Genomic DNA, 57,671 nt, shown 5'->3' with positions numbered 1-57,671 from the left:
CGTGTCAATATGAATATGATAGGGTTAGACAATAAACCTGCCGTCAAAAACTTAGTTCAAATTCTTACTGAATGGCTCACATTCCGTCGTCATACTGTGACTCGTCGTTTACAACACCGTCTTGATAAAGTCTTAACTCGCTTACATATTCTTGATGGTTTAATGATTGCTTATCTCAATATTGATGAAGTCATTCATATTATTCGTCATGAAGATGAACCCAAATCAGTGTTAATGGCACGTTTTAATTTAACGGATGAGCAAGCAGAAGCTATTTTAAACTTACGTTTACGTCATTTAGCAAAATTAGAAGAACACGAACTCCAAGCGGAAAAAGATCGTTTAGAACAAGAACGTGATAGTTTACAACTGATTTTAGGTTCTGAACGTCGCTTAAATTCCTTAATCAAAAAAGAAATCCAACAAGATGCAAAAACCTATGCAAGCCCGCGTTTATCACCATTAGTGGAACGCACAGAAGCCAAAGCTATTTCAGAAAGTGAAATGACACCTGCAGAACCTATCACTGTCATTCTCTCAGAAATGGGCTGGGTACGTTGTGCGAAAGGACATGATATTGATGTACAAAACATCAGTTATAAAGCAGGTGATAACTATCTTGCTCATGCCTACGGTAAAAGCAATCAAGCTGTAGTATTCATTGATAGCACTGGACGAAGCTATGCTTTAGATCCATTAACCTTACCTTCTGCACGTTCACAAGGCGAACCATTGACAGGTAAATTGACATTGCCGACAGGGGCAACAATTGAACAAGTTTTAATTGAAAATGAAAATCAGGCATTACTCATGGCATCCGACGCTGGATATGGTTTCATTTGTAAATTTGAGGATTTAGTTGCACGTAATAAAGCAGGTAAGGCGCTGATTTCATTACCTGAAAATGCCAAAGTACTGGCACCACTAACACTAACTGATGAAAATGTCCTATTAGTTGCGCTTACTTCGACAGGTAGAATGTTAATCTTTCCAGCTAAAGATTTACCATCACTTGCCAAAGGTAAAGGTAACAAAATTGTGACGATTCCCGCAGCCAATGCAAAGGCACGTACAGAGTTACTCGTACGTTTGCTATTAATTAAAGAAAACTCGACATTAGTTTTCCATTCAGGTAAACGGAAAATTACATTAAAACCTGAAGATCTGCAAAAATTCCGTGCAGAACGAGGCAGAAAAGGGACGCAATTACCACGTGGGTTACATAGTCACGCTGATATTGAAGTGATTAACCCAGAGAGTGAATAAAAAAATGCACCTGAAAAAATAAGATTAGTGCTCTTCTCTTTTCAGGTGCTTATTTTTAGTTTTTCACTCATTGACAACTTGATAACAAAATTAAGTCGTAACCTAATATCTTTTATCGCGTAGATGCGATTTTAAAACTCGCCATATAGTTAGCACTCACATCTTTATTGAGGCAAAATTTACCAGTCAATGGATTGTAATGATAACCAACCATATCGAGGCAAGTTAACTGAGATTCATCACACCAATTCAACAATTCTGCGGGTTTAATGAATTTTTCATAATCATGTGTCCCTTTCGGCAATATTTTTAGTACATATTCAGCACCAATGATCACCAACGCCCAAGCTTTTAAGGTCCGATTAATTGTTGAGAAAAAAAGTACACCATTTGGTTTCAGTAATTGTTTACAACTTTCGATGATTGAACTTGGATCTGGCACATGTTCCAACATTTCCATACAAGTAATCACATCAAACTTCTCTGTTTGCCAATTTTCACCATAAAGTGCGGTCTGTTTTTGCAAAAATTCTTCTATGGTAATTTGCTGATAATCAATCGTCAAACCACTTGCTTGTGCATGGTTTTTGGCGACTTGCAAAGGCGCAGATGACATATCAATCCCCGTCACGTTTGCCCCTTGTTTTGCCATGCTTTCTGACAAAATACCACCACCACAACCAACATCTAATACTTTTTTACCCACTAACCCATTGGCTTGTTGAGCAATGTAGCTTAAACGCAACGGGTTAAGTTGATGGATTGGTTTAAAATCACCTTGCGGATCCCACCAGCTTTTCGCCATTTTTTCAAATTTATCAAGTTCTTGTTGATCAATATTTTGCATGCGCTTTCTTCTTATGATTTTGAATAGAAACAATGCGTTATTATTCCTCAAATCCCATAAAATTTCACTATAAAATTAGGGGAACAACAGATTTTATGCTATAATTCCGTCAATTTTTTGATTAATCAAACTCAATGATTAGGAAGTTTTCAATGACCGATTTAGTCCAAGATACTATTCATCAAGATATTAGCCCAATCAGCATCGAAGAAGAACTGAAGTCTTCATATCTTGATTACGCGATGTCAGTCATCGTAGGACGTGCGTTACCTGACGTACGTGACGGTTTAAAACCTGTACATCGTCGTGTGTTATTTGCCATGCATGAAGGCGGTAATGCGTACAACAAGCCTTACCGCAAATCAGCACGTATCGTTGGGGATGTTATCGGTAAATATCACCCTCATGGTGACAGTGCGGTGTATGATACTCTCGTCCGTATGGCGCAACCATTCTCCTTACGTTATATGCTAGTCGATGGACAAGGTAACTTTGGTTCGATTGATGGTGATGCAGCAGCGGCAATGCGTTATACCGAAGCACGTATGACCAAAATCGCCCATGAATTATTAGCTGATCTTGACAAAGAAACTGTTAACTTTGTACCAAACTATGACGGTTCAGAACAAATTCCTGAAGTATTACCAACTAAAGTACCCGCACTTTTAGTGAATGGCTCCTCTGGTATTGCCGTTGGAATGGCAACTAATATCCCACCACATAACTTAGGTGAAGTATTAGATGGTTGTTTAGCTTATATTGAAAACAATGAAATTACGATTGATGAGCTAATGACTTACATTCCTGGTCCAGACTTCCCTACTGCCGCATTAATCAATGGCCGTAAAGGTATCGAAGATGCGTATAAGACTGGTCGTGGAAAGATTTATGTCCGTGCTAAAGCTGAAGTGGAAGTTGATGATAAAGGCAGTGAAACTATCGTCGTGCACGAAATTCCTTATCAAGTCAATAAAGCAAAGCTCATTGAAAAAATTGCAGATTTAGTCAAAGAGAAAAAAGTTGAAGGTATTAGCGCAATTACTGACTTATCAGATAAAGATGGTATGCGTATTGAAATTAAAATCAAACGAGATGCTGTTGGCGAAGTCGTCCTTAATAATCTATATGCGTTAACTCAATTACAAGTGACTTTTGGTATCAACATTGTTGCGTTAGACAAAGGTCAGCCAAAATTATTAAATTTAAAACAATTAATCGAAGCTTTCGTCTTACATCGCCGTGAGGTTGTCACTCGTCGTACAGTATATGAATTACGTAAAGCACGTGAACGTGCACATATCTTAGAAGGTTTGGCAATCGCACTAGCCAATGTTGATCCCATTATTGAATTAATTCGCCGTGCACCAAATCCTGAAAGCGCTAAACGTGCCTTATTAGCGCAAGCATGGCAATTGGGTCATGTCGCAGATATGCTTGCCGCAGCAGGCGTTGACGCTGCTCGCCCAGAAGAGTTGGAAGAACATTACGGTATTCGTGAGGGAATGTACTATTTAACAGAAGTACAAGCGCAAGCAATCCTAGACTTACGTTTACAAAAATTAACCAACTTAGGACACGATGAGATTCTAGATGAATATAAAAAATTACTCGATGTCATCGGTGAATTGCTTTATATCTTACGCAGTCCAGAACGCCTAATGGAAGTGATCCGTGAAGAACTCGCACAAATTCGCGAGCAATTTAATGATCCCCGTCGTACTGAAATCACAGCAAGCTCTGCGGATATTAATCTTGAAGACTTAATCGCACAAGAAGATGTGGTTGTCACCCTTTCACACGAAGGCTATGTCAAATATCAACCATTAACTGATTACGAAGCACAGCGTCGTGGTGGTAAAGGCAAATCGGCGGCAAAAACGAAAGAAGAAGATTTCATTGAGCGTTTACTCGTTGCCAATACACATGATACTATCCTCTGCTTCTCAAGTCGTGGACGCTTATATTGGCTGAAAGTATATCAATTACCACAAGCCAGTCGTGGTGCTCGCGGTCGTCCAATCGTCAATATCTTGCCGTTAGATGAGAATGAACGTATTACTGCGATTCTCCCAGTTACTGCTTATGAAGAAGATAAATTCGTAGTAATGGCAACTGCAGGTGGTATTGTGAAGAAAATTGCCTTAACTGAATTTAGTCGTCCACGTTCAAGTGGCATCATTGCGTTAAATCTACGCGATGAAGACGAATTAATCGGTGTAGATATTACCGATGGCAGCAATGAAATCATGCTCTTCTCAGCACAAGGGCGTGTCGTACGCTTTAACGAGAGTGCTGTACGTGCAATGGGGCGTGCTGCAACTGGTGTACGTGGTATTAAACTAGCATTGACTAATGACATGTCTGAAGATGAAAGTGCGGTCGAAATTGAAGAAATTTTAGATGACAACGCAAATGATGTACTGGATTTGAATGTCGATAAAGTTGTTTCATTAGTCATTCCAAAAGGGGAAGGAGCAATTCTTACTGCAACACAAAATGGTTATGGCAAACGTACGGAATTAGAACAATATCCAACTAAATCACGTAACACTAAAGGAGTTATCTCAATTAAAGTGAGTGAACGTAATGGTAAAGTTGTTGCTGCAACACAAGTGGATGAAGCTGATCAAATTATGTTGATTACTGATGCAGGAACATTAGTTCGTACACGTGTCAGCGAGATCAGCATTGTTGGTCGTAATACACAGGGTGTACGTTTAATTCGTACCGCAGAAAATGAAACTTTAGTCGGCTTACAACGTGTTTGCGAAGTTGATGATGAAGATTCAGAAGCATTCAACAATGAAAGTGCGATCGAAATTGAAGAAATTTCAGCAGAATAAATAATTGATAGAACAAAAGCAGTACATTGCTACTGCTTTTTTATTTGTGTGGGGAAACAATGGCAATTAACTTAATTTATACACATATTATTTGTGCATTTCTAAGCTTGGCTTTATTAATCATACGAGCAATAATGGTATTAACTGGTAAAAATTGGCGTCAATATAAACTACTCAAAATCTTACCGCACTTAACAGATACCCTATTACTTGGGACAGGTATCAGCCTTTTTATCCTTTTCGATCATAGTGCTGAACCTTTTTTCATTGTAAAAATGTCACTGATCATTATGTATATTATGGAGTCTATAAAAGCATTCAATAAAAAAGACTATCCACTTAAAAAAGCCTCTCTTGTCTCCTCAATACTATGTTTAGTGAGTGTAATCATTATCGCCTATTTTATTTAAATAAAAAGCAAACAAAAAAGAATTGAAACGATTAAATTTCAATCCTTTTCTTTTACAAGAAAAATGCCTACTAACCACCAGCGAGTTTTACTGCATATCCTTTTTGCTCAAGCAATTGCTTGAGTAAATCTCGCTTTTCTCCTTGAATTTCAATGTTACCATCCTTCACAGAACCACCACAACCACAACGTTTCTTAAGCTCTGCGGCAAGTAATTTTAATTCAGCATCCGATAAATCTAAACCAGTAATGACACAAACACCACTGCCTTTACGTCCACTAACTTGACGTTGAATACGGACAATCCCATCTCCTTTGAGACGTGTAACTTTTGGCTTTTCTATTTTAATTCGACCAAGCTCAGTAGAATAAACTAATTCACTATTCATAACTAACATTCACACTAATTTGTTGGTAATGAAGCATTAATTGCCTTAAGCATTTCGGCTGGATTTTCTGCTTGTGTGATTGGGCGACCAATCACCAAATAATCTGAGCCCGCTTGAATTGCACCTGCAGGGGTCATCACACGACGTTGATCACCAAAATCACTACCAATTGGACGAATCCCCGGTGTAATCAATTTGAAATTTTTACCACAATTTGCACGTAAAATTTCAACTTCTTGTGGTGAACATACTACCCCATCTAATCCTGCACGTTGTGTTAAATTCGCTAAACGGATCACTTGTTCCATCGGCGAAGCATTAATACCAATTTGGAGTAAATCAAGATCTTCCATACTCGTCAGCACTGTGACACTAATCAGCATAGGTGCATCCTTACCATAAGGTTCAAGAATTTTTTTCGCCTCTTCCATCATGCGCAAACCGCCACTTGCATGCAAATCTACCATCCACACGCCTAAATCCGCCGCAGAACGTACTGCTCTTGCAACTGTATTGGGAATATCATGAAATTTCAGATCAAGAAATACATCAAAATTACGATTATGTAATGCTTTAACAAATTTAGTACCAAGTGTAGTAAACATTTCTTTACCCACTTTTAAACGGCATAAACTCGGATCAATTTGATCAACCAACGCTAATGCTTCTGCTTCTTTTTCATAATCTAGCGCGACAATAACTTTATTCGTCATAATTTTCCCTCTCAGTGTTCAATTAATTATGTTGCGTTTGTTAATCTTCAATAGGCTTAATACTTTCCCAATGACGGCATGATGGACAACACCATACCAATTTGTGGGTTTGATAACCGCAATTAGCACAACGGTAATCAAAGTTCTGCCTAATACGTTCGCCTACCATTTTATGTAGCAAAACGAGACTTTCTTTTCCTCGTCCTTCTTCTGCATCAGTAATTTGATATTGAATAAAACGATGAAATAAAAATGTTGTTGGATGCTGATTTAACTGTTGATAGAGTTTTGCTTGTGCAGCAATTTTACCATCCATTTCCTCAATAAGATCGGATAGGGCAAGTTCTACAGCACTATTTTTAGTAATACGACTCGCTTTAATCAAAAATAGCTCAAAACTTTCTAATTGATTTAATTTATGATAACAATCTTTCAACAAGCCTAAAACTTCTCCAACATAAGCAGGGTTTTGTTCAAGTACATTTTCTAATACGCCAACAGCCTGCTGATATTGCTTTTCTTGAACTAAACTTTCACCTAATAAAATAGAAGCACGAACACAGTTCGGCGCGACTTTTAAAGCTGATTCTAATAACACTCTTGGCTTTTGTTTATGCTCAGAAGATAAACTCTGCGCATATTCACAATAATATTGTGCTAATTCAATATTATTTTGTTGAGGCGAAATCTTAGCAAGCTTTTCAGCGACATTAATCGCTTTTTTCCATTCTTTTGTTTTTTGATAAACCACAGCCAATTGCTGTAGCGCATTCTCGGCAAAATCAGGTTCATCAACTAACATAATATAGAGCGTTTCCGCCCGATCATAAAAACCAACAGCCATAAAATCTTTTGCTAATTGTTGTTTAGCAAGCAGTTTTTGTTCAAAAGTATAATCAGGACTGCGATCTAGCGCTTGGTGAATACGTAGTGCGCGATCAACTTCACCTCGAGAACGATAAAGATTACCTAATGTTAATTCTGCTTCAAACTGTGAAGCACTATCTATCTCGTTTTCCGCTTCTTGCTTCTGTAGGATATCAAGAAACAAATCAACCGCTTTATCTGGTTGATTTGATAAAAGAAAATTTACTCCCGTGACATAATCACGGGAGAGTTTATTGGTCATGTCTTCCTGATCTTTTTTTGCACTACGATGTCCCATATACCAGCCATAAGCAGCCGCAATAGGTAAAAGTAGGAAGAGTAACTCGAGCATTATTTAATAGCCTTATCTCGAGCTGTGGTTAATTCATTAATTTGTAAAGTTTGACGTTTAATTTGACGAGTTAATGACATGTTTTTCAATTTTAATTTGATATAAAAGATAGCGCTAATTAACCAACCTAAAATTAAGCCTAAACCAAATAAAATCGCAACTAAAGTTGATAAACGGAATTCACTTTGCGCTACCATATAGTTGAAACTAATGATCTGGTCATTATTCGCGCCAATAGTGACTCCAACAAGTACAATGGCAAGTACAAGTACTAATCCTAAAATATATTTAATCATCAACTATCTCCCGACAAAAATGAGCTTTCTCATTATGCCAAAAATAAATACAAAAAACGACACTTTAAGGTGTCGTTATATAAAGTTAGTTGAAATTATGCGTAAATATCAACACGCTCTCTCAGCTCTTTACCAGCTTTAAAGTGCGGTACAGATTTTGCGTCTAATTTCACTTGTTCACCTGTTTTAGGATTACGTCCTAAACGAGGTTGACGATAATGCAAAGAGAAACTACCAAATCCTCTCACTTCAATACGCTTACCGTTTTCTAAGGCGAATGACATTTGGTCCAAAATTTCTTTTACTGCATTTTCAACGTCTTTTGCAGCAATTGAATGATTTTTTTGAACTAAACGCTCAATAAGCTCTGATTTAGTCATAATTTTCTCCTAACTTAATATATAAAGCTAGCGTGAACAATTCACGCTAGCCATACTTTTACAAGGGAAACTTAATTATTCACCTTTAGCTGCTTTGAATGCTTCAGCCATTGCATTTGGAATAGCAACTTCTTCTTGCTTGTTATTCACAGTCGCAACTGCTGCAGCTTCTTCAGCTTGGTCTTTTGCACGTACAGATAAATGAACAATACGTGCTTTACGATCAACACCAGTGTATTTTGCTTCAACAACATCACCCGCATTGACTTCATTAGTTAAATCAGCAGCACGGATATAACCTTCAACACCGCCCTCTAATTCAACTTTTGCACCTTTTGCATCAGCTTCAACAACTGTAGCGCTTAATACTGCACCTTTTTTGTTGACTGCAACAAAGTTGTTGAATGGATCTTCTTCCAGTTGTTTGATACCTAAAGAGATACGCTCTTTTACTGCATCAACTTGTAAAACGACTGCTGCAACTTCGTCACCTTTCTTGTAGTTACGCACTGCTTCCTCACCAGATACATTCCAAGAAATATCAGATAAGTGAACTAAACCGTCGATACCACCTTCAAGGCCGATGAAGATACCGAAATCAGTGATTGATTTAATTTTACCTTCAACTTTATCACCTTTGTTGTGAGTTTCAGCAAATTGCAACCATGGGTTAGGTTTACATTGTTTTAAGCCTAAAGAAATACGACGACGTTCTTCATCAATTTCTAATACCATGACTTCAACAACATCACCTAAGCTAACCACTTTAGATGGGTGAATATTTTTGTTTGTCCAATCCATTTCAGATACGTGAACTAAACCTTCAACGCCATCTAAAATTTCAACAAAACAACCATAATCCGTTAAGTTAGTTACTTTACCTGTTAATTTGCTGTTTACTGGGTGATTTTCAGCGATTGCAATCCAAGGATCTTGACCTAATTGTTTTAAGCCTAAAGATACACGAGTACGATCTTTATCAAATTTTAATACTTTAACTGTGATTTCATCACCAACATTCACGATTTCACTTGGGTGTTTAACACGTTTCCAAGCCATATCTGTGATATGTAATAAACCGTCAACGCCACCTAAATCTACGAATGCACCGTAGTCAGTTAAATTCTTAACAATACCTTTAACTTCAGAACCCTCTTGTAAGGTTTCAAGAACTTGTTCACGTTCTTGGCTGTTTTCTGATTCAATTACAGCACGACGAGAAACAACAACATTGTTACGTTTTTGGTCAAGTTTAATCACTTTAAACTCTAATTCTTTACCTTCTAAGTGTAGTGTTTCGCGAACTGGGCGAGTATCTACTAATGAACCTGGTAAGAATGCACGAACACCGTTTAACTCAACTGTGAAACCACCTTTCACTTTACCGTTGATTAAACCGATAACAGTTGCCTGTTCTTCGTATGCTTTTTCTAATTCAATCCAAGATTCGTGACGAACGGCTTTTTCACGAGAAAGTTTGGTTTCACCGAAACCATCTTCAACAGCGTCTAACGCAACATTAACTACATCACCAACTTGAACTTCTAATTCGCCTTGTGCGTTTAAGAATTCTTCAACAGGGATTGCTGATTCAGATTTTAAACCAGCGTCAACAAGCACAAAGCCTTTTTGAATAGCAACAACAGTACCGCTAACGATAGAACCTTGACGGGTTTCAAGTTCTTTTAATGATTCTTCAAATAGTTGAGCAAAAGATTCAGTCATAATTAATCTTCAATTTAAAATATAATAACGTCCACTCCAAAATCCGTTGAATGTGGGGTTGAAAATACATGTTCATCCTTCCTTGAATAAACGGTAAAAAACAATTTAAGCTTTAATATCAAGACGTTGCTGAATATAATTTAAGGCTTGTTGAATAACTTCATCAATCGTTAATGTTGTGCTGTCCAACAATAAAGCATCTTCAGCAGGTTTGAGGGGCGCAACCGCGCGATTTCTATCTCGAAAGTCACGCTCTTTTATCTCGGCTAAAATCTGGTCAAAGTTACCACTAATCCCTTTATTTTGCAACTGTTTATAACGTCTTTTTGCCCTTTCTTCTGCACTTGCATCTAAAAACAGTTTTACTTGCGCTTGTGGAAAAACAACGGTCCCCATATCACGTCCATCTGCGATTAGCCCTTTTGCAGTAGAAAAATCCTGTTGAAGTTGTAGCAGCGCTGCTCGCACTTGGGGGAAAACGGCAATTTTAGAAGCTGCTTCAGCCACTTCTTGAGTACGAATTTGAGCACTCACATTTTCATCATTCAAAATAATTTTTACTTCACCATCCTGTGGTAAGAACTGAACATCCAGTTTTCTCGCTAATTCAGCTAAAGTATTTTCACTATCTAATACCACTCTCTTTTTCAACGCAGCCAGTGCCGTAACACGATAAATTGCCCCACTATCTAACAGCGCAAAGCCCAACTTCTCTGCCAATGCATAACATAGCGTACCCTTACCAGCACCACTTGGACCATCCACTGTAATCACAATATTTTTTTGCATATAAAATACTCTTTTTTCATCTAAAAATTGTGCCAAAGCATATCATAATCCACAAATAGCGCAGAAGACTTTTCATTGTTTTACAAGCATAAAGTGCGGTCAATTTTTTAAAAATTTTGTCAAAGAAGAATTTTTGATCAATTTGTTACATTTTTATTCATTTTTCTCTTTACAAAAAAGCCAAAATAAAAATAGAATTGATAATTGTTATCAATTTTAGCAAATAAAAAAAGAGAAGAAAAAAAATGGAACCTCAATTAAAAACATTTAAGAAAGGGCTTATTGCAATTTTGGTCTGTGCCGCTATCACACCTGTTTATGCAAAAACGGATGCAAAAGAAGAGAATCAAGAAAAAAGCAATATGCTAACTGAAATCGTTGTGTATGGTGATCAAAATAAATCAATGACATCAACACAAAGTGTGACTCAGGATGACATGAAAAAAATACCTGTCACTAATGGCAATATTACTGATTATTTACGCTCGAATCCGCATGTGCGTTATGAAAATAGCGATCAAAATGGATTACAGCGTGGCGAAATTAAACCAGAAAATATTTCAATTAATGGAGCAGATGCTAATCAAACTGCTTACTTTGTAGATAATGTTAACGTCAATAATGATTTAACAATTGAAAGTGAATTATTTGATGGGGCAATGCAAACTTTACCTGGTATTTCACATACACAAGCTTATTTCTTTGATGCGAATATGTTATCTAAAGTTGAAGTACAAGACAGTAATGTTTCTGCTAGCCTTGGCGGATTTACTGGTGGCGCTGTCATTGCTAAAACAAAACAATACAGTGGTAAAGATGGTATTAAATTAAAATATCGTACAACCAATTCCTCATGGGGAAAATTTGTAGAACATGGCGACTCAAAAAAAGTGTTAAATAAAGTCAGACCAGGATTAGATGGTGCAACTGATTTACAACCTAAGTACGCAAAACATAACTTTAGTCTTGTTACTGAAAAAGGATTGACGGACAACTTAGGATTAGTATTTGGATTAAGTCGCCGTACCTCACGTATTGATCAATATCGTCTCATTGGCTTCTCTACGGAAGCACAATTACACCAACAAGCACATACTCGTGATTCTGATAATGCTCTTTTAAATTTTAACTGGACAATTAACGATAATAATCGTTTAGAGCTGAGTACTCGTTATTCAAATTATCGTGAAGAAAAATATTCTCAAACAAACTTGAATAGTAACGTCTCTGACTATCATAAAGCATTTGGTACAACATTAGCTTGGATTCGTACGTTTAATTCAGGTGTTTGGACAAATACGTTAGCCTATGATCATTTTAAAGATAAACGCCATTCCAGTTCTAATCATGTAGATATAGTAAGTGTGATGGATCAGAACTACGATGTATTATATGATTATGAAAAAGGGGGCTATGGGGATAGTCAACTAACACAACAGAATCTCCATTATTCTACTGAATATGCCTTCGAACCATTTGATTTAGGCCCATTCACACACTCTATTTCATTAGGCGGAATTTATCAATTTACGCGATATAAATTCTATCGCCCTAAAGATGTCTATTCTAGAATAGGTCAAGCAGAATTAGGAAAGCCTGATATTCTTTGGTTCTCAACTAGTGTGACACCAAAAGGGAGTGCAAAAACGCGTTACCAGAATGTTGCTTTATATGCTGAAGACTTAATTAGCTGGAAAAAACTTGAATTACGCCCAGGTATTCGATTTGAGCGTGATGATTATTTAAAAAATAATAATATTGCTCCCCGTTTTGTTGTAAGATTTAAACCACTAGAGGAAACGCGTTTAAGTTTAGGTTTAAACCGCTATTATGGACGTTCTTTTGCGTCACTGAAATTGACTAATGAAATTTTAAAAATTAATCGAGATACGACTAATATTCGTGATTTCCAATTATCTGGTCGTTTAAAAACGCCTTATGCAGACGAATTGAGCCTAAGCTTTGAACAAGAATATCGTAACTTGTTATTTAAATTAGGCTATATCCACCGTGAAAATAAAAATCGCATAATCTTAAAACGTAAACAAATCAATAAGATCGGTCGTCCTGAATATGCGAAATATTATAGTAACGCAAATAATTATAAAGTAGATATTCACACTATCCAAATCAATAATATTGAACCTTGGCAATTAGGTAAAACTTACTGGAATGCGTCACTTGGATTCGATTGGTTAAAAACAAAACGAGCTGACTTAGCGAATTCACTCAACCCGAATGATCCCGTTTATTTAGATGGTCGTTTAATGGATCGTAAAACCATGCAACAAAAAGTGAATTCTAATACAGAAGATTGGATCGCTCGTTTAGGTCTTGATATGGCTATGCCTAATTGGGATTTAACTTGGTCAAATAAAGTGTATATTAAAGCACCGATTAAAGGGTATGATGAACTTGATATAAACCATCCCGATGGTATTCCGCGTTTCCGTACTTTTGACTACGGCACACATACACAATGGGACTCAAGCATCCGCTGGCAACCTAACTTTGCGGGAAAACATAATGTCTATGTTCAAGCTGATATTCTGAATGTCTTAAATCAAACACGAAAAATTCGCTCTGTTTCAATTTCGAGTACATCTGAATATAGCATCTACACCCCAGGTCGTGAGTTCTGGCTTGAAGTGGGTTATGAATTTTAATTAATCATTGTCTAACTAAAAGAATCTACGTGTTATGTTAATAATACGTAGATTTTGTTGATCCTATACTAGGTAAAAAAATAATGAAAAAACTGACCGCACTTTTAAGTGCATTTTTGTTTCTATTTGCTTGTCACTCTACAACTCAAACTCATTCTGAACAGCTGCCTTTTGATCGCAATGTTCAACATGGCAAACTAGAAAATGGTTTAACCTATTATGTCATGCAAAATACTGAGCCTGCTAAGCGAGTTTATATTCGCCTCGTGGTAAATGCAGGTTCTATGCATGAAGATGATGACCAAAAAGGCATTGCCCATTTAGTTGAGCATATGGCATTTAATGGTTCAAAAAAATTCCCCGAGAATCAAATTATTAATGCGCTTGAAAAATTAGGCATGAAATTTGCCCGTGATATCAATGCGTTCACTGATTTTGAGAATACTGTTTATACTTTGAATTTAGATAAAAATGACAATCAAAGTCTTGTATTAGCTTTCGATGTGTTAAATGAATGGATGCACAATTTAACTATCTTGCAAAAAGATTTAGATAATGAACGTGGTATTGTGCAGGAAGAATGGCGCCGTCGTTTAAGCCCGATGCTACGTTTGGGTGATAAAAAAAGTGCTGTCGAAATGGCTGGCTCTCGTTATGTTTTACGTGATCCAATTGGCGATATGAATATTATCCGCAATATCTCCAGACAACGTGTCGCCAATTTTTATCATAAATGGTATCGTCCAGATAATATGTCTGTCATTATTGTTGGTGATATTAACCCACAAGAAGTCACAACACAATTAAAAGAGCAACTGAATATTGCTAATCCAATCAGTAGAACACCATTACAGAAAATTGATTTTTCTATTCCATTAGTAAATCAGTGGCGCCTTGCCAGTATTTCAGAAAAAGGCACAAACATTCCCACAATTGAATTCAGTTTTTTTGAAGAATTCAAAGAAAAAAATACACTTGCGTCCTATAAACAAGACTTAATTCAACAAATTCTAATTCGTTTGACTAACTTACGTTTACAAACATGGGAACAAGTAGAAAATCAAAAAATAGAATCCGCCAATTTCTACCGTACACATTTAGGTAAAGAAACCTTACAAAACATTTTCTTATTACAATTATTTGATACTGACTATCAAAAAGTAACACAATCCTTATTTTCATTTATCGCCGAGATTAAGCAGCATGGTTTCTCTGAGCAAGAATTCCAGCAAGAAATCTCTCGTTTAGTTAAACTCAATGAAAAACAACGGACGATCAAATCAGGTAGTTTAAAAATTGCAGATGATCTCATTGTATCGGCCGCGAATAATCAAATCGTTATTAGCATTGAAGATCGTTATCGTCTTAATCAACGCTTTTTAAAAGAAATTACGCTAAATGATATTAATCAACACTTTAAACAATTATTAGATATCAAAGCGAAATTACTGTTAATCACTCAGCCTTATCCAGCAACAACATTGTCGCTAAAACAAAGTGATGTCGAAAAAATGTGGCAACAAACCATTACCACACCACAACATAGCTGGACACAACAAAAACAAAAAGTAGAAATGCCAGTAATAGATATCGCAAGTGGTGAAGTCAAAAAACAGAAATATTGGCAAAAAGGTGATATTACAGAATATCAATTAGCGAATGGCAGCAAATTGATTTATCACTACAGCGATAAAACCCCGAACCAAGTCTATTTTAAAGCGATTACAAGTGGAGGATTACGCTCTGTTGCACCTAAAGACTACCATCTATTCAAAACTGCGGTCACTTTAACTGACGATTCTGGTGTAGGTAGTCTAACACTCTCTGATATTAACCAATTATTTAGTCAAAGCCCAATTGCCTTAGCAACAATTGTAGATGATTACAAACAAGGATTTACAGCAGTAGGAAAAACAGATCAGCTTGATGATTTATTGAAATTGTTTCGATTAAAACTACAAGGCACAGCAGTATCTGAACAAGCCCTTGAACGCTATAAGAAAGAAACAATAGATTACTTCCGCCAAGTAGACAAAGAAACGGGGTTTATACAAAACGTTTCTGCATTACGTTATCCCAATATTACGACCGTTTACAGTCCAAACCGTAAAGAATTATTGTCCTTTTCAGCACAGCAACTCACAGAATTCTATCGTCAGGCAGTGCTAGGAAAAACTGATTTTACTTACTTTATTATTGGTGATATTAGTCAGAAACAAGCAGAAACATTGGCTAAAAAATACTTAGCTTCTATCCCTGTGAATACTCAAGTGCGCCAAGCTTATGATGTTTCGCCAAACACACCGAGTAAACCCTTTGTGATGCGTGGCTTAGAGGAACCTCGTGCAGAAGTCGAAATTTATCTCAGCGCTCAAAACCAATGGCAACCTGAATTGCAATATCAATTAGATTTATTAGGTGATATTTTGCAAGAAAAACTTCGTCTTGCCTTACGCGAACAATCCTCTGGCATTTATGCTGTAAATAGCTGGTTTGGGCAAGATAAAGAGCAAGCTTATTTAGAGGGAAAAATTGAGTTTAGTTGTGCGCCAGAACGGGTACAAGAACTTACTGCTCAAACTCACCAAATCTTAGATGAGGTTATGCGCCATGGTGTCGAATCATCATTATTACAAAAGAAAGTGAATGAGAAGCACACACAAATTAAGCAACAATTTGACTCTTTAGTTTCAGTTGCCGCAATTATTGAACAAAGTTTTTGGCACACGAATAGTACGGAAGGAATCTATCTTTATCAACAATTAGAACAGCTTTCACATAAAGCTAAAATTGATAATATCGCACAAAAGATCTTACATCCATCTGCACGTTTCCAAGCGACGTTAAAACCTTAATGAAAGTTAAGATTCTATTTTAATGCATTTACTCCTTTACATACATTATGTAAAGGAGTATTTTTTTAGAAAATAAAAAAATATTTCACCCCAATCATTAAATCTAAAAAATAAATAATTTAATCAAAAACAAAATTAAAAAATTGTTAATAAAATTAATACTTCGTTAAAACAAGAATAAAAAATGTGATAAATATCACAAATGAATAAATTTAACTTGCAAAAATAATAAGAATGAGAGAAATTAGACAATCAATAAAGTAAGGCAATCTAATGTTAAATAAATACACTTGGAGAGTTTTATGCTAATACATGACTATTACAAAGAATACCACCCCGACAAAGGGCGTTCTATTATGGCACATATTCGTAGAACAAGACATATTATGATGCCGTCGCATCGTTCTTGTTTTTCTTATTCTATCTTCAATTCTCAAATATCTTCATCTAATCACGCTGATTAAGCGTGCTTTCTGTAAGTACGCCTGTACTCTTTAGTACAGGCAGTTCGCTATTGTTAAATACAACAATACATTTAGAAATATAATTTTTATTCTCTTATGCATTGTTTCTGTATTTAATTTAGCCGATCTCATTCAAAAAACCTAATATATTACTTAATCTATTTTTATGCATGAAATATGAATAAATAAAAATAAGATTAATTAAAATATTAAGTTCAATTCTTATCCATTATTTAATAATAGTGGAAGGAATTTTATTACTTAAATAAAAAAGGAGTCATTTATGTTAAATTTAAAAATTGCATATAGTCCATTAATTCGACCTTACTTTAATACAACAAGAGCGTTAGTTTCTGTTCAAGAAACGGATTTTACTGATATAGGCGCTATAATACTTAGTGCTGAAGATATTGAAGATTATATTGATAACATACAGGCAACAGAATTTAATATTCCTGTCTTTGTTGCTGTTAAAGAAGGACAATTCCTAGACCCGAAATTCTTCGATAAAGTTTATCACGTTCAAGATTTGAACAATTATGATATTAATTTGTATAGTCGCCAAATTGAAACAGCGGCGCACCTCTACGAAGAAAAAGTATTACCCCCATTCTTCAAAATGTTGAGCGAGTATGTCGAAATGGGTAATTCAGCTTTCGATTGTCCTGGACACCAAGGTGGTCAGTACTTCCGCAAACATCCTGCTGGGCGATATTTATATGACTTTTACGGTGAAAATATTTTCCGCTCAGATATTTGTAATGCTGACGTAAAATTAGGCGATTTACTCATCCATGAAGGTGCAGCCTGTGATGCACAAAAACATGCGGCACAAGTATTTAATGCAGATAAAACATACTTCGTACTAAATGGGACCTCTTCTGCCAATAAAGTCGTTACTAATGCACTACTTACTCCAGGCGATCTTGTACTGTTTGATCGTAATAATCACAAGTCAATCCATCATGGCGCATTAATTCAAGCGGGTGCTACGCCAATTTACTTAGAAACCGCACGTAACCCATTTGGCTTTATCGGCGGTATTGATAATCATTGTTTTGATGAAGACTATTTAAAATCTTTAATCAAAGAAGTTGCTCCAGAAAAATTAAATCAGCAACGTCCATTCCGCCTTGCAGTGATTCAACTCGGCACTTATGACGGTACTATTTATAATGCTCGCCAAGTCGTCGATAAAATTGGTCATTTATGTGATTACATTTTATTTGATTCAGCTTGGGTAGGTTATGAGCAGTTTATTCCAATGATGAGAGATTGCACACCATTATTATTAGAATTAAATGAAAACGATCCGGGTATTTTCGTCACCCAATCTGTTCATAAACAACAGGCCGGTTTCTCACAAGCCTCTCAAATTCACAAAAAAGATAAACATATCAAAGGACAAGATCGTTACTGTAATCATAAACATTTTAATAATGCCTTTATGTTACATGCATCAACTAGCCCATTTTATCCGCTATTTGCCACTCTAGATGTAAACGCCAAAATTCAAGGTACGCCTGCTGGTATCCGTTTATGGCATGATTGTGTAAAAGTCGGTATTGAAGCGCGTAAAATGGTATTAAATAGCTGTGATCTGATTAAGCCATTCATTCCACCATATGTGAAAGGTAAAAAATGGCAAGATTATGACACAGAAGAAATGGCTAATAGTTTAGAGTTTTTCAAATTCCATGCTGAAGATAAATGGCATAAATTTGAAGGTTATGTAGATAATCAATATTTTGTTGATCCTTGCAAATTTATGTTAACGACACCAGGAATTGATATCGAAACTGGCGAATATGAAAAATTTGGTATACCAGCCACGATTTTAGCTAACTATTTACGCGAAAATGGCATCATTCCTGAAAAATGTGACTTAAATTCTATTCTTTTTTTACTAACACCAGCAGAAACGCTGACTAAAATGCAAACATTAGTTGCACAAATCGCTGCATTTGAACAGCACATCAAAAAAGACTCATTGTTAAAAGACGTTTTACCAACTGTTTATAAAAACAATGAAGAACGCTATGCAGGCTATACGATTAAACGTCTATGCCAAGAAATGCACGACCTCTATGTGAGTCGTAATGTCAAAACGTTACAACGCAATTTATTCAGAAAAGCGACACTGCCTGAATATGTCATGAATCCACATCAAGCCAATATTGAATTCGTACGTAATAAAGTAGAACTTGTGCCATTAACAGAAATCGTTAATCGGATCGCGGCAGAAGGTGCTTTACCATATCCGCCAGGCGTGCTTTGCGTTGTACCAGGCGAAAGATGGAGTAAGACTGCACAAGAATACTTCCTTGCGTTAGAAGAAGGTATCAATGTATTGCCAGGCTTTGCACCAGAAATTCAAGGCGTTTATTTACAAAAAGATCTTGATGGACGTACCCGTGCTTATGGATACGTATTAACCGAAAATTAAATCATTAACTAAAAAAGTGCGGTACAAACTTACCGCACTTTTGTGAGGACAAAATTATGAGTGCAAAAAATAATAAAATTGGTGTCGTTCAACTCACTATTCTTACTATGGTAAATATGATGGGTTCCGGCATTATCATGTTACCAACTAAGCTCGCTGAAATTGGTACCATTTCTATTGTCTCTTGGTTAGTCACAGCAGTGGGTTCCACTGCACTTGCCTATGCATTCGCACAATGTGGTATGTTCAGCAAAAAATCTGGGGGTATGGGCGGTTATGCAGAGTATTCTTTCGGTAAAGCTGGAAACTTCATGGCAAACTATACTTATGGTGTATCACTCATCATTGCCAATACGGCGATTGCAATATCTGCCGTTGGCTACGGTTCAGAATTACTTGAAGTTACACTTTCTCCAGTTGCTATCGCTGGATGGACAATTATTACGTTATGGTTAGCAACAGTATTAAACTTTGGTGGGGCAAGAATCACTGGGAATATCAGTTCATTTACTATTTGGGGTGTTATTATTCCTGTCGTAGGTCTCTGCTTTATTGGTTGGTATTGGTTTGATGGTGAAATGTATGTCAATTCTTGGAATCCACACAATGTTCCTACTTTTGAAGCTATTGGTGTTTCTATTTCAATGACATTATGGGCATTCTTAGGCTTAGAGTCAGCTTGCGCCAATACTGATGTTGTTGAAAATCCTGAACGTAATGTACCCATTGCAGTATTAGGAGGCACATTAGGTGCTGCGGTTATTTATATTGTATCAACGAATGTCATTGCAGGTATCGTGCCTAATATGGAACTTGCAAATTCGACTGCGCCATTTGGACTAGCATTCGCACATATGTTTGAAGAAACGACAGGTAAAATTGTCATGGGATTGATGGTGATGTCTTGCTTTGGTTCGCTTTTAGGCTGGCAATTCACGATTGCACAAGTGTTTAAAAGCTCCGCTGAAGAAGGCTATTTCCCTGCTTTCTTCAAAAAAGTTACTAGTAAAGATGCTCCAATTGTCGGTATGATAACTATTACAGCGATTCAAAGCCTACTTTCATTAATGACCATAAGCCCATCATTAAATAAACAATTTAATGTACTGGTTGATTTAGCCGTTGTCACTAATGTCATTCCATATTTATTATCAATGGCAGCTTTAATCGTGTTACAAAAAGTAGAAAAAGTACCTGAGAATAAAGCTAAAGTAACAACTATTGTCGCATTTATTGGTTCTGTTTATAGCCTATATGCGCTCTATGCTGCTGGCGAACAGGCAATGTTATACGGCTCTATTGCAACTTTCATTGGTTGGACATTATATGGTTTCGTATCCTATAAATTTGATATGAAAACAAAAGCGTAATTAGATCCTATTTGTTATGGTGCGATTTATTTTTATTAAATCGCACTTTTTATCCCAGTCACTTTCTCTTTTATCCACTAAATTTCTGCTTAGTCTTTTCACAAAATTAGAGTATAATCTTGCCGCGCAAACGTTTGCTTAAAATCCCATCATCAATCAATTCAAATTTAGGAGAATATATGCCAGTCAATTTACGTAACCGCCATTTCTTACGTTTAATGGATTTCACCCCAGCAGAAATTCAATTCCTACTCGAACTTTCTACAAATTTAAAAAAGGCAAAATACACAGGAACAGAACAACCTCGTCTAAAAGGAAAAAATATTGCATTGATTTTTGAAAAAACCTCTACTCGTACACGTTGCGCTTTTGAAGTTGCAGCTTATGACCAAGGAGCAAATGTCACTTATATTGGGCCGAGCAGTTCTCAAATCGGCCACAAAGAATCAATGAAAGATACCGCCAGAGTATTAGGTAGAATGTACGATGGCATTCAATATCGAGGATATGGTCAAGAACTCGTTGAAACGCTTGCAAATTATTCTGGTGTACCTGTTTGGAATGGGCTTACTGATGATTTTCATCCGACACAAATCCTTGCTGATTTTCTTACTATGCAGGAGCATGGCGAAGGAAAACGCCTAAATCAGATGAAAATGGCATATTTAGGCGATGCCAGAAATAATATGGGAAATTCTTTTGTAGAAGGTGCTGCATTAATGGGGGTTGACTTACGTCTTGTTGCACCAAAAGCCTATTGGCCAGAACAAAAACTACTTGATGAGGTCGCTGAAATTGTGCAAAAAACAGGTGCTCGCATTACTTGTACAGAAAATGTAGAAGAAGGCGTTAAAGACGTAGACTTCCTTTATACTGATATTTGGGTTTCAATGGGCGAACCAGAAGAAGCATGGGAACAGCGTATTAATTTAATGAAACCTTATCAAATTAATCGCGAATTACTCCAAAAAACAGGAAATCCAAAAGTCAAATTTATGCACTGTTTACCTGCGTTCCATGATGAAAATACGACGATTGGAAAAGAAATGGCGGCAAAATATGGTATGAATGGTTTAGAAGTGACTGATGATGTCTTTGAATCAGAGGCCTCTATTGTATTTGATGAAGCCGAGAATCGTTTACATACAATCAAAGCCGTCATGGTTGCGACATTAGGTAACTAACTCAATGCATATACCTTATATAAGGTAAACGAAACTCTCCAAAAATGCACCGCACTTTTGGAGAGTTTATGATTAATAGCCGCTTTGTATATCTAATAATACCTTGTCAAACATATCATAACGTTTTCGATACATTGAACGTTTTTTACTCTGAATTTCTTCTAATGGCTTACGTTCTATTTCCGTTGGAATCTGCCAATATTGGGCTAACTGTGCCTGATTCTCTTGCCAAAATTCATCATAATTAAATAATAAACGTGCAGAATCATTCCAACGATATTTTGCTTGTTGCTTATGCGGAATCCCAATTAATTCACAATTCAATGTTTGCGCGAATATTTTAAAAGCATTCACTAACATAAACATTGGACGCACACCATGTAATTGTTTTGTTGCAGCACGCACAAGATCTTGTGCATTTTCACCTTTCGGTCCTTGCATAGAGGCAATTAATAATTGATTCGGCGCCAAAAAAGTAAATGAGGCATCATAAAGACTTTGCCCAGTTTCATTATCTTGAATATTTAGTGAAAAAAAGCCTTCTAACGGATCAATATCATTAATATTCAATTTTAATGCTAAATTCTCTGTTAAATAGGACAACACAATCGATTTTTGTGTAATTAATTGTTTACAAAACATTGTACCTAATTTCTGCTGCGCTAAGACAAAATGCTGTATTATTGCATCTAAACGTTGTTGTGCACTAAAATTTTTATCACAATAAACATATAACAAGGTATTCACGCGATACAAATGTTGATTAAAAAGATCTGCCCATAACGGATGCTGATTTAAGAATGCTTCCAACATTTTGACCTGCCGATAACATAAGGTTATTCTTCCTATATAACGTAAAGATTCACGCAAACGTTTCAAAAAACGCTTTTCATGAGGATACATCTGCGCAAATGTAGGAAATGAGAATACAGTAGACATAACAACACCAAAATTGATTGGAAACAGAAAAGTAGGGGCAAATTCTAATAAAAAATAACCACACTTTCAATGCCAGATAGCAATAAAAGTGCGGTCTGTTTTAAAAAAGATTGCAGATTAGCCTTTCTTATTATTTAGCTGTGGTAAGAAAGAATCTTTTGCAATACTCAATAAACCTGTTTGCGTGTAAATGCCTAATTTATCACGAGTATCAACAATATCTAAATTACGCATAGTCAACTGTCCAATACGATCAACTGGATCAAATGGTGCATTTTCTACTTTTTCCATGCTCAAACGTTCTGGCATATAAGTTAAATTTGGCGATTCTGTATTAAGAATTGAATAATCATTACCACGGCGTAACGCCAAAGTGACCTCTCCAGTAATCGCTCGAGCAACCCAACGCTGTGCCGTCTCACGTAACATTAATGCTTGTGGGTCAAACCAACGTCCTTGATACAATAAACGCCCTAAACGTAAGCCATTAATACGATATTGCTCAATCGTGTCTTCATTATGAATACCACTCACTAAACGCTCATATGCAATATGTAATAATGCCATTCCCGGTGCTTCATAAATACCACGTGACTTCGCTTCGATAATACGATTTTCAATTTGATCTGACATACCTAAACCATGACGACCGCCAATTCGATTTGCTTCAAGGAAAAGTTCAACATGATCACTAAAGGTTTTGCCATTTAGCGCAACAGGGATCCCTTCTTCAAAACGTACCGTCACTTCTTCTGCTTTCACTTCTACATCATCACGCCAAAATGCCACGCCCATAATAGGTTTAACAATACGAATGCCTGTATTCAAAAACTCTAAATCTTTTGCTTCATGAGTTGCACCCAACATATTTGAATCTGTTGAATACGCTTTTTCGACAGACATTTTATATTCAAAACCATTGGCAATGAGGAATTCTGACATCTCATGGCGTCCACCTAATTCTTCAATAAATTGATTATCCAGCCACGGTTTATAAATTTTCAAATTTGGATTAGTTAATAAACCATAACGATAGAAACGTTCAATATCATTACCTTTGAAAGTACTACCATCCCCCCAAATATTCACATCATCTTCACGCATTGCAGAAACTAGCATCGTACCTGTTACAGCACGACCTAATGGTGTGGTATTAAAATAGGCAATGCCGCCAGTTGAGATATGAAAAGCACCACTTTGAATAGCAGCAATACCTTCATGCACTAGTTGTGCACGGCAATCAATCAAACGTGCATTCTCAGCACCATATTCCATCGCTTTACGCGGAATTGCATTATAGTCATCTTCATCTGGTTGACCCAAATTTGCAGTATAAGCATAAGGTACTGCCCCTTTTTGCCGCATCCACAATAATGCGGCACTGGTATCTAGCCCACCAGAAAATGCAATACCGACTTTTTGACCTTTTGGAAGTTGTTGTAAAATTGTGTTTGACATACTAAACCTTATTTTAAATAATTACGCAAAAAAAGTGATTAAATAATCACTTTATTATTTCAAAAACACAGCAGAAAGTCCACTACACTTTTCCCTATTTTGGCAACATCAAATAAGGATCAGGATATTGATAAACGAAATCAATTTCTTGACAAATCTTATCTGACAGAATGACGCGTACAGGATCTTTCTCTGAGCAAATGAAGTGCGGTGCTTCTATGCCTAACTTCTCCGCCATTGCTGAATAATATTCTGCTTTGCGCGGATGTTCAGGCGCAACCACATGGTATAAGCGTTGATAACTTGGTGTTTCCAGCAATAATTGAATCGCTCGAGCACAATCATCAAAATGCACTAAATTGACAGGTGAATTCCCTGCTCTGATTTCTTTGCCTGCAAGCGAATAGACTGGATGACGATCATCACCAACTAAACCACCAAAGCGGATAATATCGCAATCAATATTTTCTAATTGGAAAAGCCACTGTTCAACTTCCATAATCGCTTTTGCCATTTCTGACTGAGGTTGTGGTATACAAGACTCATCAAATTGTCCAGTGATCTCAGGAAACACAGATGTTGAGCTAATAAAGATAAGATGACTTATACCATGTAATAAGGCTTCATTGACTAAATTTTGAATGCCTAAAACATAATGTTTTGGATTAAAAAAGTACTGACTTGGTGGGATATTGATCACTAACGAATCTACTGACAGCAGCATAGTCAAATCATCAGGATCGGCATTAATTTCAGGGGTAAGCTCTAACGGATAAGACTCAAGGCGGATAAGCCGCATTTGCTCTGCCCCTTCATGAGTTCGTTTACTTCCTTTCACTTCCCAACCTAAATTTTTCAAATGGCGAGCTAAAGGTAAGCCTAACCAACCTAATCCCACTATTGAAACCGATTTCATAATTCTCCTTGCATTTTCATGTTGAAAAAAAGCTTCCTTCCCAAAGGAAGAAAGCTCATTTTCCGCTTATTTCGTTAACAAATCCAATGCTTCTTGGTATTTATCAACAGTTTTTTTAATCACCTCTACTGGCACTTTGGGTGCCGGAGGCTCTTTATTCCACCCACTATTTTCTAACCAATCTCGAATAAATTGTTTATCAAATGAAGGAGGATTAATACCTTCTTGGTAAGTCTCGACTGACCAAAAACGGCTTGAATCTGGTGTAAGTACTTCATCCATTAAAGTTAAAGTGCCACTTTCATCTAAACCAAATTCAAATTTAGTATCGCAAATAATAATACCTTTAGTTAATGCGTAATCTGCGGCAGCACGATAAAGTGCAATCGCTTTTTCTTTTACTTGTGCAGCAAGTTCTGTACCGATTAAATTTTCACATTCTTCATAACTAATATTAATATCATGATCACCTACTTCCGCTTTACTTGATGGCGTAAAAATAGGTTCTGGTAACTTACTGGCTTCAACGAGTCCTACCGGCAATGCTAAACCACAAATCGTACCCGTTTTCTGATAATCTTTTAAACCGCTACCAGTTAAATAACCACGTACAATAGACTCAATTTTAATTGGCTTCAAACGCTTACAGACTACTGCTCTATCTTTTACTAAGTCTGCTTCTGCTTTGGGTAACACATCATATACTGTTTCTCCAGTAAAATGATTCGGCATAATATGGGCTAATTTGTTAAACCAAAAATTCGAAATTTGTGTCAAAATTTCGCCTTTACGTGGAATTGGATCGTCTAAAATCACATCAAATGCCGATAGGCGATCTGTTGCAACCATCAACATACGCTTATCATCGATCTCATACAGATCACGCACTTTGCCTGAATAGATTTTGTTTAGACTCAGTTGTGTCATTTGTTTGCACCTTGTTTTTGTATTATAAAAATTGCGGCATATTGTAACGTACTTTACTCCGAAAGATAAGCAAACGTTTGCATTTTTTATTGATTGTATAAATAAATTTGAGAACAACGCCAAAATAAGCGAAAATAGCCCATTATTTTTTAACCTTATAAATGAATACACAAACAATGTCATTAAACGATTACCCACAACAAGTTAATAAACGTCGTACTTTTGCGATTATTTCCCACCCTGACGCGGGTAAAACCACTATCACAGAAAAAGTTCTACTCTATGGACAAGCTATTCAAACAGCAGGCTCTGTCAAAGGAAAAGGCTCAAGCGTACACGCCAAATCCGACTGGATGGAAATGGAAAAACAACGCGGTATTTCAATTACAACCTCTGTCATGCAATTTCCTTATAATGATTGTTTGGTCAATTTATTAGACACTCCGGGACATGAAGACTTCTCAGAAGATACTTACCGCACGCTAACCGCTGTAGATAGCTGTTTAATGGTGATCGATAGTGCAAAAGGGGTTGAGGAGCGTACTATTAAATTGATGGAAGTTACCCGCTTACGTGATACACCAATTCTCACCTTTATGAACAAATTAGACCGTGATATTCGCGATCCAATGGAATTACTTGATGAAGTAGAAAGCGTACTTAATATTCATTGTGCACCAATCACTTGGCCAATAGGTTGTGGTAAATTATTCAAAGGGGTTTATCATTTATATAAAGATGAAACCTATTTATACCAAACGGGACAAGGGCATACAATTCAACAAGTACGTATAATTCAAGGCTTAAATAATCCAGAACTCGATTGCGCTGTTGGTGATGATTTAGCGCAGCAGCTACGCGATGAATTAGAACTCGTCCAAGGTGCCTCAAATGAATTTGATCTTGATGCATTTTTAAACGGTGAGTTAACCCCTGTTTTCTTTGGTACTGCATTAGGTAACTTTGGCGTAGATCACTTTCTAGACGGTCTGACACAATGGGCACCTGCACCACAAGCACGCCAAGCAGATAACCGTACAGTTGAAAGCTCAGAACAAAAGCTCACTGGCTTTGTCTTCAAAATTCAAGCCAACATGGATCCCAAACATCGCGACCGCGTCGCATTTATGCGCGTAGTATCAGGTAAATATGAGAAAGGTATGAAACTTCGCCATGTACGTATTGGCAAAGATGTCGTGATTTCTGATGCACTTACATTTATGGCAGGTGATCGTACTCATGCAGAAGAAGCTTATGCTGGTGATATTATTGGCTTACACAATCACGGTACGATTCAAATTGGTGATACATTCACACAAGGCGAAGATTTAAAATTCACTGGAATTCCAAACTTTGCGCCTGAATTATTCCGCCGTATTCGCCTAAAAGATCCGCTTAAACAAAAGCAGTTGTTAAAAGGCTTAGTCCAGCTTTCAGAGGAAGGTGCTGTACAAGTATTTCGTCCCTTAATGAATAATGATTTGATTGTAGGGGCAGTCGGTGTACTTCAGTTTGATGTCGTTGTTTCGCGTTTAAAATCGGAATATAACGTGGAAGCTATTTACGAAAATATCAATGTAGCGACTGCACGCTGGGTTGAATGTACTGAAGCTAAAAAATTTGAAGAATTTAAACGTAAAAATGAACAAAATCTAGCACTAGATGGCGGCGATAACCTCACTTATATTGCACCAACAATGGTCAATTTAAATCTTGCGCAAGAACGTTATCCTGACGTACAGTTCTTCAAAACCAGAGAGCACTAAGTTATGCTAAAGTGCGGTTAAAAAATTTCTAAAATTTAAGCCGCACTTTTTGTACAAAATATCCTTTCAAAAAACAAGTATTAATTTATATTACCTATCAAAGTCATTATTACTAACAATTTCCGTTCTCTGCGAATAAGACGTATCATGTAGTTATGTTGCTCATTTGATGAGCTTTGTCTTAACGACTTATCATCGTTATTTAAATAAAATTTTGATTTTTTGATTATTGGAGAAATACCTATGACAACAGCAATTGGTTTATGCGCGACTTCATCTGAAAAATTAGCTAATGAACTGAATAATTTATTAGCTAATTATCAGGTTTTTTATACCAATGTACGCGGCTATCACTGGAACATTAAAGGCGTTAATTTCTTTGAGTTACATGCAAAATTTGAAGAAATTTACAATGACTTAGTAGTTAAAGTGGACGAAATCGCTGAACGTATTCTTACTTTAGGTCATACACCAAACAATGCTTACAGCCAATACTTAAAAGTCGCAACTATTGCAGAACATATTGGTGTAAGTAGCGCACAAGAATGCTTAACTGGTACGCTAAAAGGTTTTAAAGAGTTATTAAAACAACAACGTACAATCTTAGAAATTGCTGGAGAAGCTGATGATGAAGGTACAGCTTCACAAATGAGTGATTATATTAAAGAGCAAGAAAAATTAATTTGGATGTTTACTGCAGCTTACCAAAGTTGCAATGGATAAGCAAAAAAGTGCGGTTATTTTACCGCACTTTTCCATTAGGCATGGCAGAAAACGAAGATTTTCGTTTCATTAGCTAGGAGCAACCTTACTCTAAATTTTGGCGAGATTAACTAAACAGATGAAAAAATTAAAATAAAAAATTGCAGCCAATTCAACACTGGCTGCAATTTTTCAATCATTATAGATTTTCAATCGCTTGATATTGCCCTTTTAGCTTCTCAAGCCCTTCTTGATACTCACGCATTTTCTCACGCTCTTTCTCAATCACAGCAGGCGGTGCTTTAGCAACAAAAGCCTCATTTGATAACTTACTTTCAATACGCTTAACTTCACCAAGGTATTTCTCAATTTCTTTATTTAAACGAGCAAGTTCAGTTTCTTTATTGATAAATCCTGCCATTGGTACCAGTAATTCCATATTGTTAACCAATTTTGCAACAGAAAGCGGGGCATCTTCGTTTGCTTCAAGCACACGAATAGCATCTAACTTCGCCATAGCTTGAATTAAAGTGCGGTTGTTTTCCAAGCAATTTTGATCTGCTTTTGCAAGATTACGTAATAGTAGATCTAATCCTTTGCTTGGAGCAATATTACACTCAGCGCGAATATTACGTATTGCAACAATCACCTCTTTCATCCAGCTAATTTCTGCCTCTGCTTGATAATCTAGCGCGCTTTGCTCAAATATAGGGAATGCTTGTAACATAATGCTATCACCAGTGACACCTGCAAACGCTTTCACTTTCTGCCAAATTTCTTCTGTGATGAACGGCATCACTGGATGTGCTAAACGTAATAATTTTTCTAGCACATTAATTAAAGTTCGACTTGCACCACGTTTTTGTGCTGGACTACCATTAGCAAAAACAGGTTTAGTCAACTCTAGATACCAGTCACAGAATTGATTCCAAGTGAACTCATAAAGTGCCGTTGCACATAAATCGAAACGGAATTGTGCTAAAGCATTACGGAATGCTTCAACAGTGTGATTAAATTCCGATTGAATCCAACGATCTGCCACTGAATATTCTACTGAACCTTCGCTTAAATCTAACTTGTCATTCGTTAATACAAAACGACTCGCATTCCATAACTTATTACAGAAATTACGATAACCTTCTAAGCGTTTCATATCCCAATTAATATCACGCCCATTAGTAGCTAAAGCAGTTAAAGTAAAACGTAATGCATCAGTTCCATGTTCTGCGATGCCCTCAGGGAAAGCTTTAATTGTTGCTTTACTGATTTTTTCCGCCAATTGTGGCTGCATCATGTTACCAGTGCGCTTCTCTAATAGACTTTCAAGATCAATACCATCAATCATGTCTAATGGATCGATAACGTTACCTTTTGACTTGGACATTTTTTGTCCTTGCTCATCACGAATCAAGCCAGTGACATACACCGTTTTAAATGGCACTTGTGGTTTGCCATTTTCATCTTTCACAAAATGCATCGTGAACATGATCATCCGTGCAACCCAGAAGAAAATAATATCAAACCCCGTAATCAGCACATCTGTGGAATGGAACATTTTTAGATCTAGCGTTTGTTTTGGCCAGCCTAACGTTGAAAAGGTCCATAAACCTGATGAGAACCAAGTATCTAACACATCTTCGTCTTGTTTTAAGGTTAAATCTTCAGGTAAATTGTGTTTTATACGAGCTTCTTCTTCACTACGAGCGACATAAATATTGCCTTGCTCATCATACCAAGCTGGAATACGATGTCCCCACCATAATTGACGAGAAATACACCAATCTTGGATATCACGCATCCAAGAAAAATACAAATTCTCATACTGCTTTGGTACAAATTGAATTTCGCCTTCTTCTACCGCTTTTATCGCCACTTCTGCAAGCGGTTTTACGCTCACATACCATTGATCAGTTAACATGGGTTCAATTGGAACACCGCCACGATCGCCATAAGGTACCTTTAAATCATGTGGTTTAATCTCATCCAATAAACCAAGTACTTCAAAATCAGCGACGATTTGCTTACGAGCAGCAAAACGTTCCATACCTTGATATTTAGTCGGAATAAGTGCGGTGTAATTCTCAAGAATTTTACCATCTGAACCAATGATCTCAGCTTCAGAGCGAATATCTGCATTCAGCGTCATCACATTCACCATCGGCAGTTGATGACGTTTACCCACTTCATAGTCGTTAAAGTCATGAGCTGGCGTAATTTTTACTACACCAGTCCCAAATTCACGATCAACATACTCATCAGCAATGATTGGAATTTCACGATCAGCTAATGGTAATACTACAGTTTTCCCAATTAAAGATTGATAGCGTTCATCTTCTGGATGCACCGCTACTGCAGTATCTCCCAACATAGTTTCAGGGCGAGTAGTCGCCACGACTAAATAATCTTTACCATCTGCGGTTTTCACACCGTTGGCTAATGGATAACGGAAATGCCAAAGTGAACCTTTACTTTCTTTATTTTCTACTTCAAGATCAGAAATTGCGGTATGTAATTTGGGATCCCAATTTACTAAGCGTTTACCACGATAAATCAATCCTTCTTCGTGTAAACGGACAAACACTTCTTTTACTGCATCAGATAAACCTTGATCCATAGTAAAACGTTCACGCTCCCAATCAATTGAATTACCTAAGCGGCGCATTTGTTGGCTAATTGTACCACCAGAATAAGCTTTCCAATCCCAAATTTTATTAATGAAAGCTTCACGCCCATAATCGTGGCGCGTTTTACCCTCTTCTGCAGCAATTTTGCGTTCAACAACCATTTGCGTTGCAATTCCGGCATGGTCTGTCCCAGTTTGCCACAAGGTATTATGTCCTTCCATCCGATTAAAACGAATCAAAATGTCCATCAACGTTTGTTGGAAAGCATGCCCCATATGCAAACTGCCTGTTACGTTTGGTGGTGGGATAGCAATAGAATAACTTGGTTTTGAAGCATCTTCTGACGGTTTAAAATAACCACTTTCTTCCCAATGTTTATACCGGGTCTGTTCAACTGCAGATGGCGTAAAACGATCTGCCATTTCGAAGTTTTTTGTCATTATATTTCTCTGTGTATGTAAATTTACTTTAAACTATTTCGTTTTTTAGTTTTAAGCATAAGCATAAAATACTCGTGCTATTAATAAGCATTAATATAATCTCTAGACCCACTATTACCAAAAAAGAAATAAATCAAATTCTTTCATAAAATCAATAAAATAGCGATTTAAAGATGCCTTTAATCTAAACCAAAGCAGATCAAAATTACTTCTATCTATTTGTTGGAAAGTAAAAAAACTTCCCCCCACAAGTGCCGCAATTTTTAACCAAGAAAAACGCATTTCCATAGGCTTACTCCTGTTTTAGTTTTTTATAAAATGATTTTTAATTCATCTTCAAGTAACTATGTTGTTAATCGCGTCAATATTCATCAAGAATACAAATGTGATCAATTGAACTACTCAAAGTGTATTTTCATATTTCAATTAACTACAACTAGACATGCTTATAAAACAGCTAAAGCCGCTTCATAGTTGGGTTCTTGCTTAATTTCTGGTACTAATTCACTGTGTAATACAGTATTATTTTCATCTAATACAATCACTGCACGCGCGGTTAAACCCGCTAATGGGCCTTCTATAATATCCACGCCTAACTGTTTATGTACATCTTTATAACGAAAAGTAGACAATGTGATAACATTTTCAATCCCTTCAGCACCACAAAAACGTACTTGTGCAAATGGCAAATCTGCAGAAAGACATAATACCACTGTATTTTCTAAATGAGCCGCTTGTTCATTAAACTTACGTACCGATGTCGCACAAATACCAGTATCAATACTTGGAAAAAGATTTAGCACTTTACGCTTACCAGCAAAACTAGATAATGTAATGTTTTCTAATTTTGCATTGACTGTAGTGAAATCAGCAACATTTTCATGCGATTGTGGAAAACGACCTGATACTTCAATCTCGCTGCCTGCTAATGTAATTTTACTCATACGCTTTTCCTTTATTTATTCAATCTGATTGCTTAGATTAATTCCCCTATCCCACCCTTTTATTCAGATCAACACGTGGTAGTCACAATACAATTTGCGTTATACACATTCACTTATACGGAGCAAAAGTAGTTCAGAAAAATGAACTGCTCTTCGTTCCCATAGTGTGTGTTTTGTGTTCGCTTCTGAATAAAATACCTAAAAAATTGACCGCACTTTAAGCTCAATTAAAGACCATACTGCCAATTTGCTTGTTGCACTAAAATATCTAACTCGCGGTGCTGTTTTGCTAAATCATCTGCTTGTTTACGGATTACTTTAATATCAACAGATGAAAGCATTTTAATTTCACTACGGCTATAACGATCTTGTTCTGGTAAAGCTGCTTCTGCTAATTTAATAAGAGCAGAATGTTCATCTTTCAAACGATCTCGTTTCGCTAGAGCCTCAACCATTTTCATACCATTTGATAATGTAATCTGATTATTTGCTAGATTAATTTGCACAACTAATTTTTCTAAACTGTCTGCAACTTGGCGATATTCCATCAACAGTTCTATCGGGTTTTCTGCAGGTTTCTCGCCTTCTTGATACTTTGCATTTTGCTGCAAACGCTGATTAAGTTGTGCTAAACGACGCTGTGCATCGGCGCGTTGCATAAGGGCCTCAGCTAATTTCATCTTTTCTCCCTTTATTTCATCTGCTCTGTTGATAATTGCCAACCAAGCTGTCTAAGTTGCTTATAACGTTCGCGTGCTAAGACTTTCAGACTTTCTTCCGTTGGAACAAAATCAATAAGCTGATTAAAACTTCCAACATAATCTGGTACTGTCACTTGCAAATTGATCAATAAATCTCGTCGCTGTGCGTTACGCTTCCCCTTCCAACTAATTTCAATTGGGGTTGCATAAGTCGTGACTTCACCAGACAAATTATGGGGCACAAACTCATCAGCATCTCGTGCCCAAAGTGCTTCATCAATATCTAATGCTTGCTGTTCCGTTTCACAGGCGATTAATACTCGTTTGCCTAAACGCCATGCTGAAGCAGCTAAATCACAAGCTATTTTTTCGACATAGGAGTCAGTTCCTAACAAGTAAAATTGCGCATTTTTAAACATCGGCATATAAATCCTTTATTAAAGGTATAACTGGAAGATTTTAACGAAAAAGCATGTGAAGATAAAGCAATTGCTGCTTTTCAACTTGGCTTTTTCAAAACTTTTATAAAACTGACCGCACTTTATGATCTAAATCACAAAACCAAGTTTTGCTTGCAGCATAACATTCCACAAATAACGCTCAAGTGTTAGAATTTCAGCATTAATTTTCTTATATTTTTTAACAAGAGGTAACACTATGACATTTCGTATCGAAAAAGACACTATGGGTGAAGTTCAAGTGCCAGCAGATAAATATTGGGCGGCTCAAACAGAACGCTCACGCAATAATTTCAAAATTGGTCCTGAAGCCTCAATGCCACAAGAAATTATTGAAGCCTTTGGTTATTTAAAAAAAGCGGCAGCCTATGCTAACCATGATTTAGGTGTTTTACCTGTCGAAAAACGTGATTTAATCGCCCAAGCTTGTGATGAAATCTTAGCTAATAAACTAAATGATCAATTCCCACTCGTGATTTGGCAAACAGGTTCAGGTACCCAATCAAATATGAATCTCAATGAAGTCATTTCTAACCGCGCTCACGTTTTAAACGGCGGCAAGTTAGGTGAAAAATCTATCATTCATCCAAATGATGATGTCAACAAATCTCAATCTTCAAATGATACTTATCCAACTGCAATGCACATTGCAGCTTATAAAAAAGTCGTTGAGGTCACGATTCCTTGTGTAGAACGCTTACAAAAAACTTTCGCGCAAAAAGCAGAAGCATTTAAAGATGTCGTGAAAATTGGTCGAACTCACTTAATGGATGCAACGCCACTCACACTAGGGCAAGAATTCAGTGCTTATGCTGCACAATTAGATTTTGGTCTGCGTGCATTAAAAAATACATTACCTCATTTAGCGCAATTAGCTTTAGGTGGTACCGCTGTTGGTACAGGGTTAAATACACCAAAAGGCTATGATGTCAAAGTTGCTGACTATATCGCTCAATTTACAGGTTTGCCATTTATTACTGCAGAAAATAAATTTGAAGCACTGGCGACGCATGATGCAATTGTTGAAACACACGGCGCCTTAAAACAACTTGCGGTATCTTTATACAAAATCGCAAACGATATTCGTTTATTAGCTTCTGGTCCACGCTCTGGCATTGGTGAAATCTTAATCCCTGAAAATGAACCAGGTTCATCTATTATGCCTGGTAAAGTCAACCCAACTCAATGTGAAGCCATGACAATGGTTTGTGCACAAGTATTAGGCAATGACACCACAATCTCTTTTGCTGGCACACAAGGTCACTTCCAGTTGAATGTATTCAAACCAGTGATGGCATATAACTTCTTACAATCTGCGCAACTCCTTGCCGATGCTTGTGTGTCATTCGATGAGCATTGCGCAATAGGTATTGAACCTAACTATCCTCGCATCAAGAAACAACTTGATGACTCTTTAATGTTAGTTACTGCACTTAATACTCATATCGGCTATGAAAATGCCGCTAAAATTGCTAAAACAGCACATAAAAATGGAACAACATTAAAAGAAGAAGCAATTAATCTGGGTCTAGTGACGGCAGAACAATTTGATGAATGGGTTCGTCCAGAAGACATGGTTGGTAGCTTAAAATAAGTCAATAAATTTCCAATGAAGGCGAACGTAAAGTTCGCCTTTTTTTTATTTGTTTTGTTATAATCAGCGCCAATTATATGTTTATGGTGAGTTTATAATGAAACTTAATGCATTAATATTTTCAATTTTGTGCTTATTTTCAACAACACTTTCAGCACAATGGCTGAATGTGGGAAAAGCTGATTATAATTGGGGTCCTTTCCATGTTTATACGATTAGCCTTTACACCGAAACTGGACATTATGAAGAAAACTTACGCCCATTAATGTTAACATTTAACTATGCCAAACCAATTGAAGGCAAAAATTTTGCAATTAGCTTAGTCAAAGAAATAGATAATTTAAAGCTTAAGGATATTGACGGCAAACAATACCTCGTTATGCTCAAAGAGATTTTTCCTGATATCTCCCCAAATGATGTCTTAAATTATATCGCACTTGAAGATCGTGGCTATTTTGTACTCAATGACACTATTTTAGATAAAGAGTTCGATACCCAATTTACCCAAGCATTAATTGCAATTTGGCTATCACCGAATACGAACTTTCCTAAACTACAACCTAAATTATTAGGCGATGAAAAACAGGAAGCAAGTGATGAAAAAGCACCAAATTCAACGCCTAAAATAGCTCCACTGACCGAAGATTCAGCAAATCCAGAATTACCCCCCAATTATCAATTAGAAAATAGAAACAATGAATTTTCACAATTAAAATAAAAAAGTCTGCCTTAATTATAAGACAGACTTTTAATCAGAAAACTTCAAAGATTATTTTTTTAATACTAAGACGACTGATTCACCAACAACAACTTCGCCTGTTTTCTTCTCAATATTACTAATTTCATCCATATTCGAAATGACAACAGGAGTAAGTACAGATTTCGCTTTTGCTTCAAGTACTTCTAAGTCAAATTCAATTACAGTATCGCCACGCTTAACTGTTTGACCTTCTTGCGCAATACGTTTAAATCCTTCGCCTTTTAATTCAACAGTATCAATACCAAAGTGAACGAATAATTCTACGCCATCTTTTGATTCCATTGAGAATGCATGATTAGTTTCAAAGATTTTACCAATCACACCATCAACAGGTGCAACCATTTTATTACCCGTTGGACGAACAGCAATACCATCCCCAACAATTTTCTCAGAAAAAACAACATCTGGTACATCTTCAATATTTACAATCTCACCAGAAAGCGGAGCAAAAATTTCCACTTCAACGGCTTTTTTGTCTTTTGAACCAAATAATTTGTCGAATAAACCCATTTTAGTCTCCTACTAAGTAAATGCGTTTATATTTTAGCGTAAAATTTTGAGCTTGTATCTAATTTAATGCTTTTTCAACTAAAAAATCTTCTACTAATTGTTCAATTTCAGCTGCTGTTGGCTGCTGTAACGCTTTAGCGGCTAACGCCTTGGCATCTGCATAATCAACATTGCGAATCAATTTTTTAATACGTGGTACAGAAATAGCACTCATACTAAATTCATCAAGCCCCATACCTAGCAATAAAATTGTAGCTTTTTCATCACCTGCTAATTCACCACACATTCCTGTCCACTTACCCTCTGCATGTGACGCGTCAATCACTTGTTTAATTAAATTTAACACCGATGGTGACATAGGATTATATAGATGAGAGATTAATTCATTACCACGATCTACCGCTAAAGTATATTGCGTTAAATCATTTGTACCAATACTAAAGAAATCAACTTCTTTTGCTAAGAATTTTGCGTTAACTGCTGCCGCTGGTGTTTCCACCATCACACCAATTTGAATTTCTTCATCAAAGGCTTTACCTTCATTACGTAATTCTTGTTTTAATGTATCAATGACTGCTTTTAATTCACGAATTTCTTCAACAGAAATAATCATTGGGAACATAACCGCTAACTTACCAAACGCCGAAGCTCGTAGAACTGCTCTTAATTGCGCATGTAAAATCTCACGACGGTCTAATGCAATACGTACTGCTCGCCAGCCTAGAAATGGGTTCATTTCTTTTGGTAAGTTCAAGTAAGGCAGCTCTTTATCTCCCCCAATATCCATCGTACGTAACACAACGAGGCGCCCATTCATTGCTTCTACTACTTCTTTATACGCAATAAATTGTTCTTCTTCAGTTGGGAGTTGGTCACGATCCATAAATAAAAATTCTGTACGATATAAACCAACACCTTCAGCACCATTACGCTCTGCACCTTCTACATCACGAATCGTACCAATATTGGCAACAACATCAACACGATGCCCATCCAACGTTAATGCTGGCAAATCTTTTAATTTGGCTAACTCAGCTTTTTCTTCTGCTAGTTTTTGCTCTAATGTTTTTAAACGTGTAATTTCTTGCTGCGAAGGGTTAACATAAACTGCATTATTTACAGCATCAAGAATTAGGTAATCACCTGTATTCACCAGCTCTGTGATATTATTCGTACCAACAATAGCTGGAAGCTCCAAAGAACGTGCCATAATCGAAGTATGTGATGTCCTACCACCAATATCGGTAATAAAACCTAACACTTTCTCTAAATTTAACTGTGCTGTTTCAGAAGGCGTTAAATCATAAGCAACTAAAATCGCTTCTTCATTAATATCACCCAAATCAACAATATGCATACCTAAAATATTTTTAATCAGACGATTACCAATATCACGGATATCACCAGCACGCTCTCTTAAATATTCATCATCAATTTCCGAAAGCATAGTCACTTGCTGATCAATAATCTTACTTGCGGCAACGCCTGCATTCACTTTATTTGTCCGTAAATAGTCGATGATTTCTTCTTCTAATTCTTCATCTTCTAAAATCATTAAGTGACCTTCAAAAATTGCTGCTTTCTCTTCACCTAATGTTTTTTCTGCACGGTCTCGAATTGCACTGAGTTGCTCAACAGCCGCTTCACGCCCTTGATAAAAACGCGCTATCTCAGATTCAATCTGAGTCTCACTGATTTTTCGCATATCAAGTACAATTTTTTCTTCTTTAAGCACTAATGCTTTACCAAAAACAATACCTGGTGAAGCTGGAATTCCTGAAATCATATATAACCCTTCCGAAATATATTAAATTTGATGATAAAAAGAAAAATAATAGCCATAATGTTTATCACATTATGGCTAACAACAATTATTCTAATGTTGGGATAAGCGCGACTAAATGCTCCACCGCTTTTTGCTCATCCTCACCTTCAGCTGAAATTGTAATAACCGTACCTTGTGTTAATGCTAAAGTTTGTAATTTAAACAAACTCTTCGCACTTGCACTTTTACCCGCTGAAGTGACAGTAATATCAGAAGCGAATGCTTTTGCTTCTTTCACAAACTGCGCTGCAGGACGAGTGTGTAATCCATTTGGTGCAATAATTTCAACTTCTTTTGAGTACATGATTTTTTCCTCTAAACAAAATAATTAAAGTAAAATAAGCAATAAATGATCACTTGCTCATTTTTTGCATATTACATTTATTTTTCAATAAAAAATAAATATGTAGGTAGTATCAATCTTAGAAACCAAATAATCAAGGTGAATCAAATAAAAACTTGAGGCAGATCACAAAAAAGCACTCAAAAAGAGTGTTTTTTAGTCCTTCATTAACATTCAATTAACGACTATGAGTCTAGCGTAAAATGACGTTGTGATTTCGTTTCATTGAGACTAGCAATAAGGCGATGGTAATTATCAAAGCGCACCGAATGAATCTTTCCTGATGCCACCGCTTCACGTAATGCGCAGCCCGGATCAGATAAATGTTTACAATCTCGAAATTTACACGTGCCTAAAAAATATTGGAATTCGCGATATCCTTTAGTGATTTGTTCTTGTTCTAAATGCCATAAGCCAAACTCACGAATCCCTGGGGAATCAATTAAATTACCTCCTTGAGGAAGATGATATAAGCGAGAAGATGTAGTAGTATGTTGCCCTAATCCTGAATTCTCACTGATATCGCCGGTTTGCGCATTAACATTAGGTAAAATATGATTAATTAAGCTTGATTTCCCCACACCAGATTGTCCAACAAAAATTGAAGTGCCTTCAGACAAAAGTGCGGTCAGTTTTTCCATATTTTCGCCTGATTGTGCTGATAAGATGAGGGTTTGATAACCAATCTGCTGATAAACTTTCAATTGTTCTTCAACTTGTTGGCGCTCTAACTCAGTCAATAAATCCGCTTTATTTACCACAACTACTGCTGGAATATTTGCGGTTTCACAGATAACTAAATAACGATCAATAATATTTAAAGATAATGTAGGTAATATCGCAGAGACAATAATGATACGATCAATATTTGCGGCGATCACTTTTAAACCATCATAATAATCAGGACGCGCAATTTCATTTTGACGCGGTTTGATCGCCTCAATAACACCACTGACACCTTGTAATTGCGCATTCCCTTTCCGCCAAACAACTTGATCACCCACTACAACATCAGCTAAAGTGCGCCGTAAATTACAACGAAAAATCTCACCATGAATGTCTTCGACATCCACATGAATCGAATAACGTGTGACAATCACCCCATCTTGTGATTCGCTTAACATATCATCTTGCCATTCAACTTCTTTCTTTTCTTTACGTTGATGACGATGTAATACTTTTACATTTTTTGATTGAATACGGCGTTTTTGATTCTGCGTTAATTTACGTTTACTCAATGGCTTATCCCTAAAAGTGCGGTCGTTTTTTCACAAATTTTCCGCTAAAATACAGAAAAAATATTTTTATAGGATAACATTATGCAATTAGATAAACAAAATCTCATTTGGATCGATCTAGAAATGACAGGCTTAGATCCTGAAAGAGAACGTATTATAGAAATTGCGACAATTGTAACAGATAAAAACCTCAATATTTTAGCCGAAGGGCCTGTTTTGGCGATTCACCAACCTGATGAGCTGTTAGCTAAAATGAGTGAATGGTGTACAAAAACACATACAGCAAATGGTTTAATTGAACGTGTTAAAAATAGCCGCCTCACTGAACGTGCAGCTGAATTACAAACAATAGACTTTTTAAAAAAATGGGTACCCAAAGGCGCGTCACCTATCTGTGGTAATAGCATTTCGCAAGACAAGCGCTTCTTATTTAAATATATGCCTGAGCTTGCAGAGTATTTTCATTATCGCCACCTAGATGTCAGTACATTAAAAGAGCTAGCATCACGTTGGAAACCAGAAGTACTTAACACTTTTCAAAAGAAAAATACCCACCTTGCATTAGACGATATCCGAGAATCAATTGCTGAATTAGCTCACTATCGTAAACACTTTATTAAATTAGAGGAAAAATGATGTTTAAATATCGGGTCAAAGACTATTCTAATGAAAAAATTGATGTCATTTTTCAAGTTGGCAGTGTTTCACTTGCAATCATGCTCGTAGAAAAAATGGAAATAGCACAACGTATTAAATAAAATAGGGGGATTATGACAATGTCCTCTTTTTTGGCATATCGTTGAATATCTAAGCAAAGCGACTTTTTTCTGCATTTTACACTTGCACCCTTAAAAATTTTTCGTATAATACCGCCCTATCGCTATTAATCAGCGTTAAATTCTGTGATGCGGGAATAGCTCAGTTGGTAGAGCACGACCTTGCCAAGGTCGGGGTCGCGAGTTCGAGCCTCGTTTCCCGCTCCAATCACAATATTCAATCTTTCAATGCGGGAATAGCTCAGTTGGTAGAGCACGACCTTGCCAAGGTCGGGGTCGCGAGTTCGAGCCTCGTTTCCCGCTCCAAAATCACTTTATTCTTGACTGTAAATTTCATTATTTATTGCGCTTTTATCTTTCTTTTTATTAAAGAAAATACGCTTTTAGGCTATGTTATCCAATAAAAGTGCGGTACAATTCTGGGCTATTTTAAAATGTAATTTAATGGTAAACAAAGCATAAACTCATGACTAATGTATCTTGCTATTCCCAGTATATCCTTGATGAAAATGCAATGTGCCAATTTGGCGCTCAACTTGTCAGTGTCATCAATGAGCTTAATACACAAAAAGCAATTACTTTCTATTTAAATGGGGATTTAGGTACAGGCAAAACCACTTTAAGTCGCGGAATCATTCAAGCGTTAGATCATCACGGTAATGTAAAAAGCCCAACTTATACTTTAGTTGAAGAATATCATTTACCAAATAAAACAGTTTATCATTTTGATTTATACCGTTTAAGTGATCCCGAAGAGCTTGAGTTCATGGGCATTCGTGATTATTTCAATAATAATTGCTTGTGCTTAATAGAATGGGCAGAAAAAGGGCAAGGTTTACTTGCCGAAGCTGATTTACTCGTCAATATTATCTATGCGGATAGTGCTCGTAATATTGAATTAATAGCAAACACGACACTAGGCGAACAAATTATTGCCAAGTTAACACAAACAACGTAATACGATGAAAAAGCATAATTTTATTTTATTTTTCTTAGCTATTTCCTTTTTTATTTCAATACCATCATTTGCCAATAATTTATGGATTATTGCAATTGATCCTGGTCACGGTGGTACCGATCCCGGTGCAATTAGCCGTAATTTAAAAATGTATGAAAAAAATGTGACGTTATCCATTGCCAGAGAATTAAAAGTGTTACTTGATAAAGATCCGAATTTTCGTGGTGTCCTGACTCGAACTGGCGATTACTTTATTTCTGTGCCTAAACGTTCTGAAATTGCCCGCAAGCATAAAGCTAATTTACTCGTTTCTATCCATGCAGATTCTAATTTATCACCTAATTTACGCGGTGCATCTGTTTGGGTGTTGTCAAATCGCCGAGCGAACAGTGAGATGGGACAATGGCTAGAAGATCACGAAAAACGTTCAGAACTACTCGGTGGTGCAGGTACGGTACTTTCTTCACATAATGAAAAATACTTAGATCAAACGGTACTCGATTTACAATTTGGTCATAGCCAACGTGTTGGTTATGAATTAGGTTCAATTGTGTTAAAACGCTTTGCTAAAATTACAACTTTAAATCGTAGTACACCACAGCATGCCAGTTTAGGTGTATTACGTTCACCAGATATTCCTTCAATTTTGGTAGAAACAGGTTTTTTATCAAATACTGATGAAGAAAAAAAACTAAGCACTTTAGCTTATCGCAAGAAAGTCGCTTATATGATTTATGAAAGTTTAGTGGAATACCGCAAAAAAACTGTTGTCAATGAGCCTAAAACACCAGCTAAAACGGCAGCTGCAAAAATGACTGAAAACAAATTAGCTGTTACTGATAGTGGTATTCGTCATAAAGTAAAATCAGGTGAAACGTTAAATGGTATTGCTAAAAAATATGGTGTAAAAATGAGCGATCTTATCGCATTAAATCGATTAAAGCGTCGTGAATTATGGATTGGTGAAACATTAAAAATTCCAAGTGACGCAAAAACACCAAGTAAATCTGATAAAACAAGCAACAAAGTCGTTGAAACAAAAACTGAGCCTCCTACGCAAGGCAGCACAGATACTCAAGCAATAAACACGAATATACCGAAATATCATACAGTGACGAAAGGACAAACTTTGTATGCTATTGCACGAAAATATAATATTCCACCAGCACAGTTATTGAAATTAAACCCTAATTTAAAAAATGGAAAAGTCCTGACCGGACAAAAAATTAAATTAAGAGACTAACCTATGCCGATTCAAGTTCTCCCTGCGCAATTAGCTAACCAAATCGCTGCTGGCGAAGTGGTAGAACGTCCTGCTTCAGTAGTAAAGGAGCTGGTAGAAAATAGCTTAGATGCAGGTGCAACACGTATTCAAATTGATATTGAAAATGGCGGTAGGACACTAATTCGCATTCGTGACAATGGTATCGGTATTCCCAAAGCCGAATTATCTCTTGCACTTGCACGCCACGCTACGAGTAAAATCAGTAGTTTAGCAGATCTGGACACAATTTTAAGCTTGGGGTTCCGTGGTGAAGCATTAGCCAGTATTAGTTCTGTTTCTCGCTTAACACTGACCTCACGTACTGCCGAACAAAATGAAGCTTGGCAAGTTTATGCACAAGGGCGAGAAATGGAAACAACTATTAAACCCGCTTCACATCCAGTAGGCACTACTGTTGAAGTAGCCAACTTATTTTTTAATACACCTGCACGCCGAAAATTTTTACGCACAGATAAAACTGAATTTGCGCATATTGATGAAGTTATTCGTCGGATTGCTCTTGCTAAACCCAATATTACTTTTAGCCTAACTCATAATGGAAAAACGTTGCGCCAATATAAAAGTGCACAGGATGATGTACAAAAATTGAAACGTGTTGCTGCAATTTGTGGCGATGATTTTGTACAAAATGCACTGCAAATTGACTGGAAACATGATGATTTGCATTTATCGGGCTGGGTAGCTCTACCCCGCTTCACACGAGCACAAAATGATTTAAATTATTGTTATATCAACGGTCGTATGGTACGTGATAAAATCATCAATCATGCCATTCGACAAGCTTATGCAAACTATTTGACACCTGAACAATACCCCGCTTTTGTCTTATTTATTGATTTAAATCCTAATGAAGTTGATGTTAATGTTCACCCAACTAAGCATGAAGTCCGTTTCCATCAGCAACGCTTAATTCATGATTTTATTTGCCAAGGCATAATTACTGCCCTCAGTTCTGAACAGGCCAAAACGACACAATCTGAATTAAGCTTTACGACAACTACGCAAAATAATCAAGTACAAGAACCAACACCGCATTGGGCTCACTCAATGCAGATTAAACCGAATCGAGCTGCTGCTGGGCAGAATATCTTTGCCCCTACTTATACTCCTGCGTATTACACGCAGTCAAATAATAGTAAACTGAGTGAAAATCGACCGCACTTTACACCTAAGTTCCATCAACAACAAATCACTAAAACAGAACGACAAGCATACAACGAGCTATTGGATTCAACGAAGGCTGATAATATCACAAGTACAGCACCAATCTCTAAGACTGTAGTAACACAAACAGAACATACAGCAAGCCAAGTTTTAAAAACTCTAGCCTTAGTGGAAGAAAAAGCGTTGCTACTACAGCAACATCAGCAATTTTATTTGTTGTCATTAACAAAACTACAACAGTTAAAAATAGTACTTTTATTGCAACAAAAGCAAGTCGCGCAACAACCGTTGCTCATCCCTGTGGTTTTTCGTTTAAATGAAACTCAGCTTACACATTGGCTACAACAAAAACACTTTTTTATACAAACGGGCTTTGAATTTAACGAAAATCTCCCGCAACAACGCATTACGTTGATTCGCGTACCTACTTGCTTACGTCAACAAAATTTACAAAAATGTGTAATCGCTTTGTTATCACAATCGCTCAATGAATTCTCCCTATTTTTGACCACACTTTGTACAACAGTAACATTACCTCCCATCAATGTATTTGCTGATGCAGTAAATTTACTTACCGAAACAGAACAATTAGTCAGTCATCAACAGGTAAATACATTGTCTGATTTGTTAATCCCTATTTATTGGCAACCTTATTTAGAGCAGATTTAATTAAATGTCTTTAACAAAACCAACTGCGATTTTTTTAATGGGCCCAACTGCTTCTGGTAAAACTGATTTAGCGATTAAATTACGTCAAATATTGCCAGTAGAAGTAATCAGTGTCGATTCTGCTTTAATTTATAAAGGGATGGATATTGGAACAGCTAAACCAAATGCTGAAGAGTTAGCTTTAGCCCCTCACCGCTTGATTGATATTTGTGATCCTGCAGAAAGCTATTCTGCGGCGCATTTTCGTCAAGATGCGCTACGTGAAATGGAACAAATTATTAAACAAGGCAAGATTCCATTACTTGTCGGCGGTACTATGCTGTATTACAAAGCATTAATTGAAGGATTATCTCCCCTCCCTTCTGCTGATGAAAGCATACGTGCTGAAATTGAAAGAAAAGCGCAACAATTAGGTTGGTCAACTTTACATCAAGAATTAGTGCAAATCGATCCCATTGCAGCACAGCGTATTAACCCAAATGATTCGCAGCGTATTAACCGAGCACTAGAGGTTTTTTATCTCACAGGCAAGACGTTGACTGCGCTTACTGAACAAAAAGGCGATATGTTGCCATACCATATTCTGCAATTCGCAATCACTCCAAAAGATCGCAAAATACTCCATGATCGCATAGCGATACGCTTTAATAAAATGATTGAGCTAGGCTTCCAACAAGAAGTCGAAAAGCTCTATCAACGTAGCGATTTACACCCTGATTTACCTGCTATCCGCTGTGTAGGTTACCGCCAAATGTGGGAATATTTACGCGGAGACTACTCTCATGAAGAAATGATTTTCCGTGGTATTTGTGCCACACGCCAACTTGCAAAGCGTCAAATTACTTGGCTTCGCGGTTGGAAATATCCAATTGAATGGTTAGATAGCTTAGAAATAGAAAAAGCAAAACAAAACATCATCAATTCGCTTAATAGCATTGATTATTCTCTGCGCTAAAAATAATTACGGTTCAATGATGACAATAAATTGATTTATTGTTATATTGGCATTTGGAGGGAAGACAGAATCACCTGTATTCGGTTTTTTATATTCATTTTTATTTATACAAGAAGGAAAGAAAAATGGCAAAAGGACAATCTTTACAAGATCCTTATTTAAATGCGTTACGTCGTGAACGTATTCCTGTATCAATTTACTTAGTAAACGGTATTAAATTACAGGGTCAAATTGAATCTTTTGATCAGTTTGTGATTTTATTGAAAAATACAGTTAATCAAATGGTGTATAAACATGCTATTTCGACTGTTGTCCCTGCACGTTCTGTATCTCATCATAATAATAACAATAATTCTAATCAGCAGAATTATCAGCAAGCTCAAGAGCAACAAGCTGAAGTAAACGCAGAAAAAACTGAATAATCACAAGTTGAATTAATGTTAAATAAATCAATTTCAAGTGCGGTAGATTTTAATCCAAAATCCACCGCACTTTCTTATCCAAAAACGCCATCAGAACAATTACTTAGTAATGAACATACTATTGCTGATCAAGCAATTATTGTGCATTGTTTTTTATCACAACAACACAACGATGATGAGCTGACTGAATTTCGCTTACTGGCTCAATCTGCTAACGTAGAGATTCTTTCTATCATCACAACGACACGCGCAACACCGCAAGCAAAATATTTTGTTGGACAAGGCAAAGCTGAAGAGATTGCAGATGCGACCAGAGAATATAATGCTGATGTTGTATTAGTGAATCATAGCTTAACACCAGCCCAAACACGAAATTTAGAAACCCTTTGTCAGTGCCGAGTGGTGGATCGTACAGGACTCATTTTAGATATCTTTGCACAACGTGCTCGCTCACATGAAGGCAAACTACAAGTTGAATTAGCACAACTCAAACATTTGTCAACACGCTTAGTTCGCCGTAAAACAGGTTTGGATCAACAAAAAGGAGCAGTTGGCTTGCGTGGTCCCGGTGAAACACAATTAGAAACAGATCGCCGTTTAATTAAAGTGCGCATGGCACAATTGCAAAACCGTTTAGCAAAAGTAGAAAAGCAACGCAATCAAAATCGCCAAACACGCCAAAAAGCAGATATTCCAACCATTTCATTAGTCGGTTATACCAATGCGGGTAAATCAACTTTATTTAATCTGATGACCCAAGCAAATGTCTATGCAGCAGATCAGCTTTTTGCCACACTTGATCCAACATTACGCCGCTTACAAATCCAAGACGTCGGTACGACTATTTTAGCGGATACTGTTGGTTTTATTCGCCACTTACCCCATGATCTTATTTCAGCTTTCAAATCAACGTTGCAAGAAACAACAGAAGCATCACTTTTACTACATGTTACTGATTGCGCAGATCCACGTAAACTAGAAAATATTGAAGCTGTTGAAGCTGTATTAAAAGAAATCAATGCACATAATATTCCTACTTTATTCGTCTATAACAAGATTGATCAAGTAGAGGAAATACAACCGCATATTGAATATGATCATGAAAATAGACCAAGTGCGGTCTATATTTCAGCAAATTCAGGACAAGGTCTAGATTTACTGTTCAATGCCATTAGAGAGCGGCTAAAAAGTGACATTTTAACTTTATCCCTGACACTACCTCTTTATAGCGGTAAAATTCGCCATCACTTATACCAATTGAATTGTATTCAGGAAGAAAAAATGAGTGAGCAGGGTGAATTTCTCTTACAAGTTCAAATTAGTAAAGTCGAATGGCTAAAATTAGTTAAGCAATTTACTGAGCTAGAAACTTTCGTAAATTCGACCGCACTTTAACTAAACGAGCAAACCATTAACATAAGGGCAAACACTATCATTTGCCCTTATCGCTTATTTACTAATTCCATATTGCCTTAATTTATTCGCAATCGCTGTGTGTGAAATACCTAAGCGCATGGCTAATTTTCTTGTACTTGGATATTGCTCGTAAAATTTTCGTAACACACTAGCTTCAAATTTATTCATGATTTGCTCCAGCGTTTCGTTGCCAAATTGCTCTAGTGTCACTGGCACAATTTCCTGCTCGACTAAATTCAGACCAGCAATTGTCAATTCATCATTATCAATTAAACTGCAAGCACGGTATAAAGCGTTATGTAATTCTCTGACATTGCCGCTCCACGGATAACCCTGTAGATATTGAATAAACTTCTCATCAAAATGTGGCTTAGCTATCCCTAATTGTTCACTAATTTGTGCTATAAAAAGATTAACTAAATCAGGTAAATCTTCTTTACGTTCACGTAATGGTGGAATATTCAGTGTTAACACATTAAGTCGATGGAATAAATCACTACGCATTTTTCCTTCATCTACATAATGTTGTAAAGGCACTTGTGAAGTACAAATCACACGCACATTAGCATAATGCTCCTGTTCTTCACCCACACGTCGAAAAGTGCCGTCATTTAAAAAGCGTAACAACTTTGCCTGTAATTCAAGTGATAATTCAGCAATACTATCAAGTAATACTGTTCCACCATTGGCATATTCAAAAAAGCCGACATACTCTTTATCGTTATCGTGACGCCCAAACATCTCGCTTTCAGCATCTTGATTTGGTAAGCCCGCACAATTCACTGCAATAAATTTATTTTGACAACGAGACCCCGCAAGGTGACAAGCTTTAGCAATCAAATCTTTCCCTGTTCCTGTTTCACCTTGAATTAACAACGGGGCATCACTTGCCGCAAATTTAATCGCTTGCGTAAGTAAATTTTCCATTTTAGGGCTTTTAGCAATAATATCGGCAAATGCAGCATTATTTATTTTATTCAAGGACATATTTTTTCTCTATCAAACATAAATGCCTTTATCATAACACCAAAGCTGTAAAGATTGAAGAAAGAATGGAAAGAAAAATTTACACTTTAAACTTTTTGTTTTTCTTTAGTTTTCCTTGAAGAAAAAATTGTAGTTTTTAAATGACTCAATAAAGTTTGTTGAATATGTCGTAAACGTGGCGTTTCATCTTGTTGAAACGCCAAAGGGCGGCAAAACTCCATTGTTTTGATGCCTAAACGCGCAGTTAACAAACCAACTCCGATCCCTTGCGCCGCACGAGCTGATAATTTAGCAGTAAGATCTTGCGACAGCCAATCCATTCCAATATCTTGCACAACTTCTGTCGCGCCAGCAAAAGCAATATTGAATAACACCATCTTTAATAAACGTAATCGACTCCAATAACCCAGTTCAATACCATAAAGTTGTGCAATTTGATTAACTAAACGTATATTACGCCAAGATAGGAAAAGCATATCAACAATTGCCAATGGGCTAATTGTCACAATCACAGCAGCTTCTACTGCACTTTTACTAATCAGTTTTTTTGCTTGTTTATCAAAGGGTTGTAGTACTGTTTGACTGAACAAATAAGCTATCTCTTGTGCAGAATGTCCATCTTGAATTTGCTGCTGCCATAAAACTAACGTTGGATCTTGTGAAGATAATTTCAACATTTTTGCCATAGATAAACAAAGTTGTTTGGCTTGTTCATGTTTATCTGCTGAAAAATTTTGCTCAAAACTGACCGCACTTTCCAATAACAATTGTTGGCTTTGCTGTTGTAAATCCGCTCTCTGCTTTAATCTGAATAAACGCAGCCACTCACGACCAATGGCAGATACGCCAAGTAGTACAACAAAACAAACTACTAACGAAAAAACAAAGTAAATCCATTGATTTTGTCGCCAAGTATCCACTAACCATTGAACTGATTGTGCAATAGTAGCAATAAGAAATAATAATGCCGTTAACCCCAGTCCCTTTTTCCACCAACTTGATTTTGGCGTAACAATATGCTCAAACTGTTGATCCAATAACTCCCCTTCTACAACTAATGGATCAGCATTATCAATTTCAATATCTACTTCTTGCTCAACAAATTCACGTTTAGGTGAAAATTGCTGCATAAAATCAGCCTGCTCTGTTTCTGTAAAAATTCGTTTTTCACTCATTTTTTTATTGCTCTATATTTAAAATTTATCACCTAATAAAAACTGCAATACGGAATCCATACGCAAGTGCGGTATATTTTCCCCTAATGTCAATTGTTGTGGCTCAAATTGATCAAACTCAAATTGTTGATTTTGCCAAAATTCTGGCTTTGGTAATTTACTTGGTACAGAACCTGGATAAATGGTGACTTTTTGTCTATCACTTGAACGCAAACCTCTTAATGCTTTAAAACTCTGCCCATTTTGGTTAACGACTACTTGCTGTGTCGCACGAATGGCGGCTATTGCTGTATATTCGGTATGAATCCCTTCATATTCCACATGGCGTCCACCTTCTTGTACTAACTGACGCAGCAAACTTACCAAATTCGGTAATTGATCGCTGGTAATGTGATCGGCTTTAGTGGCAATAAACATCAGTTTATCAATACGTGGGGAAAATAAACGGTTAAGTAAAGTGCGTTTACCGTAATGAAAATTTTTAAATAATTGCTGCAGCCCTTCTTGCATATCAACAAAAGCTTGATGGCTATGGTTTAATGGCGTTAAACAATCTGCCAAAATCACCTGACGATCAAAAGTAGAAAAATAGTCTTGATAAAATTTCTTTACTACATGTTGGCGATAATATTCATAGCGTTGGGTCAATACAGCAAAATAACTGTTTGCTTTTTTCTCATTTTTTAGCTGTTGCCACTCAGCCTCATTTAAATGAATAAGCGGAAAAAATTGTAACGCAGGTGCACCTTCTAATTCCCCAGGTAAAACAAAACGTCCCGGTTGAATAAAATATAGCCCTTGTTGCTTACAAGCTAATAAATAATCAGTATAGCCTTGCGCTAACTGTGCTAAAACATCTTCATCTGCAATCTCAGTTAAATCTAGTTTTTTAACTTTAGCTAGCCATGTTTTAGCAAATTCTGCTCGTCGATGCAGAGTAATACATTGTGTTTCTTGCGACCATTGCTGATAGTTCAAGTCTAATAAAGGTAAATCTAACAACCATTCGCCTGGATAATCGAAAACATCAATATAAAGTGTCGTTTTTTCTTTCAAATGACGCATTAAACCACTATGGCGCTGATAACGAATTGCTAATCGAGTTTCACTTACTCCTCGAGTAGATTGAGGCCAAACAGGAGGCTGCTGCATTAATGACTTTAAATTTGCATCATAATCAAAACGAGGAATGCTCAGATTTAACTGCGGCACACGTTTTACTGCAATAATAGATTGATTTCGTGCTGGTTCAAATAATGGAAGGTGCTGGTTATCTACACGATTAATATGTAACAATTGATTAATTAAACTGGTAATAAATGCAGTTTTTCCACTACGACTCAGTCCAGTAACCGCAATACGTAAAGTGCGGTCAAAACCACGATTAATTATTTCATTTACTTCTTTTTGCAGATAATTCAACATATTAGTGTTCTTTTATAAATTTAAATATAACTAAATTCAAGATAACGTAGAAATCTTAATTTTTCCTTAAAACATCTCTTGCTCAATTCACTTCGAGGCAAAAAGGATAGCTTATCAGCACAATATATTTTACAATTCCCCGATAATTTATCACAAATGTACTAATTATGTTGATTAGAAAGGTTATATTTGCCAGTTTTCTGCTTCTATTATCACATTTTGTTACTGCTGCACCGAAAGTGCCAAAGGAATTAACACAAAATGGATTAATTTACTGTACTCATGCTACTGGGCTTTCATTTAACCCACAAACGGCAGATGCGGGTACAAGTATGAATGTGATTACAGAACAAATTTACAATAAACTGTTTGAAACAACGAATAATAGTGCAAGTATTATGCCTTCACTTGCAGAGTCCTATTCTATTTCTAATGATGGTACTCTCATTACGATCAATTTACGTAAAGGAGTCAAGTTTCATCATACTGAATGGTTTAAGCCAACACGTGATTTTAATGCTGATGATGTAGTCTTTTCTATTAACCGTATGTTAGGTCATCATTCTTACTTACCTACTTTAGAAGATGAATCAATTCATTATCCTAACCCACAACACAGTATTTTCCATAAACAAGCGAAAAAAGTTCGCTTTCCTTATTTTGAAAGTATTAAATTAAATAAAAAAATCGAGTCCATTAAAGCACTTGATCCTTACCGCGTACAAATAAAACTATTTCAAGCTGATGCATCAATTTTATCTCATCTAGCAAGTCAATATGCCATCATTTTTTCACAAGAGTATGCTTTACAGCTTAATGCGGATGATAACCTTATTCAGCTCGACTTATTACCTGTTGGTACAGGACCTTATAAAGTTCAAAATTATTTTCGTAATCAATATGTTCGCTTTGTACGCAATGAACATTATTGGAAAAAAGCAGCACAAATTGAAAACATCATTATTGATCTATCAACAGATCGCACTGGACGCTTAATTAAATTTCTAAATGGCGAATGCCAAATTGCCTCTTATCCAGAAGTGAGTCAATTAGGTTTATTACAAGATAAAAATGAACGTTTTTACGTTAATTTCGTTGAAGGTATGAATTTATCTTATCTCGCTTTCAATTTTAAAAAGCCTGAAATGAAAGACACTAAATTACGCCGTGCAATATCACAAGCCATTGACCGAAAACGTATTATTCAAACAATCTACCACAATACGGCTACAGTGGCTAACAATATTATTCCTAACATCTCATGGGCATCCAGTGTCAACACACCTGATTTCGCTTATGACTACAATATAGAAAAAGCAAAAGACTACTTACAAGATAAGCAGCTTAATTTAACAATGTGGGTTATTAATGAAGAACAGGTATATAATCCTTCCCCACTGAAAATGGCAGAGCTAATAAAAAGAGATCTCGCGAAAGTCGGCGTCAAAGTGACTATTCAGCCAGTTACACGAACTTATTTAATTAAACGCTTAAAAGATCATTCTGAAGATTATGATATGATTTTGGCAGGTTGGTTAGCGGGTAACCTAGATCCTGATAGTTTTATGCGACCTATTTTAAGCTGCAGTACGGTTAATGAAATTACTAATTTTTCGAACTGGTGTGAACCACTCTTTGACCATTTTATGGATAATGCTCTAAATACATCTCACTTACGGCTAAGAGCAAGTGAATATAATTTAGCGCAAGAATTAATTTTATCAGAAGTACCAATTGTCCCTATTGCAAATGCGAGAAGAATGCTAGTCGTCAACGCCAATGTACGCGGTGTTAAAATGAGCCCCTTTGGTAGTATCAACTTTGAGAATTTATCTTTAAAGAAAGGGGCAAAACCATGATTGTTACTTTCTTACGCCAAGTTTTTCTGATTATTATCACACTGCTTATTTTATCCTTAGTCAGTTATATAATCTTAATTCAAGATCCACTTAATGAAGAACTGATCAATCCAAGTTTTTATCAAGGTTACTTTGCCCACATCAAACATCTTATTGGAGGAGATTTAGGGATCACCTACAATGGGGGCGATTCTCTAAATGCAATTATCCAAACTGTTTTACCTCCTACCCTAGAACTCTGTTTTACCGCTATTTTGCTAGCAATCATTTTCGGTATTCCATTAGGACTAATCGGTGCAATGAATCGCCATAACATAATAGGTAAAAGTATCCATACTATTTCTGCGCTAGGGCTATCAATGCCTGTATTTTGGATTGCACCTATCGCATTATATTTTTCTGCACTTCATAGCTGGGAGATTTCTGCCATTGGGCAATATAACTTATTATATGCCATTAAGCCGGTGACAGGTTTTCCAATAATTGATGTCTGGTTTATGGAAGAATTCTATAAAACCAAAGTGATCCAGAATGTACTACAACATCTTGTTTTACCAACACTCGTACTAACTATTCTCCCAACAATGGAAATTACACGCATTGTACAGCAACGCGCCGAAGAGGTACTCACCAAAAATTATGTAAAAACAGCAACAACACGAGGTTGGTCACAAAATAAAATTCTACGTAAATATGTATTACGCAATACATTACCGCTGTTAGTACCACAAACAACACGCTTATTTACATTAGTACTAACTCAATGTATGCTCGTCGAAAGTACATTTGGCTGGCCTGGTATTGGACGCTGGTTAATTGATGCAGTTACCCAACAAGATTATAATAGTATTTCTGTTGGGATTATTGTTATAGGCTTATGCATTATTATCGTTGATATTTTTTCTAATAGTCTAGAGTTTATCCTCGATCCATTTAACAAGAAAGGCTGGTATGCAAGATAAAGAACCCGATGAATTTCGCGATAGTGCTGCACTAAAAAACATTTGGTTGCTATTTCGCCAAAACCGTGTTGCACTGTTCAGCTTTTATCTCTTTATTATATTTATTTTAACCGCACTTTTTAGCCCATGGATTGCCCCTTATTCAAGTGACATGCAATTCGTTGGGCAGGAACTGATGCCGCCATCTTGGATAGATGAAGGACAGATATCCTTTTTCTTTGGCACAGATGATCTAGGTAGGGATGTATTTAGTCGCATTATCATCGGCACTACTTATACCGTTGGCGCTTCGTTAATTGTCGTATTTTTTACTATCATTATCGGTAGTATACTTGGCATCTGGGCTGGTGTTTCACATAGTATCAAGTCGAAGATTCTGAGTCATTTTCTTGATACATTTTTATCGATTCCAAGCCTACTTATTGCAATCATTATTGCCACATTAATGAAACCAAGCTTAATGAATGCAATTATTGCTACAACACTAGCATTACTTCCTTATTTTATTCATGAAATATATCAAGCAACTCAGCAAGAATTAAAAAAAGAATATGTACTCATGCTAAAACTTGATGGTATTTCAAACAGCACACTATTGAAAGAAACTATCCTTCCTAACATCTCCGTTCGCTATATCCAAGAAATTGCACGTGCCTTTGCTGTAGCTATTTTAGATATTAGCGCATTAAGTTTTATTTCTTTAGGTGCCCAGCGTCCTACACCTGAATGGGGCGCCATGATCAAAGATTCTCTAGAACTCATCTATCTAGCACCGTGGGCTGTTATTTTGCCGGGTATTGCGATTATTATGACAATTCTTGTGGTCTTCATTTTTAGCCAAGGTCTCTGCAAAGCGATAGAAAAATATTACGAGTAGGTGAAAAAATGGCATTATTAGATATTCGTAATTTGTGCATTGAGATTGAAACGCCAAATGGTCGAATTAAAATTGTTGATAACGTAAATCTCACGTTAAATGAAGGAGAAATTTGTGGTTTAGTCGGTGAATCTGGCTCAGGAAAAAGTCTAATTGCTAAAGTCATTTGTAATGCATTTAAAGATTCTTGGATCATTAGCGCTGATCGCTTTCGCTTTGATAATATTGAATTACTGAAGCTTACCCCAACACAAAGACGAAAATTAGTTGGGCAAGAAATCTCTATGATTTTCCAAGATCCACTGACTTGTCTAGATCCGAGTAAAAAAATTGGCAAGCAAATTATTCAAAATATTCCTTCATGGACCTTCAAAGGTCGCTGGTGGCAATGGTTTGGGTGGAAAAAACGTCGGGCAATAGAACTATTACACAAAGTTGGTATTAAAGAACACAAAGATATTATGCAAAGCTACCCTGAAGAAATCACTGAAGGAGAAGGTCAAAAAGTCATGATTGCAATTGCAGTAGCCAATCAACCACGCTTATTGATCGCTGATGAACCAACAAATTCAATTGAATCTATTACTAAAGTACAAATTTTTCGCCTACTCTCTAGTATGAATCAAAATCAAGGAACAACTATTCTATTAACAAGTAACGATATTAATAGTATTAGTGAATGGTGCGACAGCTTTTCAGTATTATATTGTGGTCAAAATGCAGAATCAGGTCCTAAAGAAGATATTTTAGAGCACCCACATCACCCCTATACACAAGCATTACTTCACTCAATTCCTGACTTTAGTCAACCATTACCGCTTAAAAGCCGCTTAAATACATTAAAAGGAACTGTTCCCCTCTTAGAACAAATGCCTATTGGCTGCCGTCTTGGTCCTCGCTGCCCGTTTGCACAAAAAAAATGTATTTTAAAACCAATAAGATATAGAATTAAACAGCATGAGTTTTCTTGTCACTACCCACTTAATTTGCGGGAAAAACAGTTTAAAGAAAAAAACGTCACGATCCCTTTAACTCTTCAAAATACAAAATCAGAATAAAGGAGAGCACACATGGCATTATTACAAGTTGAGGATCTTTCTAAATCTTTTACTGATTCAATTAATTTTTTTGGCGCTAGCCATTTTAAAGCTGTGCACAAAATTAGTTTTAGCTTAGACAAGAAAAAAACGTTAGCAATCATAGGAAAAAATGGTTCAGGAAAGTCAACATTAGCTAAAATGATAGTTGGTATTATTCCGCCAACTTCAGGTCATATTTTGCTCAATGATCAACGGTTAGAATTTGGTGACTATCATTATCGCGCTAAACATATCCGTATGGTATTTCAAGATCCAAATACAGCTTTTAATCCACGTTTAAATGTAGGACAAATTTTAGATGCACCATTACGCTTAGTAACACATTTAGATAATCAAGATCGTAATGAAAAAATTTTCAATACATTAAAATTAGTGGGTTTATATCCAGATCATGCTAATGTTAAAATTAAAACCATGTCAGCAAGTCAAAAACAACGTGTTGCATTAGCGCGTGCACTGATTTTAGAACCAGAAATTATCATTGCTGATGATGCCTTAGGTTCACTTGATGCCACTGTAAAAACTCAACTCACTAATTTAATGTTACATCTCCAAGAAAAGCTCAGTATTTCTTATATTTATGTGGGACAACACTTAGGTATTATTAAGCATATTGCCGATGACGTATTAGTCATGGACGAAGGAAAAATGATTGAATATGGTCCAACAAAAGCACTCTTTACAGAACCTCAAACAGAAGTCACCAAACGCCTTGTTGAAAGCCATTTTGGGAAATTATTAGACAATCACTCATGGGCTATAAAATAAAATCCTGATAAAAAGTAAATTATTTCTTTAAACTTTGAATACGATTAACTAAAAAAAGTACCCAAGATTTAGGCGCGATATAACTAGAATAAACCATAATTTTATTAAAAATACCCGGAATAATTAGTGTTTTTTTCTTACCTAAACATTTATCTGTATATTGCGAAACTTCTTCTGCTGTCTGGAATTTTAATGTATCAAATAAAGTAGCCTCTTCCTGCTGAGTCGCAGTTTTAACAAAGTTAGTAAGCGTTGGTCCTGGTGCTAAGATCGAAACATGAACACCCGAGCCTCTCAATTCATAACTTAATCCCTGGCTAAAAGAGGTAACAAATGCTTTAGTTGCATAATAAACGGACATCTGTGGACCACCAGGCATTTCCCCAGCAACAGATGAAACATTTAAAATATGTCCATGATTAACTTCAACCATATGTTGTAAATATAACTTAGTCAAAATAACCAATGATTGAACATTTAAATTGACCATCGCAATTTCAGTTTCCAAATCTGTACTCAAAAAGTCGCCTAATAACCCAACACCTGCATTATTAATTAACATATGGATAAATAGTCCTCTTTCTTGAGTTATACTGTATACTTTTCTCGCATTATCTAAACAAGATAAATCGGCTTGAATAACCTCAATATTCTGTTCACCATATTGTTTTTGTAAGACAAGCAAAGGTTGTAAAGTTCTCGCAACTAATACTAATTTACGTCCCTGCTCAGCATAAAGTTTAGCCAATTCATATCCAATTCCAGAACTTGCACCTGTTATTAAAATATATCCTTTATTCATTTATTTTCCTTACCAAATTAATAAATTACAGAATCCTTGTTTATTTTATCTCGATTTAAAAGTCA

The 57,671-nt window shown here is 36.4% G+C and carries 51 protein-coding genes and 2 tRNA genes (1 of these 53 running past the window's edge); 28 read left to right on the top strand and 25 right to left on the bottom strand.

The genetic code is table 11. The annotated features are described in order from the left end of the window. Positions 1-1,266 carry the 3' portion of a DNA topoisomerase IV subunit A gene (gene parC / locus C0975_RS08370; RefSeq protein WP_101775940.1) on the top strand. It extends 987 nt beyond the left edge of the window, so only the last 1,266 of its 2,253 coding nucleotides appear in the window; its start codon lies off the left edge, out of view; its stop codon occupies positions 1,264-1,266. Positions 1,267-1,378: 112 nt separating this feature from the next. Here the strand turns inward: parC and ubiG are convergent, their stop codons facing one another. Next, positions 1,379-2,113, bottom strand: a complete 735-nt coding sequence (gene ubiG, locus C0975_RS08365; RefSeq protein WP_101775939.1) for a bifunctional 2-polyprenyl-6-hydroxyphenol methylase/3-demethylubiquinol 3-O-methyltransferase UbiG — start codon at positions 2,111-2,113, stop codon at positions 1,379-1,381. A gap of 152 nt (positions 2,114-2,265) precedes the next feature. Between ubiG and gyrA the strand changes: the two genes are divergently transcribed. Further along, positions 2,266-4,956, top strand: coding sequence for a DNA topoisomerase (ATP-hydrolyzing) subunit A (gyrA, locus tag C0975_RS08360; protein ID WP_101775938.1), 2,691 nt, complete (start codon positions 2,266-2,268; stop codon positions 4,954-4,956). A gap of 59 nt (positions 4,957-5,015) precedes the next feature. Continuing rightward, positions 5,016-5,366, top strand: coding sequence for a SirB2 family protein (locus C0975_RS08355; protein WP_101775937.1), 351 nt, complete (start codon positions 5,016-5,018; stop codon positions 5,364-5,366). A gap of 70 nt (positions 5,367-5,436) precedes the next feature. On the opposite strand, the gene yciH is transcribed toward C0975_RS08355, so the two are convergent. From yciH to cmk, 7 genes are all read right to left on the bottom strand, one after another. Next, a complete protein-coding gene (gene yciH, locus C0975_RS08350; RefSeq protein ID WP_101776016.1) occupies positions 5,437-5,754 on the bottom strand; it encodes a stress response translation initiation inhibitor YciH in 318 nt (105 codons plus the stop codon). Positions 5,755-5,768: 14 nt separating this feature from the next. Next, entirely contained in the window at positions 5,769-6,467 is a 699-nt protein-coding gene (gene pyrF / locus C0975_RS08345; RefSeq protein ID WP_101775936.1) for an orotidine-5'-phosphate decarboxylase, read from the bottom strand. Positions 6,468-6,507: 40 nt separating this feature from the next. After that, positions 6,508-7,686, bottom strand: coding sequence for a lipopolysaccharide assembly protein LapB (lapB, locus tag C0975_RS08340; RefSeq protein WP_101775935.1), 1,179 nt, complete (start codon positions 7,684-7,686; stop codon positions 6,508-6,510). Further along, positions 7,686-7,982 (bottom strand): LapA family protein, encoded by a 297-nt coding sequence (locus C0975_RS08335; RefSeq protein WP_101775934.1) that lies wholly within the window; start codon positions 7,980-7,982, stop codon positions 7,686-7,688. The genes lapB and C0975_RS08335 overlap by 1 nt, the downstream gene beginning before the upstream one ends. 95 nt (positions 7,983-8,077) lie before the next feature. Continuing rightward, a complete protein-coding gene (locus C0975_RS08330; RefSeq protein ID WP_049213946.1) occupies positions 8,078-8,362 on the bottom strand; it encodes an integration host factor subunit beta in 285 nt (94 codons plus the stop codon). Between the two features lie 75 nt (positions 8,363-8,437). Continuing rightward, the gene (rpsA, locus tag C0975_RS08325; protein ID WP_101775933.1) at positions 8,438-10,087 is read right to left on the bottom strand and encodes a 30S ribosomal protein S1; all 1,650 of its coding nucleotides are present in this window, start codon (positions 10,085-10,087) and stop codon (positions 8,438-8,440) included. Between the two features lie 105 nt (positions 10,088-10,192). Beyond that, entirely contained in the window at positions 10,193-10,876 is a 684-nt protein-coding gene (gene cmk, locus C0975_RS08320; RefSeq protein ID WP_101775932.1) for a (d)CMP kinase, read from the bottom strand. 245 nt (positions 10,877-11,121) lie between these two features. On the opposite strand from cmk, the gene C0975_RS08315 reads away from it, so the two are divergent. The 6 genes from C0975_RS08315 (at position 11,122) to argF (ending at position 21,861) form a co-directional block, all read left to right on the top strand. Further along, positions 11,122-13,542, top strand: a complete 2,421-nt coding sequence (locus tag C0975_RS08315) for a TonB-dependent receptor plug domain-containing protein (protein WP_101775931.1) — start codon at positions 11,122-11,124, stop codon at positions 13,540-13,542. Between the two features lie 83 nt (positions 13,543-13,625). Beyond that, positions 13,626-16,397 (top strand): M16 family metallopeptidase, encoded by a 2,772-nt coding sequence (locus tag C0975_RS08310; protein ID WP_101775930.1) that lies wholly within the window; start codon positions 13,626-13,628, stop codon positions 16,395-16,397. A gap of 302 nt (positions 16,398-16,699) precedes the next feature. After that, entirely contained in the window at positions 16,700-16,861 is a 162-nt protein-coding gene (gene speFL / locus C0975_RS11695; protein WP_101775929.1) for a leader peptide SpeFL, read from the top strand. A 283-nt stretch (positions 16,862-17,144) separates the two neighbouring features. Further along, positions 17,145-19,307, top strand: coding sequence for an ornithine decarboxylase SpeF (speF, locus tag C0975_RS08300; RefSeq protein WP_101775928.1), 2,163 nt, complete (start codon positions 17,145-17,147; stop codon positions 19,305-19,307). A 56-nt stretch (positions 19,308-19,363) separates the two neighbouring features. Beyond that, on the top strand, positions 19,364-20,677 hold the full coding sequence (gene potE / locus C0975_RS08295) for a putrescine-ornithine antiporter (RefSeq protein ID WP_101775927.1): 1,314 nt from the start codon (positions 19,364-19,366) through the stop codon (positions 20,675-20,677). 179 nt (positions 20,678-20,856) lie between these two features. Then, the gene (gene argF, locus C0975_RS08290; RefSeq protein WP_101775926.1) at positions 20,857-21,861 is read left to right on the top strand and encodes an ornithine carbamoyltransferase; all 1,005 of its coding nucleotides are present in this window, start codon (positions 20,857-20,859) and stop codon (positions 21,859-21,861) included. A 72-nt stretch (positions 21,862-21,933) separates the two neighbouring features. Here the strand turns inward: argF and C0975_RS08285 are convergent, their stop codons facing one another. The 4 genes from C0975_RS08285 to C0975_RS08270 form a co-directional block, all read right to left on the bottom strand. Beyond that, entirely contained in the window at positions 21,934-22,800 is an 867-nt protein-coding gene (locus C0975_RS08285) for a VirK/YbjX family protein (protein WP_101775925.1), read from the bottom strand. 117 nt (positions 22,801-22,917) lie between these two features. Further along, positions 22,918-24,258 carry an argininosuccinate synthase gene (gene argG, locus C0975_RS08280; protein WP_101775924.1) on the bottom strand — a complete coding sequence of 447 codons (1,341 nt, stop codon included), beginning with the start codon at positions 24,256-24,258 and terminating at the stop codon, positions 22,918-22,920. 94 nt (positions 24,259-24,352) lie between these two features. Beyond that, the gene (locus C0975_RS08275; protein ID WP_101775923.1) at positions 24,353-25,174 is read right to left on the bottom strand and encodes an SDR family oxidoreductase; all 822 of its coding nucleotides are present in this window, start codon (positions 25,172-25,174) and stop codon (positions 24,353-24,355) included. A 66-nt stretch (positions 25,175-25,240) separates the two neighbouring features. Then, positions 25,241-26,101, bottom strand: coding sequence for a phosphoribosylaminoimidazolesuccinocarboxamide synthase (locus tag C0975_RS08270; protein WP_101775922.1), 861 nt, complete (start codon positions 26,099-26,101; stop codon positions 25,241-25,243). A gap of 176 nt (positions 26,102-26,277) precedes the next feature. Between C0975_RS08270 and prfC the strand changes: the two genes are divergently transcribed. Beyond that, positions 26,278-27,867, top strand: coding sequence for a peptide chain release factor 3 (prfC, locus tag C0975_RS08265; RefSeq protein WP_101775921.1), 1,590 nt, complete (start codon positions 26,278-26,280; stop codon positions 27,865-27,867). A gap of 243 nt (positions 27,868-28,110) precedes the next feature. Further along, on the top strand, positions 28,111-28,590 hold the full coding sequence (locus tag C0975_RS08260) for a Dps family protein (RefSeq protein WP_101775920.1): 480 nt from the start codon (positions 28,111-28,113) through the stop codon (positions 28,588-28,590). Between the two features lie 178 nt (positions 28,591-28,768). Here C0975_RS08260 and C0975_RS08255 read toward each other — a convergent pair whose 3' ends face one another. The 5 genes from C0975_RS08255 to C0975_RS08240 form a co-directional block, all read right to left on the bottom strand. Beyond that, positions 28,769-31,633, bottom strand: a complete 2,865-nt coding sequence (locus C0975_RS08255) for a valine--tRNA ligase (RefSeq protein WP_101775919.1) — start codon at positions 31,631-31,633, stop codon at positions 28,769-28,771. 114 nt (positions 31,634-31,747) lie between these two features. Then, a complete protein-coding gene (locus tag C0975_RS11390; RefSeq protein WP_167383050.1) occupies positions 31,748-31,921 on the bottom strand; it encodes a hypothetical protein in 174 nt (57 codons plus the stop codon). Between the two features lie 158 nt (positions 31,922-32,079). After that, positions 32,080-32,577, bottom strand: coding sequence for a thiol peroxidase (gene tpx / locus C0975_RS08250; RefSeq protein WP_101775918.1), 498 nt, complete (start codon positions 32,575-32,577; stop codon positions 32,080-32,082). Between the two features lie 227 nt (positions 32,578-32,804). Continuing rightward, complete coding sequence (locus tag C0975_RS08245) at positions 32,805-33,257, bottom strand: DIP1984 family protein (RefSeq protein WP_101775917.1); 453 nt, start codon at positions 33,255-33,257, stop codon at positions 32,805-32,807. Positions 33,258-33,268: 11 nt separating this feature from the next. Then, positions 33,269-33,697 (bottom strand): DNA polymerase III subunit chi, encoded by a 429-nt coding sequence (locus C0975_RS08240; protein WP_101776015.1) that lies wholly within the window; start codon positions 33,695-33,697, stop codon positions 33,269-33,271. Positions 33,698-33,935: 238 nt separating this feature from the next. On the opposite strand from C0975_RS08240, the gene fumC reads away from it, so the two are divergent. Next, positions 33,936-35,330 carry a class II fumarate hydratase gene (fumC, locus tag C0975_RS08235; protein WP_101775916.1) on the top strand — a complete coding sequence of 465 codons (1,395 nt, stop codon included), beginning with the start codon at positions 33,936-33,938 and terminating at the stop codon, positions 35,328-35,330. Positions 35,331-35,427: 97 nt separating this feature from the next. Then, positions 35,428-36,048, top strand: a complete 621-nt coding sequence (locus tag C0975_RS08230; RefSeq protein WP_101775915.1) for a hypothetical protein — start codon at positions 35,428-35,430, stop codon at positions 36,046-36,048. 51 nt (positions 36,049-36,099) lie between these two features. Here C0975_RS08230 and crr read toward each other — a convergent pair whose 3' ends face one another. The 4 genes from crr to rsgA all read right to left on the bottom strand — a co-directional run bounded on the left by crr (position 36,100) and on the right by rsgA (position 40,006). Continuing rightward, complete coding sequence (gene crr / locus C0975_RS08225; RefSeq protein WP_101775914.1) at positions 36,100-36,600, bottom strand: PTS glucose transporter subunit IIA; 501 nt, start codon at positions 36,598-36,600, stop codon at positions 36,100-36,102. A gap of 58 nt (positions 36,601-36,658) precedes the next feature. Further along, positions 36,659-38,386 (bottom strand): phosphoenolpyruvate-protein phosphotransferase PtsI, encoded by a 1,728-nt coding sequence (gene ptsI, locus C0975_RS08220; RefSeq protein WP_101775913.1) that lies wholly within the window; start codon positions 38,384-38,386, stop codon positions 36,659-36,661. An 85-nt stretch (positions 38,387-38,471) separates the two neighbouring features. Next, positions 38,472-38,729 carry a phosphocarrier protein Hpr gene (ptsH, locus tag C0975_RS08215; protein WP_049215968.1) on the bottom strand — a complete coding sequence of 86 codons (258 nt, stop codon included), beginning with the start codon at positions 38,727-38,729 and terminating at the stop codon, positions 38,472-38,474. 224 nt (positions 38,730-38,953) lie between these two features. Beyond that, positions 38,954-40,006, bottom strand: coding sequence for a small ribosomal subunit biogenesis GTPase RsgA (gene rsgA / locus C0975_RS08210; RefSeq protein WP_101775912.1), 1,053 nt, complete (start codon positions 40,004-40,006; stop codon positions 38,954-38,956). Between the two features lie 81 nt (positions 40,007-40,087). Between rsgA and orn the strand changes: the two genes are divergently transcribed. From orn to hflX, 10 genes are all read left to right on the top strand, one after another. Beyond that, positions 40,088-40,642 (top strand): oligoribonuclease, encoded by a 555-nt coding sequence (gene orn, locus C0975_RS08205; RefSeq protein ID WP_101775911.1) that lies wholly within the window; start codon positions 40,088-40,090, stop codon positions 40,640-40,642. Continuing rightward, positions 40,642-40,764: a hypothetical protein gene (locus C0975_RS11690; protein WP_281255524.1), complete on the top strand. Its 123-nt coding sequence runs from the start codon at positions 40,642-40,644 to the stop codon at positions 40,762-40,764. The genes orn and C0975_RS11690 overlap by 1 nt, the downstream gene beginning before the upstream one ends. Before the next feature lie 149 nt (positions 40,765-40,913). Beyond that, positions 40,914-40,989 (top strand) — tRNA-Gly (locus C0975_RS08200). A gap of 23 nt (positions 40,990-41,012) precedes the next feature. Further along, positions 41,013-41,088 (top strand) — tRNA-Gly (locus C0975_RS08195). 160 nt (positions 41,089-41,248) lie between these two features. Continuing rightward, on the top strand, positions 41,249-41,740 hold the full coding sequence (tsaE, locus tag C0975_RS08190) for a tRNA (adenosine(37)-N6)-threonylcarbamoyltransferase complex ATPase subunit type 1 TsaE (protein ID WP_101775910.1): 492 nt from the start codon (positions 41,249-41,251) through the stop codon (positions 41,738-41,740). A 4-nt stretch (positions 41,741-41,744) separates the two neighbouring features. Beyond that, entirely contained in the window at positions 41,745-42,983 is a 1,239-nt protein-coding gene (locus C0975_RS08185) for an N-acetylmuramoyl-L-alanine amidase (protein ID WP_101775909.1), read from the top strand. A 3-nt stretch (positions 42,984-42,986) separates the two neighbouring features. Then, positions 42,987-44,858, top strand: coding sequence for a DNA mismatch repair endonuclease MutL (gene mutL / locus C0975_RS08180; RefSeq protein ID WP_101775908.1), 1,872 nt, complete (start codon positions 42,987-42,989; stop codon positions 44,856-44,858). Between the two features lie 4 nt (positions 44,859-44,862). Continuing rightward, positions 44,863-45,813: a tRNA (adenosine(37)-N6)-dimethylallyltransferase MiaA gene (miaA, locus tag C0975_RS08175; RefSeq protein WP_101775907.1), complete on the top strand. Its 951-nt coding sequence runs from the start codon at positions 44,863-44,865 to the stop codon at positions 45,811-45,813. A 125-nt stretch (positions 45,814-45,938) separates the two neighbouring features. Continuing rightward, positions 45,939-46,235, top strand: coding sequence for an RNA chaperone Hfq (gene hfq / locus C0975_RS08170; RefSeq protein ID WP_101775906.1), 297 nt, complete (start codon positions 45,939-45,941; stop codon positions 46,233-46,235). Between the two features lie 15 nt (positions 46,236-46,250). Next, on the top strand, positions 46,251-47,630 hold the full coding sequence (hflX, locus tag C0975_RS08165; protein ID WP_101775905.1) for a ribosome rescue GTPase HflX: 1,380 nt from the start codon (positions 46,251-46,253) through the stop codon (positions 47,628-47,630). Between the two features lie 54 nt (positions 47,631-47,684). On the opposite strand, the gene C0975_RS08160 is transcribed toward hflX, so the two are convergent. The 3 genes from C0975_RS08160 to C0975_RS08150 form a co-directional block, all read right to left on the bottom strand. Continuing rightward, positions 47,685-48,638, bottom strand: coding sequence for a sigma 54-interacting transcriptional regulator (locus C0975_RS08160; protein ID WP_101775904.1), 954 nt, complete (start codon positions 48,636-48,638; stop codon positions 47,685-47,687). 86 nt (positions 48,639-48,724) lie between these two features. Further along, the gene (locus C0975_RS08155) at positions 48,725-49,813 is read right to left on the bottom strand and encodes a TIGR01620 family protein (protein ID WP_101775903.1); all 1,089 of its coding nucleotides are present in this window, start codon (positions 49,811-49,813) and stop codon (positions 48,725-48,727) included. Between the two features lie 18 nt (positions 49,814-49,831). Then, positions 49,832-51,238, bottom strand: a complete 1,407-nt coding sequence (locus C0975_RS08150) for a YcjX family GTP-binding protein (RefSeq protein WP_101775902.1) — start codon at positions 51,236-51,238, stop codon at positions 49,832-49,834. Positions 51,239-51,405: 167 nt separating this feature from the next. Between C0975_RS08150 and C0975_RS08145 the strand changes: the two genes are divergently transcribed. Genes C0975_RS08145 through C0975_RS08125 form a run of 5 tightly spaced genes read left to right on the top strand, consistent with a single transcriptional unit; the run spans position 51,406 to position 56,804 of the window. After that, the gene (locus C0975_RS08145; protein ID WP_101775901.1) at positions 51,406-53,097 is read left to right on the top strand and encodes an ABC transporter substrate-binding protein; all 1,692 of its coding nucleotides are present in this window, start codon (positions 51,406-51,408) and stop codon (positions 53,095-53,097) included. Next, the gene (locus C0975_RS08140) at positions 53,094-54,059 is read left to right on the top strand and encodes an ABC transporter permease (protein WP_101775900.1); all 966 of its coding nucleotides are present in this window, start codon (positions 53,094-53,096) and stop codon (positions 54,057-54,059) included. Before C0975_RS08145 ends, C0975_RS08140 begins: the two co-directional genes overlap by 4 nt. Beyond that, on the top strand, positions 54,049-54,936 hold the full coding sequence (locus C0975_RS08135) for an ABC transporter permease subunit (RefSeq protein ID WP_101775899.1): 888 nt from the start codon (positions 54,049-54,051) through the stop codon (positions 54,934-54,936). Before C0975_RS08140 ends, C0975_RS08135 begins: the two co-directional genes overlap by 11 nt. Positions 54,937-54,944: 8 nt before the next feature. After that, entirely contained in the window at positions 54,945-55,994 is a 1,050-nt protein-coding gene (locus tag C0975_RS08130; RefSeq protein WP_101775898.1) for a peptide ABC transporter ATP-binding protein, read from the top strand. Between the two features lie 12 nt (positions 55,995-56,006). Further along, positions 56,007-56,804, top strand: coding sequence for a peptide ABC transporter ATP-binding protein (locus C0975_RS08125; protein WP_101775897.1), 798 nt, complete (start codon positions 56,007-56,009; stop codon positions 56,802-56,804). A gap of 19 nt (positions 56,805-56,823) precedes the next feature. On the opposite strand, the gene C0975_RS08120 is transcribed toward C0975_RS08125, so the two are convergent. Further along, positions 56,824-57,606, bottom strand: coding sequence for an SDR family NAD(P)-dependent oxidoreductase (locus tag C0975_RS08120; protein ID WP_101775896.1), 783 nt, complete (start codon positions 57,604-57,606; stop codon positions 56,824-56,826). Positions 57,607-57,671 lie beyond the last annotated feature (65 nt).

The sequence above is a fragment of the Pasteurella oralis genome (assembly GCF_002850605.1).
Classification (GTDB): Bacteria; Pseudomonadota; Gammaproteobacteria; order Enterobacterales; family Pasteurellaceae; genus Pasteurella; species Pasteurella oralis.
Note: the sequence above shows the minus strand (reverse complement) of the source record. Positions and strands in the feature narration are given on the sequence as shown.

Coding starts and splice junctions, on each gene's coding strand:
- cmk (WP_101775932.1), bottom strand. CDS start 10,876: ATGCAAAAAAATATTGTGATTACAGTGGATGGTCCAAGTGGTGCTGGT.
- C0975_RS08185 (WP_101775909.1), top strand. CDS start 41,745: ATGAAAAAGCATAATTTTATTTTATTTTTCTTAGCTATTTCCTTTTTT.
- rpsA (WP_101775933.1), bottom strand. CDS start 10,087: ATGACTGAATCTTTTGCTCAACTATTTGAAGAATCATTAAAAGAACTT.
- C0975_RS08125 (WP_101775897.1), top strand. CDS start 56,007: ATGGCATTATTACAAGTTGAGGATCTTTCTAAATCTTTTACTGATTCA.
- C0975_RS08135 (WP_101775899.1), top strand. CDS start 54,049: ATGCAAGATAAAGAACCCGATGAATTTCGCGATAGTGCTGCACTAAAA.
- pyrF (WP_101775936.1), bottom strand. CDS start 6,467: ATGACGAATAAAGTTATTGTCGCGCTAGATTATGAAAAAGAAGCAGAA.
- C0975_RS08145 (WP_101775901.1), top strand. CDS start 51,406: ATGTTGATTAGAAAGGTTATATTTGCCAGTTTTCTGCTTCTATTATCA.
- hfq (WP_101775906.1), top strand. CDS start 45,939: ATGGCAAAAGGACAATCTTTACAAGATCCTTATTTAAATGCGTTACGT.
- C0975_RS08160 (WP_101775904.1), bottom strand. CDS start 48,638: ATGTCCTTGAATAAAATAAATAATGCTGCATTTGCCGATATTATTGCT.
- hflX (WP_101775905.1), top strand. CDS start 46,251: ATGTTAAATAAATCAATTTCAAGTGCGGTAGATTTTAATCCAAAATCC.
- C0975_RS08330 (WP_049213946.1), bottom strand. CDS start 8,362: ATGACTAAATCAGAGCTTATTGAGCGTTTAGTTCAAAAAAATCATTCA.
- C0975_RS08140 (WP_101775900.1), top strand. CDS start 53,094: ATGATTGTTACTTTCTTACGCCAAGTTTTTCTGATTATTATCACACTG.
- mutL (WP_101775908.1), top strand. CDS start 42,987: ATGCCGATTCAAGTTCTCCCTGCGCAATTAGCTAACCAAATCGCTGCT.
- speFL (WP_101775929.1), top strand. CDS start 16,700: ATGCTAATACATGACTATTACAAAGAATACCACCCCGACAAAGGGCGT.
- speF (WP_101775928.1), top strand. CDS start 17,145: ATGTTAAATTTAAAAATTGCATATAGTCCATTAATTCGACCTTACTTT.
- ubiG (WP_101775939.1), bottom strand. CDS start 2,113: ATGCAAAATATTGATCAACAAGAACTTGATAAATTTGAAAAAATGGCG.
- C0975_RS08335 (WP_101775934.1), bottom strand. CDS start 7,982: ATGATTAAATATATTTTAGGATTAGTACTTGTACTTGCCATTGTACTT.
- prfC (WP_101775921.1), top strand. CDS start 26,278: ATGTCATTAAACGATTACCCACAACAAGTTAATAAACGTCGTACTTTT.
- C0975_RS08255 (WP_101775919.1), bottom strand. CDS start 31,633: ATGACAAAAAACTTCGAAATGGCAGATCGTTTTACGCCATCTGCAGTT.
- gyrA (WP_101775938.1), top strand. CDS start 2,266: ATGACCGATTTAGTCCAAGATACTATTCATCAAGATATTAGCCCAATC.
- potE (WP_101775927.1), top strand. CDS start 19,364: ATGAGTGCAAAAAATAATAAAATTGGTGTCGTTCAACTCACTATTCTT.
- C0975_RS08245 (WP_101775917.1), bottom strand. CDS start 33,257: ATGAAATTAGCTGAGGCCCTTATGCAACGCGCCGATGCACAGCGTCGT.
- lapB (WP_101775935.1), bottom strand. CDS start 7,686: ATGCTCGAGTTACTCTTCCTACTTTTACCTATTGCGGCTGCTTATGGC.
- C0975_RS08310 (WP_101775930.1), top strand. CDS start 13,626: ATGAAAAAACTGACCGCACTTTTAAGTGCATTTTTGTTTCTATTTGCT.
- C0975_RS08130 (WP_101775898.1), top strand. CDS start 54,945: ATGGCATTATTAGATATTCGTAATTTGTGCATTGAGATTGAAACGCCA.
- C0975_RS08120 (WP_101775896.1), bottom strand. CDS start 57,606: ATGAATAAAGGATATATTTTAATAACAGGTGCAAGTTCTGGAATTGGA.
- C0975_RS11390 (WP_167383050.1), bottom strand. CDS start 31,921: ATGGAAATGCGTTTTTCTTGGTTAAAAATTGCGGCACTTGTGGGGGGA.
- C0975_RS08150 (WP_101775902.1), bottom strand. CDS start 51,238: ATGTTGAATTATCTGCAAAAAGAAGTAAATGAAATAATTAATCGTGGT.
- crr (WP_101775914.1), bottom strand. CDS start 36,600: ATGGGTTTATTCGACAAATTATTTGGTTCAAAAGACAAAAAAGCCGTT.
- miaA (WP_101775907.1), top strand. CDS start 44,863: ATGTCTTTAACAAAACCAACTGCGATTTTTTTAATGGGCCCAACTGCT.
- C0975_RS08285 (WP_101775925.1), bottom strand. CDS start 22,800: ATGTCTACTGTATTCTCATTTCCTACATTTGCGCAGATGTATCCTCAT.
- C0975_RS08315 (WP_101775931.1), top strand. CDS start 11,122: ATGGAACCTCAATTAAAAACATTTAAGAAAGGGCTTATTGCAATTTTG.
- argG (WP_101775924.1), bottom strand. CDS start 24,258: ATGTCAAACACAATTTTACAACAACTTCCAAAAGGTCAAAAAGTCGGT.
- C0975_RS08155 (WP_101775903.1), bottom strand. CDS start 49,813: ATGAGTGAAAAACGAATTTTTACAGAAACAGAGCAGGCTGATTTTATG.
- tsaE (WP_101775910.1), top strand. CDS start 41,249: ATGACTAATGTATCTTGCTATTCCCAGTATATCCTTGATGAAAATGCA.
- C0975_RS08270 (WP_101775922.1), bottom strand. CDS start 26,101: ATGACACAACTGAGTCTAAACAAAATCTATTCAGGCAAAGTGCGTGAT.
- argF (WP_101775926.1), top strand. CDS start 20,857: ATGCCAGTCAATTTACGTAACCGCCATTTCTTACGTTTAATGGATTTC.
- C0975_RS08260 (WP_101775920.1), top strand. CDS start 28,111: ATGACAACAGCAATTGGTTTATGCGCGACTTCATCTGAAAAATTAGCT.
- tpx (WP_101775918.1), bottom strand. CDS start 32,577: ATGAGTAAAATTACATTAGCAGGCAGCGAGATTGAAGTATCAGGTCGT.
- C0975_RS08275 (WP_101775923.1), bottom strand. CDS start 25,174: ATGAAATCGGTTTCAATAGTGGGATTAGGTTGGTTAGGCTTACCTTTA.
- fumC (WP_101775916.1), top strand. CDS start 33,936: ATGACATTTCGTATCGAAAAAGACACTATGGGTGAAGTTCAAGTGCCA.
- C0975_RS11690 (WP_281255524.1), top strand. CDS start 40,642: ATGTTTAAATATCGGGTCAAAGACTATTCTAATGAAAAAATTGATGTC.
- ptsH (WP_049215968.1), bottom strand. CDS start 38,729: ATGTACTCAAAAGAAGTTGAAATTATTGCACCAAATGGATTACACACT.
- ptsI (WP_101775913.1), bottom strand. CDS start 38,386: ATGATTTCAGGAATTCCAGCTTCACCAGGTATTGTTTTTGGTAAAGCA.
- C0975_RS08240 (WP_101776015.1), bottom strand. CDS start 33,697: ATGTTTAAAAATGCGCAATTTTACTTGTTAGGAACTGACTCCTATGTC.
- C0975_RS08355 (WP_101775937.1), top strand. CDS start 5,016: ATGGCAATTAACTTAATTTATACACATATTATTTGTGCATTTCTAAGC.
- orn (WP_101775911.1), top strand. CDS start 40,088: ATGCAATTAGATAAACAAAATCTCATTTGGATCGATCTAGAAATGACA.
- yciH (WP_101776016.1), bottom strand. CDS start 5,754: ATGAATAGTGAATTAGTTTATTCTACTGAGCTTGGTCGAATTAAAATA.
- C0975_RS08230 (WP_101775915.1), top strand. CDS start 35,428: ATGAAACTTAATGCATTAATATTTTCAATTTTGTGCTTATTTTCAACA.